Here is a 57671-nt window from a genome sequence, read left to right on the forward strand (position 1 = left end):
GAAGCAACTTCCCAAGACCAGGAGCCAAAGCCAAATGAAAAGTCGGAAATGAGCTCGGATGAGCAGCATGATGCGGATGAGAAAGTGACAAGTTCTCCGAAATCTGCGTCTGAGGCAAACTATCAAGCTATGGAACCTTCTGAGGCGGCTCAACCGCTAGAAAGTCATTATTCGAGTGAACAGCTGGCGGAAATGCCAAAAACAGAGGCGCATGGGGATGACACGGAAAGAAGTGTTCCTTTAGGTCAAACCCTGGAAAAAGGAACGGAAGATAAAACAGACGGACCGCTTCAGAAAAATAGAATCGTTTCTTATTATGGTCATCCTGATTCTACTAGCATGGGGATTCTGGGAGAGTACAGCCCGGAGGAATTAATGGGGAAATTGAAAGACCAAACCACGGCTTATTCGGAACTGGACCCTGATAGACCGGCTATTCCAGCTATCGAATTAATTGCAACTGTTGCCCAGCGAAATCCTGGAGATGATGGTCTTTATATGCATGCGACAGCTGATGCGGACATTGAAAGATATGCGAAGTTAGCCGAAAAGAATAATGCGCTGCTGATTCTGGATGTTCAATTGGGTCAAGACTCTATCATGAACCAAGTAAAATCATTGGAGAAATACTTGAAATTGCCTTATGTCCATTTGGCCATTGATACGGAATTTCATGTGAAAGAAGGGCAAGTTCCCGGCGAAGATTTGGGGCATGTCGATGGCGAGAATGTACAAGAAGCTATTGATTATGTATCAAATCTATCATCTGAGAATGGACTTCCTGACAAGCTTGTCATCGTTCACCAATTTGCAGACATCATTATCAATAATAAAGAAGCTATCCATCCCACAGAAAACGTGGAAGTGGTGCTGAACAATGATGGCCATGGAATTGCAGCTTTAAAACGATCAGGTTATCATCAGCTTGTACATAATCAGCCTATCCAATATGGAGGATTCAAGGTGTTTTATAAGAAGGACGAACCTGTCATGACACCGGAAGAGGTTCTGGAACTAGATCCTGCACCTGCTTTTGTTAATTACCAATAGTCAGTAATAGGGCGACTGAAACTCATATCATAAGTAAGGTGGATATAAATATGCTTAAAGAAGTCTGTGTAGAGAATTTTACGAATGTCCCCGACTTAATTGCCAAAGGTGCTGACCGAATTGAACTGTGTGACAATCTGGCAGTAGGAGGTACAACAGTAAGTCACGGTGTAGCGGAAGTAACGATTAACTATTGCCACGGTAAAAACATGAAGGTTATGAGCATGGTAAGGCCAAGAGGCGGAAGTTTTGTTTTCAGTAAAGAAGAAGTGGATATGATGAAGCGGGATCTTGTTCATTTAAAGGAATTAGGAACAGATGGCGTTGTGCTTGGTTGTTTAGATGACACTGGCTGGATTGATGAAGATGCTATGATTACCTTACTGGATTTAGCAAAAGGGATGGAGACAACCTTTCACATGGCATTTGATCAAATAAGCCCTGAAAATCAGCTTAAGGCGATTGATTGGCTGGTGGAACACGGCGTGCATCGAATCCTTACCCATGGAGGTCCGTTAGATACAGAGATTGAAGATAACCTAGTCAGGTTGAAGGAATATATCGAGTATGCAAATGGCAGAATCATTATCCTCCCTGGTGGAGGAGTTTCTAATAAAAACCTTGACTTCATCATATCTGAATTGAATGTCAGAGAAGTTCATGGGACAAAAATAGTTGGTTGAACGTGAAATACTAAACTCCAAGAATGATATATGTATACTTCTAAAAGGAAAAATAAACAGAGCTTATGAAAGTGGGCCTTTTCTGTGAGAGCAGAAGGGGCCATTTCTAATGGATAATATAGTTTTTGTCTTGATGGGCTTTATTGAATTCTGTTTCATAGGAAGTGAGATCCCAGCCCTCTTCGTCTTAGATTGGATTTGTAAATCAAAATAAAAGAGGACGTAACTTCGTCCTCTTGACCATCCACTTATGAAAATAGACCAAAAATCAAATCCCAAAGCCCAAGCATATCTAAAAAGACAATAATGATAGCGATTGGCGTGACATATTTTAATAAATAATACCAGACGTTAAAGAATACCCTGCCAACATTCGATCCAAGTTTCAATTCTTTATAAAGCACGCTTTTGTTCATTTTTAGTGGAACAAAGAGTGAAATAAGCAATGCTCCCAATGGCATTAAAATATTGCTAACTGTGTAATCGAATAAGTCAAATATCGTCTTGTCGAATATAAGGAAGTCAGAAAGCACGCCGTATGACAGGCAGGACGGAATTCCGACCAAGAAAATCAACATGCCGAGCAGCCATGTTCGTTTTGTGCGCTTGGTGTTGTCTTTTTTTGTCGTGGCAGCCACAAAGATCTCCAGCATAGAGAAGGCGGAGGTTAAAGCTGCAAATAAGAATAATACCAGGAAGATGATGAAGAATATGGTACCAAATTGCATATTGCTGAATACTGCTGGCAAGACAGCAAATATCAGTACCGGACCAGCATCAGGTTCCATCCCAAAGGAGAAGACTCCAGGGAAAATAGCTAAGCCTGCTAAAAGCGCTACAAAAATATTAATGATAATGATGGAAAAAGCCGCTTGCGGCAAATGCTGCGTCTTTGGCAGGTAAGAAGCATAAGTAACCATGACGGATACACCGACAGATAAAGTGAAAAATGCTTGTCCAAGTGCGAATAATACTGACTCCGATGTCAGATTAGAAAAATCAGGAACCAGCATGAACTTAATGCCTTCCATTGAGCCGTCCAAGCTGACAGAGCGAATGACTAAGACAACGAATAAGAGAAATAGCGCCGGCATCATGATTTTACTTGTTACTTCAATCCCTTTTTGCACCCCTTTGGCAACCACAAGGATGGCAATCAGCACAAAAAGAAACTGAGCGAAAAGTGTCGGGCCAGGGTTGGCGATGATGTCCTTAAACAACGTGCCATATCCATCCTGTGTTAGCCCATTGAGGCTGCCGCGGATTGCTTCAAACAGATAAATAATAATCCAGCCGCCAACAACGCTGTAAAATGATAATAAAATAAAGCAAGTGACGACACCCAGTCTGCCGATGACAGTCCAGAATGATCCAGGTGCAATCTTTTGATAAGCCGAAACAGCATCAAGCTTTGTTCTGCGGCCAATGATAAATTCCCCTAACAAAAGCGGCGCGCCTAGTATAACAGTAAAAAGTAAAAAGATTAGAAAGAAAGCGCCGCCTCCGCCAGTACCTGCGATATAAGGGAATTTCCAAATGGCTCCCAAGCCAATGGCAGAACCAGCAGCTGCCAAGATAAAACCTAGTTTCGATTTCCAGTGTTCTTGTGACATGATGCAACTCCTATTCAGATTAAACAATATTAATAGGAGAATAGTAGCATAATTACTGCTTAATGGACAGATAATTTTAAAAAATAACATTATAGAAAAGGGACAGCTGAATAGAGCATAGGTTAAAGGCAGTTGAAATAAGATAAGGCCCCCCTGTATTACAAGAGTGGCCTTATCTGTTAATACTTCTTAGCGTTCCAAAACGAATTTTAAATTTCCCCAATAATAACCCGCACAGCTTCTTCCAAATCCTTCACTGACCAAGAAGGCAGCTTAGAATTGCTTAATGCTAATTCGTGATGTGCTGGTATATGCACAAATCCTGACACCATATCCAACTTATTTGTTTCGATGTGGTGTCTGACGGTGAACATCGTTTGGTTGCACAGATAAGTGCCGGCAGTGTTGGAAATCTTGGCTGGCAGGTTATGTTCCTGCAGTTTTGCTGTCATATTTTTAATTGGCAATGTCGAGAAGTAGGCATCAGGTGCATCCTCTAGTATCTTTTGTCCGTCATACTGATTTCCGCTATTATCCGCTTCTCCGTCCATACAGTTTATCGCGATTCTTTCCGGGGTGATTCTATTTCTACCAGCAGCTAGTCCTAAAGAAATGACAGCAGAGGGCTGGTAGTTTTCGATATGTTCTAAGATGATACTGGACGTTTTTGTGAAATCCACTGGGAGCACCTTGCCGATTATCTTTTTCCCATCTATCGTTTCTCCGTCCAAGCTGCGGACAATCACTTCTGTAGGGTTGGAGTTCATCCCTAAAAAAGCTTCAAATCCTGTAAGTAATATGCTCAATTCTACAACTCCCTTTATTTTAAATACGCATCGAACCAGTTTGTTATTTCATCAAGACGAATAATACGTAAACCAGGATCTCCGCTTCGTGACAGCTCGTGGTTTGATTTAGGGAAACGTACAAAACGTGTAGGTTTCTTTTGCTGCTTTAATGCGATATACAATTGTTCGGCTTGTTCAATTGGACAGCGATAATCGTTTTCGCTATGCAAAATGAGCAGTGGCGTTTGTACATCTTTTACATAACGGAGTGGGGAGATTCTCCACAGCTCCTCGGGATCTTCCAAAACAGTGGTTTTGTGCTCCCATTCGGTAAAGAAGTAGCCGATATCACTCACACCATAGAAACTGAGCCAGTTACTAATCGAACGCTGCGTGACAGCTGCTTTAAACTTGTTCGTATGGCTGACAATCCAGTTCGTCATGAAACCGCCATAACTTCCGCCAGTAACACCTAAGCGCGATGCGTCAATCCAATCAAAGTTATCCAAAGCATAATCTACTGCGACCATCACATCGTCATAGTCAATGCCCCCATAGTCACCGCGTACGGCATCGACAAACTGCTGCCCATAGCCATGACTTCCTCTTGGATTCATGAATAGGACACCATAACCTTTTCCAGCAAGCACCTGAAACTCGTGCATAAAAGCATGACTGTACATCGCGTGTGGACCGCCATGAATTTCTAAAACAAGTGGATACGTTTCGCCTTCTTTGAAGCCGATTGGCTTCATAATCCAGCCTTGCAGCTCGGTTCCATCAATCGCTTTGAAGCGGAAGTCCTCGGGAATAGATAATGTTTTCGTTTGAAGCAACTGCTCGTTCACAGCTGTTAAACGCTGCTCTTCACCGCCTGTTAAGGTCGATGCAAATAGGTCGCCAGGAATACCGGTCTGACTTACTGCATACACAAACCGATCCTGATTTTTACCAGTACTAAACGCATAAACCTGGCGTTTCCCACCAACAACTTTGGTGATGTTTTTATCTAATGTCACTTGATATAAGCTAGTGGATCCTAGTTCGCTTGCCAAGAAGAATAGGGCATCATTTGTCTTGCTCCAAACGGCGCCAGCACTTGCAGCACCTGTGCCCATATCATTGATTGCAACATCATGGCATTCCACATCCCATTCTTTCGTCAAACAGGAGAGTTCCTTTGTTGCAAGATCCAGTGTCCATACTCTCGTAAGGGTGGCTCCTGTGTATTCCATATCATCACCGAGCAGGGATAGCTTTGTACCATCTGGAGAGTAATTTGGCGTGTAGAATACTTTGTCGCTGCTCGTGAGTTTTTCTGTACGCTCCGTAGTTAAATCCAATTGATAAATATCTGAGAAAAATGTCCGCTCCGGATCCCCTGAACGGTTGGCGCTATATGCGACATGCATTCCATTTGGTGAAAATGCAGGAGAATGATGATCGTATTGCCCGTCTGTTAGTAAGGATTGTGTGCCAGTTTCCAAGTCTATTAATACGAGATGATCAAAGGTTTCGTCTGAAAAACCCTTTGCATCGGACTTGTATTGCAGGTTCGTTGTGATATATGGTTTTAGTTTTTCCTCTGTCTTTTCCGTTTTTGTTTCCTTTTCTTCCAAGCTGTCTGCTGCGGATAGCGGTACGGTAACGATAAGCTTCTTCCCGTCTGGTGACAAAACAGGCTGAGAAGCACCTCTTTTAAAAGAGGTAACCTGACTTGCTTCACCACCGTTAAAAGCAATTTTCCATATCTGCTGCTCTCCAGATCGATTAGAAACAAAGAATATATCTCGTCCATTAGATGACCATCTCGGCTGCACATCGGAGAAATTACCTTGAGTGAATTGTGTGATTTCCTTTGAATCCACATGCATTAGGAATACATTTGATTGATATTTTTCCTTCTCATCAATAACTCTTTTAACAAAAACAACCCACTTGCCATCAGGTGAAAGCCGTGGGTCCGATAAGAAAGAAAATTCTAACAAATCTTGTGCGGAGAGGCTGTTTTTGGTCATAATTTGCTGCCTCCTGTCCCGGGATATCCATTTATTTGTTCCTGCTCCAAAATAGGAGCAGGTCGACGGAGAAACCTGTCCACGTACTCTTATACTAATTCGCCGTTTATATAAGTTTGTACTGCTTTGTTTCTCAAATCAAAGGGGTTGCCGGTCCATAGGACAAAGTCAGCATCCTTACCAGCTTCAACTGAACCAACTCGAGCGTCTACGCCTAGATGCTTCGCTGCATTTAGTGTAATGGCTTTAAGCGCCTCTTCTTCTGGCAGACCGTATTTAACAGCTAAGATTGCACTTGTCATTAAATGCTCAATTGCAATGACGGGATGATCAGTCGTGATGGAGAATGGTACAGATTCTTCTGCTAGTGCCAGCAGTGTGTTCCAGCCTTTATCGGCAAGCTCTATTTTGGAGCGGGGTGTCATTGTCGGTCCTACCGATACACGGATAGCTTGTTTGGCAATGAATGGCGCTATTTGATGTCCTTCTGTACAATGCTCGATAGTCAAATCAATATCAAATTCATTTTTTAACCGTAAGACAGTGACAATATCATCAGCGCGGTGAGCATGTACGCGAAGCGGTATTTCTTTGTTCAATACTTTGACGATATGCTCTAAGCCTATGTTTCTGGCTGCTTTTCCAGCTTTGCGATCTTCCTTATATGTTTGTGCCTCAATCAATTTCTCGCGAAGAATGGCTGCGATTCCCATTCTGGTTGTCGGCATTCTGCCTTTATCACCATGGAACCGTTTTGGATTTTCACCTGTGGCAGCTTTCAGACCTGAAGGATTACGGATGACCATTTCATCCACGATTGTACCTGTTGTTTTTAACACACACATTTCACCGCCAATGACATTGGCACTTCCAGGCATTACTTGGACTGTGGTAACGCCTGAACGTCTTGCATCCTCAAATCCTCTATCTTGCGGGTTTATCCCGTCAATTGCGCGTACCTGTGGTGTGGCTGCGGCGCTTGTTTCATTGAAGTCGTGCCCTTCTTTTCCTATTCCTTCTTCATGCACACCCAAATGGGTATGGACATCAATTAATCCTGGGGTAAAGTATGTACCACTAGCATCAATGATTTCATAGTCTTCGGGGATGCTGGATGTTCCGATAGAAGTGAATTTCCCGTCTTTTATTAGAATAGTTGCATCGCTTAATGTCTTTCCTGTTCCGTCTACTCCAGATACATTTGTTATGGCCTTCATATAATAACCTCCAATAAAATCTAAATTATCATTGATTTCTGAAAATTAATCTACTATAATACCCTCTATACCTGATTCCTTATTACGATATTAAATCAATTTATAAATATTGTAAATGTTCCTCAATGTAAGATTATGTATCAAAAAAGGAAAATATAAATGTGAAAAGTCCGAAAGTGGGAAGAGTAGTGGAGTATCAAATCGATGAGTTAGACCGCGGTATTATCCGAATGTTGTCCAAGGATGGCCGCTTAGCTTTTTCAGAAATAGCAAGTGAATTAAAAGTGACGGAGAAAACAATCAGACTTCGTTACAAAAACTTAGTGCAGCACAACATCATTGAAGTAGTTGGCGTTGTGAATCCAATCGCACTTGGTTTAAAAGCTGGAGCGATCATTCAAATAAAAACAAAGCAAGGCACGATTACAAAAGTAAGGGAAGCACTCAGCATGATAAAAGAAGTTCGCTATATTACGATGACTAGCGGAAACTATCAGCTGCTGATTCAAATTAATGTCCGAAGCCAGGAAGATATAAAGGACTGTATGCTCAAGCTCGACGGTATCGAAGGTATTACAGAAATCAATACGATTATTCAATTAGAAAACTACAAGAATACGTTCGAATATCTCTAGAAAGGAGCTGCTCACTTGATTGAATTAGTAAAGAAGCTAACAAGTCTGCACGGCCCAAGTGGCTATGAACAGGAAGTTAGTTATTTTCTAAGAGATTATCTAAAGGATAAAGTAGATGAAGTGGTGATAGATCCTATTGGTAATGTTATCGCCAAAAGGAAAGGCACAACGCCAGGACCAGCGATTCTGTTAACTGCGCATATGGATGAAGTCGGTTTTATTGTGAAGAAGATAGAATCAAATGGATTCCTTCGCTTTGAAAAGCTGGGCGGCAATGATGATCGAAATCTCATTGCCCAGCCGGTAAAGATATTAGGCGAGGAAGGGCATATCAATGGAGTAATTGGAACGCTTTCTGCACACTTTGCTAAATTTGATGACGCACAAAAGGTGAGAAAGCATAGTCAGCTATACATAGATGTTGGAGCAAGTTCTTATCAAGAAGTACTGGAAATGGGGATAGAGGTTGGAACCCCTGTTACTTGGGGGTCTGAACTGCAGATTCTCGGGACTTCTGAAAAACCGAAAATACGTTCCAAGTCATTGGATGATCGTGCTGGATGCGCTGTAATTCTGCAAGTCTTAGAAGAAATAGAGCAAGATTTTACAGGTGAGCTCATTTGTTTATTCACAGTTCAGGAAGAAGTAGGATTACGAGGGGCAAAAACGGCGTCAGAATATATTGATGCAGACGTCGCTATAGCAATTGATACAACTGCAGTAAGTGATACGTTAGAGCAAACAATGGATCAGACCCTCAGATTAGGGAACGGGACAGGAATTAAAGTGATGGATGCAAGTTTGATTGTCCCAAACACCATGAAGAAGCTGCTCGTTCAGCTAGCAAAGCAACATAAGATTCCTTATCAGCTGGAAGTGTTTACAGGGATTGGCACAGACGGCGGTGCGGTCACTTATGCGAACAAAGGAATTCCGACAGGTGTGTTATCAATTCCTTCCCGCTACACTCATTCAAGCATCGAACTTATAGATGTAAGTGACTTGATCGCAACAAAGGATTTAGTAAAAGCCTTTATAAAGAGTGTCGATGAACAATCAAAGTTTCCTTTTTGAGTAGCAGCTATTTTTTTAAGTTAATTAGTTAGAAAATTTATAATTATCATTCAAGGGTGGGTCATAATGAAAATATTTATTTCGGCAGATATGGAAGGTATCTCCGGTGTAGCAACCAATCAGCAGTTGAAAACAAATTCCGAATACCAGCGCTTCAGAAAGCTGATGACAGCAGATGTGAATGCGGCCATTGAAGGAGCCTTTAACGGCGGAGCAAATGAGGTTGTCGTCGCCGATGGGCATGGCAATATGTCCAACATACTAGTAGAAGAGCTGGATCCGCGTGCAAGACTGGTGTCTGGTAATAACCGCGTCATGTGCCAGCTGGAAGGTTTGGATGGCACCTTCGATGGAATCATGTTCGTTGGACATCACGGGCGTGAAGCTGGATCCGAACGTACGGTCATCAGTCATACACTGGCAGGTATCTGCGTGAATGAAATGAAGATCAATGATAGAGTTGTTGGCGAAACGGAAATGAACACACTAGTTGCAGGCGGCTTTAACGTTCCGGCGATTTTCATCAGTGGTGACGATGCGTATGTAAAAGAGGTACAAGAAACATTGCCCGATGTAAAAGGTGCTGTGACAAAACGTGCTATGGACCGGTTTGCGGCCGAGCTGCTTCATCCAGAGGTTGCCCGCAAAGAGATCCGGGAAAAAGCAGAACTAGCAGTGAAAGATATCAAGAGTTTTAAGCCGCAGACAGTGGAAGGACCTGTCACTTTTAACATCGTGTTTAAAGGACCACAGCAGGCCATGATGACGACAACACTTCCTACAGTGGAACTGACTGGTCCGCGAAGCATCCGCTTTACTTGTGATGATATTGTCACAGCGTACAAGCATATGTGGGGCTGTGTGATTATTGCGATGACAGCGACAAATGGTGTGCTTGGCAGTGTGAATGCATAAGTGTAACAGTTAGAAAAATAGTGGAGGTGAAACCGTGTATATTGTAAAACGAGTCCTTATCATGCTGCTGACGATATGGGTCATTGCGAGTTTGACATTTTTGATTATGAAGTTTATACCAGGTGATCCATTCGCTTCAGATGCAGATGTGCTTCCAGAAGAAGTATTACAAAATATCAGGGCTAAATACAACATGGACGAACCAATAGCAGTGCAATATGTGCTGTATATGAGGGATTTAGTGACATTTGATTTAGGGTTCTCCATTCAATCCGAAACAAGATCCGTAAATTCCATCATTGCCGATGGGGCACCAGCATCCGCCTTACTAGGTTTGCAGGCTTTGGGTATAGCCTTAGTTCTAGGACTGCTGTTAGGAATCGTCGCAGCTTTGAATCATAACAAAGTACTCGATTATGTATCGATGTTTGTCGCGATAATCGGTATATCTGTTCCGAGCTTTATCCTGGCTCCGCTGCTTATCAAGTACTTTGCCGTAGAGTGGGGCATGCTGCCTGTTGCATCATGGGGAACATGGCAGCATTCGATTTTACCAACCTTAGCATTAGCTGCTACGCCGCTTGCTGTTATCGCACGATTTATGCGTTCCAGCATGCTCGAAGTAACGAATCAGAATTATATCAAGACAGCAGACGCCAAAGGGCTGTCCAAGACAAAGCTAGTCATCAGGCACGGTATCCGAAATGCTATCCTGCCGGTTATTTCTTTCATAGGTCCTTTATTTGTGTCCTTAATTACCGGAACATTCGTTATTGAGAAAATATTCGCAATTCCGGGCATCGGCCGTTACTTCGTAGATAGTATTTTCAATCGGGACTATCCAGTCATCATGGGAACAACCATTTTCTTCAGTGTATTGCTGGTCGTGACATTATTCATCATCGATTTATCTTACCGCTATATCGACCCAAGAATAAAACTAACGAGTGGAGGGGAGTAAGATGGAAGCTAAACGCGTGGATGATTCCCTTTTTCGCCCCCTATCACCAGAAAAAAAAGGACATGACCCTATCCAGCGCCCGAGCATGAGCGTGTGGAAGGAAACAATCCTTTCCGTTCTGAAAAACAAGATGGCAGTGCTTGGGTTCACCTTACTGCTCATGATTGGATTTCTGGCAATAGCCGGCCCGCATATGGTTCCATTCGATCCGGCCAAACAGGATCTGATCAACACCAACGTTGCACCAAACAGTGAGCATTGGTTCGGAACCGATGACTTAGGACGGGATGTATGGTCGAGAACCTGGTATGGCGCCAGGGTTTCCCTTACCATCGGGCTCATTGCCGCAGCGATTGATATCATCCTCGGGGTAACAATCGGAGGAATCTCTGGTTACATGGCCGGCCGAAGCAAGTTCGGTGACCGGATTGATAGTATCTTAATGCGAATCGTTGAAATTCTGTACGGTATTCCTTACCTGCTGATTGTCATCCTGCTGATGGTGATCATGGAGCCAGGTATTACATCGATCATCATTGCGTTGTCGGTTACCGGCTGGGTAGGGATGGCGAGGATTATACGCGGTCAGATACTCCAGCTGAAGTCACAGGAATATGTGTTAGCTGCCCAGAAGATGGGGACCTCCCACCCCAAAATCATTTGGCGGCATTTGATTCCAAACACAGCAGGTATCATCATCGTTAACCTAACCTTTACGATACCTTCCGCGATCTTTGCGGAGTCATTCTTAAGCTTCTTAGGATTAGGAGTTCAAGCCCCATTTGCAAGCTGGGGGACGATGGCGAACGATTCCTTAGGCGTTATTCTCAGCGGGCAGTGGTGGCGACTCTTCTTCCCAGGTTTCATGATTGCCCTCACCATGTTTGCGTTTAACGCATTCGGGGACGGCCTGCAGGATGCACTTGATCCGAAAGCAACTAAATAGGAGGTGGGATGTTGGAACGCTTATTGGAAGTAAACAATTTGGAAGTGAGTTTTAAGACATATGGAGGAGAAGTACAAGCAGTCCGGGATGTTTCCTTTCATGTTGATAAGGGAGAAATCCTAGCCATAGTCGGTGAAAGCGGCAGCGGGAAAAGTGTGACCGTGCAATCCATCATGGGTCTGATCCCAACTCCGCCAGGCAAAATAAAAAACGGAGAAGTGCTTTTAGAAGGGCAGGATCTATTGAAGCTATCCAAACGGGATATGCAAAAGGTGAAAGGCTCACAGATCAGTATGGTCTTTCAGGATCCGATGACTTCCTTGAACCCTACGATGAAGGTCGGCAAACAAATTGCAGAAAGTATTACCACCCATCAAAACATCAAAGGACAGGAAGCAAAGGAACGCGCGATCGACATGATCCGGCGTGTCGGCATTTCAAACCCTGCCGAACGCTATGAGCAGTATCCGCATGAATTCAGCGGCGGGATGCGCCAGCGGATCATGATTGCCATCGCCCTGGCATGTCATCCGAAGGTACTTCTTGCGGATGAACCTACGACAGCATTGGATGTAACCATTCAAGCACAGGTACTGGATTTAATGAAGAATCTAAAAGACGAAATGGATACTTCTATTATATTGATTACCCACGATCTTGGAGTTGTTGCAGAGACAGCGGAACGGGTTGCTGTCATGTACGGCGGCATGATTGTCGAAACAGCTCCGGTTAATGAATTATTCCATAATCCAAAGCACCCATACACATGGGGTCTGCTGGAGTCGATTCCAGATATAGACGCTGCAGATAAAAAACGGTTAGTGCCAATCGAAGGCGCACCGCCGGATTTATTTTCCCCTCCGAAGGGCTGCCCATTTGCGCCACGGTGTAAATATGCGATGGACGTTTGCGTCGAAGAAATGCCTCCTGCTTTTTCTATCGAAAGTGGACATGAAGCGAAATGCTGGCTGAACGATTCCAGATCACCAGCCCTCAAAGAATTGGTTGCAGCAGGGAGGCAGTTGACATGACGGAAACGATCATCCAGATCGAGCAAATGAAGAAATACTATCCGATCGGCAAGGAACAAACGGTTAAATCTGTTGATGATATCTCTATTGAAATAAAACGCGGTGAAACATTCGGGCTGGTAGGAGAAAGCGGCAGCGGTAAATCGACGCTTGGCAAAACGATAGTCGGCTTGGAAGACCCGACCTCAGGCAAGATCGTCTACAATGATCTGGATTTGAGTCAATTAAATAAGAAGCAAAAGAGACAGATAAACCGGGAAATTCAAGTCATCTTCCAGGACCCGCACGCCTCGTTGAATCCACGGATGCGTGTTGGCGATATTATTGCAGAAGGGATTGATGCCCATAAACTAGCGACAGGCAAAAACCGGCAGGATCGTGTGTATGAGCTATTAGAAAGAGTTGGATTGCAGCCAGAGCATGCCAAACGCTACCCGCATGAATTCAGTGGCGGGCAGCGGCAGCGGATTGGGATTGCCCGGGCACTTGCGGTTGAACCGAAATTCATCGTAGCGGATGAACCGATATCAGCACTTGATGTATCCATTCAAGCACAAGTAATCAATCTGCTGGAAGATCTAAAAGAACAAGAGGATCTGACATACTTATTCATTGCCCATGATTTAGGCATGGTCAAGCACATCAGTGACCGCATTGGTGTCATGTACTTAGGGAAAATGATGGAACTATCCGACAGCGACGAGCTGTTTCGCGAGCCGTTTCATCCTTATACAAAAGCGCTATTATCTGCTATTCCTATTGCAAATCCCGAAGCTGAAAGACGTGAAAGAATTGTGTTGGAGGGCGATCCGCCAAGTCCAGTCGACCCGCCAAGCGGATGTCGTTTCCGGACACGATGTCCATTTGCGATGGATGTGTGTGCCAAGGAAGTGCCAGAGTGGCGAGAAGTGAAAGAGAAACACTGGACAGCGTGTCATCTTTACAACCAATAATTAAAATTTGAAGGGGGAAGATCTTATGAAGAAATGGCTAGTAGGCATGCTGATACTAGTGATAGTCGCTGCAGGATGCAGCAGTGGCAGTTCAGGAGGAAGCGGAGCTGACATCGCACAGGAAATCACAGTGAATGCAATGAGTGAGCCGCCAGATTTGGATCCAGCACTTGCAACAGATACGACATCAGGCTGGGTATTGGATCACGTATTTGAAGGTCTTTATACGAAAGATGAAAACGGAAAACCAGTTCTAGGGGCAGCTGAAAATGTAGACGTCTCCGAAGACGGAAAAACGTACACATTCACTATCCGTGACGATGCAAAATGGTCAGATGGCAGCAATGTAACAGCACAAGACTTCGAGTACGGCTGGAAACGAGTGCTTAATCCGGACACAGGCAGCTCCTTTGCTTTCTATATGTACTATATCAAAGGTGCAGAAGCGTACAACAAAGGTGATGGCGCGGTAGAAGACGTTGGCATCACAGCACAAGACGATAAGACACTTGTAGTAGAGCTAGGCGCACCACTTGGTTACTTCGACGAACTATTAACAATGTGGACATTCTATCCAGTTAAACAGGAGCTTGTAGAAGAAAATAACGCATGGTCTGCAGAAGCAGATACGTATGTAAGTAACGGACCATTCAAGCTGACAAAATGGGCGCATGACAGTGAAGTTGTCATCGAGAAGAATGAAAACTATTGGGATAACAGTGTTGTAAAACTAGACAAAGTAACATACAAAATCGTCAACGATGCAACAACTTATTATCAGATGTTCAAAACAAATGAACTGGATTTGATTCAAACATTACCATCTGATGTGATTGAGCAAGAGAAGGAATCAGAAGAATATAGCGAAGTACCATACTTCGGTACGTATATGTACATGTTTAACGTAGAAAAAGAACCATTTACGAATGAGAAAATCAGAAGAGCATTCACGCTTGCAGTGGATCGCGAAACACTGACACAAAACGTTACCAAATCAGGTGAAACACCAGCATATGCATTCGTACCACCAGGTGTTGAAACACCAGATGGTGATTTCCGCGAAGCAGGCGGCGAATACTTTGAAGAAGACGCAGCAGAGGCGAAACGACTTCTAGAAGAAGGTATGGAAGAAGAAGGCTGGACAGAGCTGCCGGAAGTATCCATTTCTTATAATACAGCTGAAAACAACAAGAAAATCGCTGAAGCTGTGCAGGCTATGTACAAAGACAATCTTGGCGTTGATGTGAAGCTTGAGAACCAAGAGTGGAAAACATACCTGGATACAACACAGCAAGGAAACTTCCAAATGGCTCGTATGGGCTGGATTGGCGTACTGGTAGATCCAGTTGTTATCCTGGATTACTACCTAGGTGACAGCCCAAACAACCGCACAAACTGGGTGAATGAAGAGTACGACCAGCTTATGGCCGATGCCAAAGTAGAACAAGACCCAGACAAACGTTACGAATTATTGCACCAAGCAGAAGCTGTATTAATGGAAGATCTGCCATTCAACCCAATCTACCATTATACAAATAACTACCTGACTTCACAGAACTTCGAAAACATTGTCTATCCGGTAAACCGCTATCCTTACCTAAAATGGGCAGAAAAAGTATCGGAGTAACATACTGAATAGATGGAAAGCGGGATCTCTGGCAGATCTCGCTTTCCGATACATAAGAAAGGAGCTTGTAATATGAAGTGGAAAGTCTCTTTATTCTTCTTAACAATCCTCGGCTGGTACATCGCAACATTCGCTGCTCCATTTTCGCTAGCAGATGTATCTAATATCGCATTCTTAATCGGTCTCATCCTAATCATAATTGCAGCAATAGCACTCATACTACATACAGGATTCCTAACTCCATTAATCCAAGGCTTCAAAATAATTGGAGAACGTATGGTCCGGAAATCGCGCTCTGCAGAACGTGCAGACAGCCAAATAAAAGATGATCCTAATATGAAGGCTTTTAAAGCTAATTTAGCTGATCGTATTACGCAAAGCACCTTTATCGTTGGGGCTAGCTCTATAGTTACCTCTGTGATTATTATATTGATGCTTTAAGAAGAGAAGAGTTATAGAAGAGAGAGAAACAAAGCTTATAAGAACCGCTTCTTCTGTGCAAGCAGGAGGGGCTGTTTTTGATGGAACTTAAGCGTAGGGTATACGTAACTAAGAAGATGCTGATTAAAACTTCCAGTGATTTTAAGCCTGATATACAGGAGGTGTTTACGGATGAGAACGCTAACGATTCTGATTGTTATCATTGCCGTCATGCACATTAGCAATCTTATTAATGTAACGCTCTTGGATGGAGAATGGAGCGGCATTGTGACCTGGCTTTCCACTATCTTATTTGTCATAGGCATGGTCGTATATGGCAGAGAAGTGAATGAATATCGGAAGAAATAATACTGAAATGGGAAGACCATCCCTCAATATACACGAAATCTACTCCATCATTCTTCATAAAACACTGTGTAAACTCCGCCAATCAGCTATATAATGACAGATAGAGACAAATTGGACGGAAAGAAGGCAAACACATGAAAATCACCATCATCAGCGTCGGCAAACTAAAGGAAAAATACCTCAAGCAAGGCATAGAGGAATACACGAAACGCCTCGGCGCCTATGCCAAAGTCGACCTAACCGAAGTAACCGACGAAAAAGCCCCTGAAAACCTGAGCGAAGCAGACATGCAAATCGTCAAACAAAAAGAAGGCGACCGCATCCTGTCGAAAATCGCCCCCGACGACTACGTCATTTCCCTGGAAATAAAAGGCCAAATGATCACATCCGAACAACTCGCGTCGAAAATTGACAGCTTAGCTACTTATGGGAAGAGTAAGATTGTGTTTGTGATTGGTGGATCATTGGGATTGAGTGAGGAAGTTATGCAACGGAGTGATTATGCGTTGTCGTTTTCAAAGATGACATTTCCGCACCAGTTGATGAAGCTGGTGTTAGTGGAGCAGGTTTATCGGGCTTTTCGGATTATTAAGGGGGAACCGTACCATAAATAGAGGCAAAAAAAGTTGTAGGTAAGGCGGTATTTTGTTGTCGGAAACGGGTATTGGCTGTAAAATATCATCTGCTTAATCCGTTTCATGATACAGTTTGTGAATGAGCGTAAAGGTTTTAGATATATTGATCTCCGTAAAATCAAATTCGAGTTCTATTTTATTAACTGTTCGTGATCGTGCCGTGTTTTTCTTGACTGTGATACTTTTAATAATTAGTTGAAGCAAAAGCTTTTAACAGGATAGGGGAAGAGAAGGGACATTTTGGGCCGTCAGTGCAGATTTTGGTTATATAGTTTTCGGAGGAACTGACTGGTGAGGAAGAAAAGAAGGATTAACAGTAAAACTGTCGTGCCTAAGAGGGTAGGGCAGTTTTTGATTTTTAATAGGGTATATCGAACCATGGTATGTTTTAAAGGGAATATACTTAAAAAAATGATATATGGAGAAAACAGCTATTATAAACCTGTGAATTGTTGACTTGCCCGAGCCAGCTTACAATGAATACGTTGATGCATTTTTGAGAATTGTACTTGCTGCCAATTCAAATCTGGTGAGGATGGGAATTTGGTATATCTGCTTTCAAAATTTTTATATACCCGTTATGTTTCTTGAAATTTGGTAGGTAGATAGTGCTTATCTCTTGCAAAAAGTTATGTGACTACTGTTCAACGCTAGCAAGTTTTTTTTTACATTAAGTAATTTAGCTAGGTGACAGTTTTTAATCTACTGCAGCTGTCTTCATTGTGCACTTATGAAGAAAGTTGATATCACAATAGAGATCAAGATAATGGCTAAGAGTGGTGTAAGCGGGGCTGATATTGACAATAATAAATGTGTTGAAAAAGTTAGTAAAGTGCCCCTTTCCATTGTGATCTATGTCGAATAAGATTAAAATATAAATAAAGTAAGAAATATATGAGAGGTGAAACCCGTGAAACTTAAAATGTTTTACCGGACTCAGAGAGATTTAGCTTCTGACTTAAATATGCTTGTCGATACTTATTGGCAGGGGGGGATTGAAGAGAATCTACTTGTAGATGAAATAAAAAGCTTATACGAAAATAATGAAGAAAAAATATTAAAGGACAGTCAATTTACAAAAGTAGTTCAGCAGCAATGTGGTAAAAGACGATTAGCTGTTGTGGAAAAAATATTGGAAATATAGCGGGTGTATAGTAACACCTGAAAGGTTTGATAGCATGGCAATAGAATTACAATATTCTTCTAGTTTAAATGGAGCTTCATTTTTACTTTTCGAATTAAAACAGGTCCTAAGATTGAAGCAACTTGGTTTAACAAATCAAGAAATTAGGCAAAAAGTTAAAGAGCAAAATCAGTTCCAATTTAATAATCAGGGGAGGATTAACAGAGCGCTCCCTTCAGTTATGAGAAGAGCAGAAACTATTGATGATACTCTTGTTAGTTTGATGTTAGAAGGTTCTATAGACATAGCCAAAATAATTAACCTTTATGCCATTATGAAGACTGATTTACTGTTTTTCGAATTCATGGATGAAGTAACAGGAGAAAAATTGCGTAATAATGATTATTTAATTGAGAAGAAAGACATAAATTTATTTTTCACTTATAAAGCGGAGCAAAGTGAAAAAGTAGCTAGCTGGAGCTCCAGTAACATTGAAAAATTGAAAAGAGCTTTCATGAATGTTTTGTTTGAAAGCACCATCTTGAGAACTAGGAAAGGTAAAGAGCTAAACAGGTTAATTATTGATGAAAGGATAAAGAATCATCTCACTAATATTGGTGATGCTCGTTTTATACGTGCAATGGGTGAGTAGGGGTGACGCAGTGAGCAATTTAAAGTCTAGAGCGGATAAAATAATTGATAAAATTAAAGAAGACAAATTTATCGAAGGTCGTGGGCTTGGGAATGAAATTAGCTTTTATGTTTTTGACTACGAACCTAACGAAGAATTGTATATAAGGGATTACATTATACATATCAAAAAACAATTCGCTTATGAAGGAACAAATCGGAGAATCATTGAGTTTGATTTATATAAGTTGCTAATAGAACTTTCTAAAGAGAAGCGGATTTTTGAACGTATATTTGAAATGGAAGAACGCCAAGGGAAAGATGCGTTATTTAAGGCTCTCTCCAATTTTGTTAAGCCAGAAGTCTTTATAAGAAGAATAAAGGAAAAAATTGAAGACCATAATGTAGTTTTCCTTACAGGTATAGGGAAAGTATATCCCTTTGTTCGTTCACATAATGTCCTAAATAACTTGCAAGAGATATTGGAAAATATACCTGTTATCATGTTCTTTCCAGGGAGATATGATGGGCAGACTTTACAACTCTTTGGAAAGTTTAAAGATGACAATTATTACAGGGCTTTTAGATTAGTCGATTAATGTATACGGGGGATAAATATGATAATTAAAGATATGTTTCAAAAAGATATAGAACGCGATATCCGTGGGGTAATAAAAGTAGCACAACAGGACGAAAATAATATTTATCAAGAATTGGATGAGTATGTTGTGACTCGTGAATTGCAAAAACACCTTTCAAAGTTCTATGAGAATTATCAAAAAGGGATTAATGGTGTAACAGATAAGATGGGTGTTTGGATTTCAGGATTCTTTGGTTCTGGTAAGTCACACTTTTTGAAGATACTAGCCTATTTGCTTGAAAATAAAGAGATCAATGGAAAACAAGCAATTGACTTCTTTCAAGATAAAGTGCAGGATCCACTTGTTTACGCGAATATGCAACGTACTGCTGGTGTAGAAACAGAAACTATTGTGTTCAATATTGATTCCAAGGGTTCACTTGACAATAAATCCAAGGAAGATGCTATTTTGAGAGTCTTTATGAAGGTATTTTACGAGCATCGTGGCTACTACGGAGACATACCTGGTGTAGCTGAAATGGAAAAGTACCTGGATAAACAGGGAGTCTATGAGGCGTTTAAAGCGGAATTTAAGTCATTAGCTGGTGAAGCGTGGGAAGAACGCCGTAATAGTTTTTACTTTGATGCGGATTTTGTCATTGGAGCCTTAACGAAAGTAACCGATATGACGGAAGAATCTGCTCGAAATTGGTTTGAGAACGGTGTAAATAATTTCGAAATCAGTATTGAAAAGTTTGCGAAAGACGTAAATGAGTACATCAATAGTAAGGGTAAAAACTTCCACCTTATTTTCCTGGTGGATGAGATAGGCCAATACATCGGTGATAACCGTAGTTTAATGTTGAATTTGCAGACAGTAGCTGAAGATCTAGGAACCCATTGTAAGGGTAAGGTTTGGATCATGGTTACTTCCCAAGAGAGTATTGATAGCATAATCAAAGTAAAAGGTGATGACTTCTCCCGTATCCAAGGTCGATTTGATACAAGACTTTCACTTTCGTCTATCTCGGTAGATGAAGTTATTAAGAAACGTATTCTATTGAAAAAGGATTTTGCTAATGACAAATTGAAGGTTCTATATCCTGAAAAAAGTGCTATTTTAAAGAACCTAATTAGTTTCCGGGAAAGCACAGCAGATTTACGAGGATTTGACAATGATCAGGAATTTGCAGATGTATATCCTTTTATGCCTTATCAATTTAAATTGTTACAAAACGTTTTTGAGCAAGTAAGAAAACATGGCTCTTCTGGTAAGCATTTATCTGAAGGGGAACGCTCCATGTTATCAGCATTTAAAGAAGCTGGTCTTCAATATAAGAATGCTGAAGAAGGTACACTTATACCTTTTTATGCCTTCTATGACACGATAAAGGAATTTTTGAATCCATCCATTTCAAGAGTTATCGAAGGTGCCTATGAGAATCCAGCCCTAAAAGATGATGATTTTAACATTGATCTGTTAAAGGTTCTATTCATGATTAAATATGTAAAAGAACTACCAGCAAATCTTGATAATATCGCTACGCTAATGGTTACGCAAATTGATGAAGATAAGTTACAGCTTAAAGAAAAGATTAAAGTCTCTCTACGTAAGCTAATTTCTCAAACGTTGGTACAGAAAAATGGCGATAAGTTTATCTTTCTAACAGATGACGAACAAGACATCAATAGGGAAATCAAATCCCTAAATATTGATGAAGATATCGTTAAGCGGGAGTTAGCAAACTATATTTTCCAAGACCTATATGATGAAAAGCGTTTCCGTTACAACAGTGAATACTCATTTACCTACAATCAGAAAATGGATGAAAAAAACTATGGAAATCAGACATCCATTATAGGTATGCAAATTCTTTCTCCATTATCAGACCATTACAAGAAGTCCGAGCAAGAATTAATGATGATGACTTTGGGTAACGGGGAAATGATCATTAAAATTGGTGGTAATGAGGCATATATCGAGGAAATTGGAGAAGCGCTGCGTATTGAAGAATTCCGTAAGAAAACGAATATTACGCAACTTCCTGAAAACATCCAAAATATCTTGAATAATAAACAAGCGGAAGTTCGTGAACGTCGAAGAAGAGTTCGTGAACTTTTGGAGGAAGCGATTAAAGACAGTGCTTTCTTTATCAATGGCGACAAAGTAGAAATAAAAGGCTCAACTGTACGTGAGAAAGTGAATGCTGCCTTCACGATGCTAGTCGATAATGTTTACACAAAACTAAGTTATGTAAAGGAACATTTAGACAATGAACGAGGATTAATATCAATTCTTGCTACGAACGATGAACAATTGTCATTTGAAGAAACTTTGAAAGTAAATCCTAATGACTTGGCTAAGCGGGAAGTGTCTGATTTTATCAGCTTACAAGACGACCTGAAAAAGCAAGTGCGTATTAAGATTCTATTCGATCGTTTCGGAGACAAACCGTATGGCTGGAAAATGCTTGATATAGCAGGGATGATTGCACATTTATTAAAAGAACAACGTATCCGGATTCGTTATAATGCAGAATACTTGGAGCCTGAAGACAATGTTAATACGCTTGTAACGATTTTTACCAAGACACAGGAGGCCGACAAAGCCATTGTGTTGAAGAGGGTAAAGGTTGATGAAAAACTAATTAAAACAGCTAAAAGTATTTGTAAAGATGTTTTCAATAAAACAGATTTGGCTGATGATGAAGATGGACTATTGAAGGAAATTCGTCTACTTGTTGAAAAACAAATAGACGAAATTAAGGGATATAAAGCCCGTTATGAAGGCAGAAAGTATCCTGGTATGAGTTTGCTCGATAAAGGATTAGAATACTTTGAGCAGTTCCATAATGGCTTAGATAATGTATCTTATTTCAATAAGTTAAAGGAATTAGAAGACGACTTACTTGATTGGGAAGAGGATATTGTCTATGTCAAAAGTTTCTTCGGTACTGATCAGAAGAAAATCTTTGATGATGGATTGGCAGCCATACGAAAATATGATGAAAGTAAATCCTATTTGCTGGGTGCAGAGGTAGAAGGAGTTATTAATAAGCTCCAGTCCATTCTTCAGGATTCTATACCTTATAAAAAGATAAAGGACATTCCAGAACTTATTCATGCGATGGATGAACAAATTAATAATGTCCTTAATGAGAAGAGAGAAAATGCTCATAAAAAACTAAAAGATGATAGTGATTACTTATCATTATTGACATCACAATATGGTGTATCCAATGAAACGAAAGAAAGAGTAAATCGTTACTATCAAGAACTTAATGCTAATGTAGGTACATTTACAGATATTTATAAAGTCGACGCAACAGTTTCTCAAAGCACCAGCTTCAAGGAAAAAATGGAGGGGCATATCGAGCGGGAAATTGCCGAATGGAAACGTAAAAAGGAAGAAGAACAAAGAAAACGTCCTGATGGTGAAGTGGTTGATCCTCCTATATCACCTGTAGAACCGACCATTCAAAAGCAACCAGTAAAGGTAACAAAGCTGATTAATGTTAAAACATTAACTACAGAAGATGATGTCGATAAGTACATCAATGCTTTATCCAGTAAGTTAAAACAGATAATAAAAGAAAACAAACAAATTGAGTTTGTTGAGTAATCGGGGTGAAATGGATGAATAAATCAGCACTAAAGACTTTTGCTACAAATGCACGCAGAGAGCTGTTGAAGAAAGTCGAAGCAAGGGCAATGAAGATAGGAATTACAGAAGACAACATAAAAAAAGCGGACATTGAAAGCTCAGATGCCATCTTTATAGATGGCAGACAGCTTTCAAAGGATGAAAAGACTCAAAGAGATAGGTTAATTGATCGAATTAACCAAACCGGATTTAAGCGTGTAATGGAGGAAGTTGCCTATACTTGGTTTAACCGTTTTACTGCCTTACGCTTTATGGAGGTAAATGACTACTTACCAACCAAAATAAGGGTGCTTTCTTCTACTAATGCAGAAAGTACAGAGCCGGACATGATGAAAGAAGCACTTTCGTTAGAATTAGATTTGGAAAAGGAATATATCTATGAGTTAAAAATGAATAATAACTCGGAGGAACTATTCAAATATCTTATTATCAAGCATTGTAATGATCTGAATCGTTACATGCCATTTATGTTTGAAACAATTGATGATTATACAGTAATCTTGTTTCCAGAAGGTCTTCTCGCAACAGATTCCTTTGTACGCTTCATGACTAATATTGAGCTTATTCCAGAAGATAATTGGGAGGAAATAGAGGTCATTGGTTGGCTTTATCAATATTACATTGCTGAGGAAAAGGACAGAGTTTTTAGTGAGAAAAAGAAGTATAAGGCTGAAGAAATACCATTTGCTACTCAGTTATTCACCCCCGACTGGATAGTTCGCTATATGGTGCAAAATTCACTTGGACGCTATTGGGTAGAAGCACATCCTGAACATCGGGAATTACTTAATGATTGGGAATTTTATTTGGAATATGAACAAGAAGATTTTCAGGATAAAATCGCTCCGTATGTGAATAAAGAACTCAATGTGGAAGAAATTAAATGCTTTGACCCAGCAATGGGGAGTGGACACATTCTTGTTTACGCATTTGATGTCTTTTATGAGATTTACAGTAAGTGCGGATATATGGAAAGAGAAATTCCGAGACTTATTATTGAAAACAACTTGTATGGGCTAGACATAGATGATCGTGCATATCAATTAGCTTGTTTCTCCGTGGTTATGAAAGCATTGAAGTACAATCGGAGATTTTTGAGAAGCATAGAACGAGATGAGCTGAAACTTAACTTGGCATCGGTACAAGAAACTAATTCAATTAATGAGGAGGATATTGCTTATTTTGCAGGTGAACAAAGTGGTGAAAACTATCAGAAATCAAAAGCATTTATTGATCAATTTCGAGATGGTAAAACATTGGGATCCATAATTAAAGTAACAGAAAAGGATATAGCATTAATACAGGAAAGACTTGAAAAAATAAATGCTTCTCCTGCAATAGATCTCTTTGAAATAGAAAAAAGAGAAAAAATATTATCCTTATTTCCGAAGTTAATTAAACAAAATCAAATTATGGGGCAGAGATATGAGGTTTTAGTAACTAACCCACCTTATATGGGCTCAAGATACATGAACCCCATATTATCTAAATATTTGAATACGCATTATCCAAATTCAAAAAGTGATTTATTCGCTACCTTTATGGAGTTGGATCAATACCTAAAAGAGTTTAGCTTTTATGCGTCGATAAATCAACACGCTTGGATGTTTTTATCAAGTTTTGAAAAATTAAGAGAAAGTATTATCGCCAATAAATCTATTGAAAATATGTTGCATCTCGGTTCAAGAGCTTTTGAGGAGATTGGTGGAGAAGTAGTTCAATCCACCGCTTTTGTACTAAGAAATTTGAAGATTGAAAGTAAACAAGGAGTATATATAAGGTTATTAGACCAAAGAACAGCTACAGAAAAGAAGGATAAAGCGATTGAAGCTGTTCAAAATCCTAGTATTCCTTTTAGGTATCAATTTAAACAAGAATATTTCGGCAAAATTCCTGGATCTCCCATTGTATATTGGTCTACACAAAGAGTTAGAAACATTTTCAATAATGAAAGTAAGCTAAGCGATATTGCAGATCCTAAAACTGGTATACAAACTGGAAACAATAATGTGTTTCTTAGGAATTGGTTCGAAGTATCAATTCAAAAGGTTGGACTTGGAATGAGCAGTTTCTCTGACATTAACAAGTATGGGTATAGGTGGTTCCCCTATAATAAAGGAGGGGAATTTAGAAAGTGGTATGGCAATAATGACTTCCTAATAGATATGGAAAATGAAGGAGAGGGCATTAAAAGTTTCAGTAAAAAAAGTAATTATAGATTAAGAGAACCAAGACTATATTTTAAAGAAGCAATAACCTGGTCATTTATAAGTTCATCAAGGTTTGGTGTACGTTATTCTCCTACTGGGTTCTTATTTGATGTTGCAGGTTCTTCAGTATTTCCGAAGAAAGAAGATACATTTTATTTAACTGCATTTCTTTGTAGCAAATTAGCCTTTGAATTTTTGAAATTACAAAACCCTACTTTAAATTTTCAGGTCGAAAATATAGCAAAACTTCCAATTATTATAGATGTGGAGGAAAGTTTAAAAAAGCAAATCAATCAACTAAGTCAAGAATGTATACAAATATCAAAAAATGATTGGAATTCCTTCGAGACATCATGGGAATTTAAGAAGCATTATTTAATTTCGATGAATAAGTTTAGTGTTCAAGATAGTTTTAAAGACTGGAAATATATTCAAAATGAACGATTTTCCCAATTAAAGTCTAAAGAAGAAAAGCTAAACGAATTATTCATTGATATATACAGCTTGAATGATGAGATTTCTCCAATGGTAGAAGATGATGATATAACTATTAATAAGTCTGACTTAGAACGGGATATAAAAAGTCTCATTTCATATGCAATTGGGTGTTCATTCGGTCGCTATTCACTAGATGAAGATGGTCTTGTTTATGCTGGCGGCGAATTTGACCATTCAAGATATAAGACATTCAAAGCAGATAAGGATAATATTCTTTCTGTTCTTCCAGGTTCTTATTTTGAAGATGACATTGTTTCAAGATTTATTGATTTTATCCGAGTTACTTTTGGAGAGGAAACTCTTTCTGAAAATCTTGAATTTATAACGGATGCACTTGGTAGAAAAAAAGGTGAAACACCTAAAGAAACATTGCGTCGTTATTTCATAAATGATTTTTATAAAGACCATTTAAAGACATATAGCAAGCGACCAATTTATTGGTTATTTACTTCTGGTAAAGAAAAGGCATTTAACTGTCTTATTTATATGCACCGTTATGATAAAACAACTTTATCTCGGATTCGAACAGATTATTTACATGACTATCAGATACGTTTAGATGCAGAAAAGAAAGATTTGCTAAATATTATTGAGGTGAACTCAACAGCAAAAGAAATAAGTAATGCAACAAAAGAACTAAAATCTCTTGATAAGAAAATTGAAGAGTTGAAAGCATATGATGAGTTATTACACCATATGGCAGATATGCAAATTGAAATAGATTTAGATGATGGGGTTAAAGTGAATTATGAAAAATTTAAAGGACTTGTTGCCAAAATTTAATTAACCCCTATCGGAGATACATCAGTGTTTTGCTGATGTATCTTTGCACTATAATGTAAATAGAAAGTAGGTGAAGGAAATGAATATAACTCAAATTGAGGCTGCGTTATCAGATATATTCAATGAGCCATTAAAAAATGGGGAAGAACGGAAGATTGTGTTCTGGGTGGACAAGGATAATGAGTTCGCAGAGGACATTGAACGTCTTTCCGTTGATAAAGTAAAGGTTCATACGCTAACAGATCGTAATCAGTTTCAAACGAAATATTTACTTGAGGAAGAGGATCCTACGTCTCCCTACTTAATTTATACAAACATGGAATTAGGTGTGGAAGACAACTGGTTAGCGGATACGGTTTTTTATTCGAAAACGTTCTATGCAGATCGAATTTCACTAATTCTTAGTGATCTAAATATTGATCCATCACTTAAGGCGGTAATTAAAAAGTATGAACGCTTCTTTAATAACAAGGAGCGATTTAGAAAGTTCTCAGCATTGAATATTGAAACCTATTCAGAGGGAGTCATTGAACTTTCAATAATGAGTGTATTATGTAACGTTAAAACACCTGATTTTGAAGAGATTCTAAAGGTTGTGTTAATGGATACGCTTGAAGACCATGAGAATAAATACTTATCCCTTCTAGAGAAGTTTTTTGATATTGATGTGTTCTGGAATTATGTTTCTAATCACTATGGTTATGAACGGGAGAAGAAGAGTCTAAAAACATTATTCATCCATCTAGTAGTAACGGCATTCAGTCAATCGGTTGAAGAAGAAAATCTAAATGAGCTTAGTGATTTTATTTCCAATCGAAATAAGGCGAATGCAGTTGTGTTTATTGACCATTGGATGCACCATAAGGCTGACTATGTGGTATTTGATGAATATGCGGAAATGGCTGAGCAGGAAATCCAACTTTCGAATATAATCAATAATTTGCCAATTGAAGTTTTCAAACAAGCGGATACTTTCCCATATCTCGATCGAGCAATCATCGTTTACATAGCTAATGGATTGGTTACACAGCTTGAGGATTATGAAGAATACACGAAACTCATTAAATTGAGAAGAGCTAAGCATTACTATGATAATTTTGCTTCCATATATGAGGCACTTTACTATACTGTTAAAATTCATGAGTTTTATAAAGAACATCGTCAAGGTATCCCACAAGGCCGGGCTATTGATTTGTATCAAGCATATGTAAATGACTATCATTTAATGGATACTTATTACCGTAAGTTTTATGTGGCTTATGATGAAGAAAGTAATCATGATCTATTGAAAAAGTTAAAAATGCTGGTAGAAAATCTATACACAAACTGGTATGTGGGTGAGTTAAGTTCCCATTGGTCCCAAGCGGTTGAGTCCGAAATGACGCAGGACTGGTCATTACCCGGTATCAAAAATCAACAAGACTTTTATTCTTCATTTATTGACTCTAAAGTTAGGAATGGGGAAAGAGTATTTGTTATCGTCTCAGATGCGATGAGGTATGAAATAGGTGTTGAGTTGGCAGAACGTCTCAATACTGAAACGATGGGTGTTTGTGATGTGGAAACATTACTAGGTGTAGTACCTTCCATTACAAAATTGGGGATGCCATCACTCCTACCACATAAAGAAATTGATATAGATACAAATGGTAGGGTATTTGTAGATGGAAAAGATTCATCTGGCTTGGAAAATAGGAAAAAGATTATTGCCTCCAAAGTCTCTGATAGTATTGCAGTTCATTTTCAAGATGTACTAGCAATGAATAAAGCAGGAAGAAGAGAAACCTTTAAGGGTAAAAAACTCATATACATCTATCACGATACGATTGATGCAATGGGAGATAAGGCATCAACAGAAGTCTATACATTTAATGCAGTAGAAAATTCATTAAATCAATTGTATGACTTAGTTAAAATTATTCGGGATGATTTAAGCGGAACGAATGTGTATATTACGGCTGATCACGGTTTCTTATACCAAAGGGATGAATTAGAAGAAAGCGATAAGATTGGACAAGATTCAATAGATAGTATTGAAGTTAAACGTCGCTATATACTTTCACAAGAGCAGCGTGAAGTGCCAGGACAATTGGCTATTAATCTGTCATCTGTAATAAGAAATGAGCAGCAATTAACAGCTTATTTGCCAAAGGCAACGCTCAGATACAAAATGCAAGGTTCAGGTATTAATTTTGTTCATGGTGGTGCAAGTCTGCAAGAGATAGTCGTCCCACTATTATCGTTTAAAAACAAACGTACTGGGCAAAAAGGTGCTAAGGCCATTAAAAAAGTCGATATTAAACTTACGAATACTACTCGTAAGATAACCAATAGCATTTTTAATCTTGAATTTTTCCAAACTGAAAAGGTGGAAGACAAGACAACTCCAAGAACTGTTGTTATTTATATGGCTGATGAATTAGGAGCTGTAATATCTAACGAGGAAACAATTATAGGAGATCGCCCGTTTGATAATCCTGCTGATCGTACTTTCAAAATAAGGTTTGTATTGAAAAATATCACTTATGATCGAAATAAAACGTATTACCTGACTATTAGAGATACAGAGACAAGTGTTGTAGTGGAGAAAATACCATTTAACATCAACTTAGGTATTATCAGTGACTTTGATTTTTAAAAGGGAGGAGGACAGTGAATGTCGGAAAACATGAATGAAGGATTAATCGTTGATTTAGATAAAAAACTAAATGACGTTTTTGCTGGAAGGGTTGTACGTAAGGATTTAACGAATCTTATTAAAGAGGGAGCAAACGTTCCGGTCTACGTGCTGGAATATCTCCTTGGCATGTATGCAGCAACCGATGACGAAGAAAGCATTCGTGAAGGGTTAGAACGAGTGAAGAAAATTCTTTCAGAAAACTTTGTTCGTCCCGACGAGGCAGAAAAGATTAAATCAAGAATCCGTGAATATGGTCAATATTCGGTTATAGATAAGATAACAGTAGCGTTAAATCCGAAGATAGATACGTACGAAGCTGAGTTCTCCAACCTTGGATTAAAAGGTGTTCCCATTTCATCTATTTATGTGAAAGAGTTTGATAAGCTCCTTGTCGGTGGTATTTGGTGTATGGTAAAAATTGATTATTTTTATGACGAAGAGGTACGCAATTCAAATCCTTTTAATGTTAGTAGCTTACAACCAATTCAAATGCCAAACATGGATATTCAAGAGGTATTTGAGGGCAGAAAGAGCTTTACAAAAGACGAATGGATTGATGTGTTAATTCGCTCGACGGGAATGGAGCCAACTCAATTAGAAGAACGTGTGAAGTGGCATTTATTGCTGCGGCTAGTTCCCCTTGTAGAGAATAATTATAACATGTGTGAACTCGGACCTCGTGGTACAGGTAAATCACATGTATATAAGGAATTATCTCCGAATTCCATTCTTGTATCTGGTGGACAAACAACGGTAGCCAACCTTTTCTACAACATGTCTACTCGAAAAATAGGTCTTGTTGGAATGTGGGATTGTGTAACATTTGATGAGGTTGCAGGTATCCGTTTTAAAGATAAAGACGGCATTCAAATAATGAAGGATTACATGGCATCTGGATCCTTTGCAAGGGGGAAAGAAGAAAAGAATGCTTCTGCCTCCATGGTTTTTGTGGGGAATGTTAATCAGAGTGTAGACACGCTGATAAAAACATCCCATTTATTTGCCCCATTTCCTGAAGAGATGGCAAATGACACTGCATTCTTTGATCGGATGCACTATTACCTGCCTGGATGGGAAATTCCGAAGATGCGTCCTGATTTGATTACTGAAAAATATGGCTTTATAGTGGATTACATTGCAGAGTTTTTCAGAGAAATGCGGAAACGCACTTTCAGTGATGCGATTAATCACCACTTTAAACTAGGAAACAACTTAAACCAGCGTGATACGAATGCGGTCAGAAGAACGGTCTCTGGTATGTTAAAACTCTTATATCCTCATGGAGAATTCACGAAAGAGGACGTTATTGAGGTATTAGAGTATGCTCTCGAGGGTCGTCGTCGTGTTAAGGAGCAGTTAAAGAAAATTGGCGGTATGGAGTTTTATGATGTTATGTTCTCTTATGTTGATAAAGAAACACTTGAAGAGCATTACATTTCTGTTCCAGAGCAAGGTGGAGGAAAACTAATTCCAGAGGGAATGGGCAAACCGGGCCATGTTTACGTTGCTGGACAAAGCCATTCTGGAATGATTGGTATCTATAAGCTAGAAAATCAAGTTGTCAGTGGAACAGGTAAATTTGATAAATCAGGTGTTAGTTCCAACCGTGAAGCAAAAGAAAGCCTAGATACAGCATTTCGATTTTTTACAGCTAATAGTAAAGGCATTAGTAATACCATTAGCACCAAAACAAAAGACTATCTTATGCATATAAGTGATCTGCAGGGGATTGGTTTGACGGATGAACTTGCTATTGCTGAATTAATTGGCCTATGCTCAGGAGCTTTAGGAAAGCCGACACAAGAGAGTTTGGTTGTAATAGGTAATATGACAGTTGGTGGTACCATCTCTAAAGTAGAAGAGTTTGCAAACACTTTACAAGTATGCGTAGATGCAGGGGCTAAAAAGGTATTAATACCTGCAGCGTCAGTTATGGACTTGCAGACAGTTCCACCAGATCTATTGGTAAAAGTGCAGCCAGTGTTTTATTCTGATCCAATAGATGCTGTGTTTAAGGCTTTAGGAGTTAGTTGAAAGTTCGAAGGAGAGAGAAATGAAAAAAACATAAGCGTAGTTGGAGCAGTAATCAAACGAAAAAACAAAATACTATGCGCGCAAAGAGGAACAGAATAATCATTACCACTAAAATGGGAATTTCCTGGCGGCAAGATCGAAAAAAATGAGACGCCTCAAGAAGCACTGAAAAGAGAAATCACCGAAGAAATGCACTGCTCTATCTCAATAGGAGAACCAATAGAAGACACTTCATATGAATACGACTTTGGTATAGTTAACTTAAAAACATTTTATTGCGAATTACTTGAAGGTGAACCTACTCTAACAGAGCATGTAGCAATCAAGTGGCTAGCTCCAGAAGAGTTATCTTCATTAGATTGGGCACCTGCTGATATCCCCGCAATTGAAAAAATCCAGTTAGATCACAAATAAGCATAATTTACTAATTATCCATTTACACACACTAATAAAAAACATTACAATTAAACTAAAGAATTTTAACCCGCAGTTATTAGTTAATAATCATCAAGAGAATACAACCGTCCTACAATCCTTATTAGAGGAATTGGAAGTTTGTCAGGGCTTTATTTTCTCTGTTGCTTTACAGAAAGTGGATTAGCTACATTGAAGACACATCTCTATGATTTGGCGCGTAAAGGAATAAATGGGCGTATCTTAACGTCTACTTTCTTACAGTTTAATTCTCCGAAAGCTTTTAGAGAATTGTTGAAAATATCAAATGTTGAAGTGAGACTTACCGATTTACCTGGCTTCCATGCTAAAGGCTATATTTTTCAACATAATACGCATCACACTTTAGTCATTGGCAGTTCAAACTTGACTGCGCAAGCACTTCAAGTGAATTATGAGTGGAATGTGAAGCTGAATTCTCATGAAAATGGCGAAATTATTCGGCACTTTTCTAATCAATTTGATGATGTATGGAATCAGGCATCTCCTTTAACGGAAGAGTGGATAAACCAGTACTCTACAATATATGAGGAAAATAAAGAGAAGCGCGCTATTGAAAAGGTTATTGAGTTACCTGCTAATTATCAAATAAATTCTATTCAAGATGCTTTAAGTATTGAACAGAATAAAATGCAAGAAGCAGCATTAGCACAGATTAAGGCAGTGAGAGATGCTGGTCATCGAAAGGGCTTAGTAATATCTGCTACCGGGACAGGAAAAACTTTTCTGTCTGCTTTTGATGTACGTAATGTGCAGCCGGAACGCATGCTTTTTATTGTTCATAGGGAACAGATTCTTCATAAAGCCATGGCGGATTATAAGAAGATCTTAGGTGGCCACGATGAGCAATTCGGTATTCTATCGGGGGCGTCTAGAGAGATTGATAGAAAGTATGTATTTGCTACGATACAAACATTGTCTAAAGCTAACAATCTTGCATTATTTGATAAAGAGGCATTTGATTACGTACTTATCGATGAGGTCCACAAGGCAGGAGCCAAATCTTATCAAAGAGTAATTGATTATTTTGAGCCTGCATTTCTGTTAGGGATGACAGCTACTCCAGAGCGGATGGATGACTTTAATATTTATGAGCTATTCGACTATAATATTGCCTATGAGATTCGCTTACAAGAAGCTTTAGAGGAGGATATGCTGTCTCCATTCCATTACTACGGAGTTACTGATATTGAGTATAATGGCGAATTGATAAGTGAAACAGCCTTGCTATCCCATTTGGTGACGGAAGAGCGGATTAACCATATTATTGAGAAGGTCAATTATTATGGATATTCCGGAAAATCGGTAAAAGGTCTAATCTTCTGCAGTAGGAAAGAGGAGACACATCAGCTTGCAAGTGCATTAAATGAAAGAGGTTATCGAACCTGTGCATTAACCGGTGATGACTCTCAAGAAGAGCGTTTAAGAAGAGTTGAGCAACTTGAGAATGGAGAACTTGATTACATCTTGACGGTTGATATCTTTAATGAAGGTATAGATATACCGAGTATTAACCAAGTTGTGATGTTGCGTCAAACACAATCCAGTATCATCTTTATACAGCAGCTAGGACGAGGTCTGCGGAAGCACGATTCAAAGGAATATGTGACGATCATCGATTTTATCGGAAATTACAAAAATAACTACCTAATCCCGGTAGCGCTCTCTGGCGAGAGCTCTCAAAACAAGGATGCGATCCGTCGCCGGATGAAGAACACTGATTATATTAAGGGAATCTCGACTGTTAACTTTGAAGAGATTGCTAAGAAACAGATTTATAAATCTATTAGTGAAGACATTAAAAGATGCTTATACTGCTTTGAAAAATCGCTTGGGTAGGGTTCCTTACTTAAGAGATTTTATTTTGAACCACTCCATAGATCCCGAAGTACTCGTTAAAGCTAAGGATAATTATCATCAATTCTTGATTGCTGTAAAAGAAGAAGTACCTCAAATCACTGATTATGAAAATAAAGTTTTAACAATGGTCTCTCAGGAGTTACTAAATGGAAAAAGGCTCCATGAAGTAGTCTTATTAGAGATGTTAAGTGAGCGCTCAGCAGTTTCCTTTGAGGAGTATCGAAGTTCACTTGCTGAAAAAGGATTATCATGTGATGATGCTACCATTACCTCCGTGCTGCGTATACTGGATCTATCTTTCTTTAGTCAAACGAACCGTAAAAAATATGGTGAATGGCCACTTGTTGAAGTAGAGAGCCATATTCTGAAGATAAGGAAGGAAGTAAAAGAAAGTATTAACATGAATAATACTTTTGCTATACTTCTTAAGGATGTCCTATTAACTTCTATAGAGAAGAGTAAACAATATGACAACAATATACTCACACGCTACGAAAAATACACTCGTAAAGATGCATGTCGTCTGTTGAATTGGGATAGCGATGAAAGCTCCACAATCTATGGTTATAAAACAAAACATCAAACATGTCCGATCTTTGTAACGTATCACAAAGACGAAGACGTCGATTCCAGTGTTGCCTACGAAGATACTTTTTTAAATGAACAAACATTTAAATGGTACACCAGAAGCAAACGTACTATCGCTTCTAAAGAAGTAGCAGAAATCATAAACGCGGATGATAATAACATCGATATTCATTTGTTTGTGAAAAAAGATGATGATGAAGGATTAGGTTTTTATTATTTAGGTCAGGTTCATCCAGATAAACAAACTGTTCAGCAGGAAGAGATGAGAAGTGGAGAAGATAAAGTTATTCCTGTTGTAACAATGAATATGGTTTTGGAAGAGCCAGTGGATAAGAAGATTTATCGGTATATTGTAGAATAAGCCATATAATAAGCACCTCAGCCTAATAAGTGGGCTGGGGTGTTTTAGTGATAGTTTAGTGATGATATATTTATAGTGCTAGTCTGTTTAGAGCAAATGAAATCAGAAAAGTCTTATCCCTTGATGTAAAATTAGGGATCGAAAACTTTAAACAATTTATGTAGCAAAGATAAGAGATCATTCCAGGTTTAATATTTTGTCCTTTACTATGCTCACACTTGTCCAGAAGAATGAAATTGGTAAATCCATAATACCTATCTTGAATTAATGTATAACTAGCTTCTTTCTATAATCATTATGATAAAATAGTTTTAGTTATATATTATAAAATTTATAATATTATACTATATAGGTGAGGAATTGAGGTTATGGGGAATAACTTGACCGAGAGTGAAATAACGCAGGCATTGGATTGGGCTTATGAAAAAGCAGTAAATGGTTTACCTGGGACAGATATATCTGATCGCAGGCACTCCTAATCAAAACGAATATTTGAAGAATGGTTAGAAGTTTCTGTATGACCATACAGGAAAAGAGGAAACAGAAAACTTCACCAAAGAGTAGGGACTATAGTGAAGTTTTCTGTTTAACAGTCTCTTATGTACTTGCATCCATAAATATAATAAATTGATTTGTGATTAATCAATTTAAGTAATTAGCTTTTTTACGTTGTTTTAAGATTATTTAGTATTTTTTCTGCTTTATGCATCTTATCTAGAAGAGGATTTTGGTAGTCGCTATACGCATCTAGATAAGCGCGTACTCCACCTTCAATATTAAGTTCTTCAATATTTTTATCTTTCTCTAATATTTCTAACGCTTGTAAATACCTTTTATAAATTAACTTTAATATGCCGCTATTTAATTCTTTACTATACTCATTTTCAAGCGTGTTAATAACAAGTTTAATTTGTGCTGTTAATTGCTCTTCTGTGTCCATACATATCCTCCTTATTTGCTTGGAACTTTGCGTGTTTCCTTAATCCATTCTGAAGGCCATCCCTGAGGTAGTAAAATTTGGTCTCCGTCTCCTTCTAAGATTGCGCCTGATTTAGTATACTGTTTTTCAACTCTTCCTATATTAAGAATCTCTCCTTTGGGAACCTCAATTACAGCTTCAAATTGGCGTGAGTTCTTCCAATCTGGTACTAGAGCTGTGCTTATCTTTGCATTAATTCTATTTCCGGCAGGACTTGTGGTAACAAAAGCACCTGTTTCTTTCGCGCCTGCACCGTAAGTTCTATAAAAAGTTATATTTTCTTCAGTGATTACTGTTCGATAATTGCCGTCTGTGAATGATTCCGCAATCCAGTCTGGCAATTCAGCTTTTTCAATTACTGTGACTTTATCATCAATACTAGTAGAGTATTTGCCATGAGTATTTATTTTTTTATCTGATGTTGTTTTACTCCTTATCTCATCTCGAACATTACCTTTTTCTACGCTCTTTGGTTTAGATTCTAACGGTACATTAGTTCCTTTATGATTAGTTATAATCTTATCAAGAGACTTAATTCCATCAGAAACAAATCCGCTGCCCTTATCAATTATCTTTACGGGTTTTCCTACAGGAAGAAACATAGCTAACGCAAATGCTTTTTCTCCTTTGGTCGCCTCCGGATCTAAAATAGTAGCAAGGTCCTCCATAAAGAAATTCCAAATTCCAGCTACAGCACCATACACAAACTCTTCTGTATCTGAAAGGGGCTTCGAACGCGGATCTGGGATCTTATTAACAAATTCATAAGAAACACCAGTATCATGCATGTATTCACGAATGATCCGACCATCTTTTAATGTGTGATAAGTACCATTCCACTCGTAATATTCATCTATCACATTTTCTTCGTTTTTAATATAGGGGTATAGTTTGTTGAATTCTTCAGCCGTTATTTCCGCTTTATTACCAGTCGCAAGAGCATTTCTGCCTTTTGCAATCAGCTTGAACTCGTTATGATAAGAGAAAAACTCACTGTTAAATTGAGTTATATTAAACTCACCTACAGTAATATTATTCTTATCAATCGCACCCCTCAGCTTAGACACATAGGTCTTCATCTGCTGCAAATCGTCTCCAGACTGATCAAGCTTGCTGGTAGCATTTGAGTCCATTTCGTACATACCATCGACTGTTTTAGTGATTCTCTTTTTTGCATCGGTGATGGAATCAAGGAAAACATCATCTTTTACATGTGATACGGATGCAAGATCACAGACACTATCGAGCTGCTGATTGATCATGTCAGTTGTGGCAGATAGACTGTCCTGTGCTTTCTGCATTTTACTGGTCAGTTCGCCTTCCAAGAACTCCTGGCGGATAAAGCCGCGCTCATTCGGTTCGAAGGAGAGGACTTGATCACTTACGCTGCTTAGTGCTTGTTCATATTGTACCAAAAAGCTTTCCATGAATTCGAGGAAGGGCTTGTGTGCTTCTTCATAGAAGGAGCGAATGGAATCGGCAGTGTTGCCTGAAAATCCATCATGTAAGGTTGTGATACTGTTTAGGTCTTGCTTGACTTGTTCGACGTTTTCTTTCGTTTTACTGATAAAATCTTTTGTACTGTCAACTTGCTGCTGGATGTCGTGTACATCTAAATTTTTAATTGTTTTCACCACCTAATTTTTCCGCTAGCTAATATATCTAATGTAATTATAATAAAGGGAAATTTTGGTGAAAGAGGTAGGGGTTAAAACGCATCTATATTACCAGTATTCTTAAGTGTGGTCATAGAATAAGGGGACAGAAGTCTTAGGGAATAAGAATGAAGAGATCTTTTTAAAGAAAATAAGCCGAAATAATCTTAAGCGTAATACTATCATGTCCTTAAGGTCTTTCCGGCTTATTTTCACTTATTAACCTCTTTCATCAAAGAAGAATGATAATGCAACAAATTAATAATCCTCCGCGCCATCTCAGACGGCGTAGCATCATACCCAGCCCTAATCCATTCCAATATCCAACCATAAATACCATAAGCTCTATAATGAGTGAAATAGTCCGCATTAATCTCAGATGCCTGATCTCCTATAAAGGAGAATCTATTCTGGAAGATATCCTTCAGCACCTCTAACAAAGCTTCGCGGATTCCTGGTATCGGATCTTGAATAACAAGTAAGTCATAGTAATGGCTGTTATCCTTCATATAATGAAAAACATCTGTTTCATTTGGGTTCATCTTTGTTAAGTCGAGGATGGGATTATCACGAACTGGTTTGCAGAACTCATAACAGAAACGCGCCATTTCCAGTTCGATCATTTCTTTGGCTAATTGTTCTTTGCAGTCGTAATGTACATAAAAGGTGGTTCGTTTGTAATTGGCTTCGTCTACGATATCTTTTACTTTGACTTTGGAATAGCCTCTTTCTAAGACTAGTTTCTGAAACGTTGCAATTAACGTGGATTTCGTGCGCTCGATTCTTCGGTCTGTTTTTGGCATGGTTTTCCCTCGCTGGATACTTTCTCTATGATAGATGAATTTAAGACACTTTAAAATTTTTGTTGAAAAACTATACAGTACTATCCTCATGGTTGAAAACCCATACATTTTCAATTTTTCAGTGATTGAAAGGCGGCTTTCTGATTCTTTATACTTAGGTTAATTATATTATAAATCTCTTTAATATAATTGAAAAATGTATAACTGGGGGAAATTAGGATGGAAATCCAAGCAATGTTAACTACGGAAGAAAGCGATTTCAACAAGCAGACCCTTCAGTTGGATGAGCCAAAAGCTGATGAGGTGTTGGTACGAATTGTTGCTTCGGGTGTTTGTCATACAGATGCAACTGTTCTGGATGGCTCGCTGCCAGTACCATATCCGGCTGTACTAGGACATGAAGGTTCAGGGATTGTAGAAAGAGTAGGCAGCAATGTTACTACTGTTGAACCAGGGGATCATGTCGTACTAGGATTCAGTTACTGCGGTCATTGTGATAACTGCCTGGAAGGTAATGCAGGCGGCTGTGAAAACATGATGGAGCTTAACTTCGCAGGTAAAAACAAATATGGTGTATCACCAATTCATAAAGAGGAACAGGAAGTGTCACAGTTCTTCGGCCAATCTTCTTTCGCTACGTACAGCACGGTAGATGAGAAGAACGTTGTGAAAATCGATAAAGAGGCAGACCTTCGTCTATTGGGACCACTTGGCTGCGGTCTTATGACAGGCAGTGGTACTGTCTTGAACTCCCTTGCTCCAGAAGCTGGTACAAGCTTTGTTGTATTCGGTACAGGAGCTGTAGGTCTATCAGGTATGATGGCTGCGAAAATCGCTGGCTGCTACCCAATCATCGCTGTTGATATCCATGACAGCCGTTTGAAATTAGCAAAAGAGCTTGGCGCAACTCATACAATCAATAGCAAAAACGAAGATCCTGCAGAGAAAATCAAAGAAATCACAGGCAAAGGTGCACATTACTCCTTGGAAACAACAGGTGTTCCAGAAGTTACACTATCAGCTATCCGCTGCCTGCGTGTAAAAGGTGAATGTGCGACAGTTGCGGTTGGTAAACGTGACCTGACAATCAACGTAACGAATGAAATTATGACAAAAGCTGTAACACTGAAAGGTGTTGTAGAAGGCGATGCTGTACCGCAATTGATCATCCCGAAACTAGTGAAGTTCTACCAAAATGGTCAATTCCCATTCGATAAATTGGTTAAATTCTATGAAATGGATGATATTCGGCAAGCATTTGAGGATTCAGCGAATGGATCTACTATCAAACCAATTATAATCATCGACAAAGAATACCAAGCTTAATTAACTTAAACTATTCCATTAAGAATGCTCAGCGGCTCTGGCTGAGCAATTTTTATTTAGTGCCTTTCTGGATAAGTCTTTTACTATATTTATGGCCATTAGTGGATCAAATCTCTAGCTCTTCCCATAATTCACTAATAGTTTTATTTTCTATTCTTCCTTCTTTAAATAAATCCTCTGAAGTTTTGAAATTCTGGGAGTAACTGTCTTGATCTCTTGTTAAATAAAAGCCTTCGTTATTTCTGCTAATCCAATAACTTTCATTCTTATAATAAAATCGAAACTCTTCACCCATTGCTACTCTTTGTTTGAATTCATCAAAATGCATATTATATCTCCTGGTGGGCTTATTAGTGGTACTTCATCTAATTAAGTACTTATCTTATCACCGCGTATCAAAAATTTAGAAGATAACTAATAACAGTCATTATAAAAATTTACCGTCAAAAGCGATACTGTTAATAGAGTTAAACAAAAATCCAATTCTGAGAATCAATGTTATCAGTTTTCATAGCCCAGTAATCCTTGAGTACTAACTCTTCTTTATTCTCATCATTCATGTCTTCTAACTTAATAAATCCAGCAATGGAGTCGTGAGCTATAAGATATAGAAACTCATCTTCTAGAGTTAACTTAATTGCTGCGTCGCAAGTTGTATCCCAATGATGGTCACTGTTATGCCAAGTTGAATTATCTCGGATGATGCTGATACTGTTTATTACCTTATTTATCTTTTTAATGATGTATTCATCGTCTATAGTTTCTATCTTTTGTATAACAAAGCGTGGGTATTCATCATCATCGCTAGCCGTGATAGTTTTATTGCTAATCAATAATTTTTGAGTTTCGGTTTCTAATGCAATATTTAGAGCAAAATCTCCTGCATCTTCTACATAGATGTTTAATAGTTTGTTTCCCTTTAATTTATTTAATAAATTTATTTGTTCCTCATCTATTGTACATCTGATTTCAAAATTCATAATAAGTCTCCTTTAATCCACAAAATGTATTTTTTGTTGTTTAAACGCTTTACCGCCGTTTATGTCTACAGCTGGAGTCTTGTCAGAATGAGAAACTGGTCTGAAAGTTACGGCAGTTCCATCTTTAAGTATTCTTAGCTTTTTACCATTTCCAAGATCCTTTTCTTTTATGAAATCTTTTGTTTTTTCCGCAAAGAAGTCTTCGGCAGCATCTATACCTCCTTTTATGTTTCTCACCTTGTTATTGCCGCTTTTACCAATAGTTCCATAATAACCTGAATCATTAGATTTATATTTTATATCGGTTTCTACCTTTTTATTATTATCTGATTTTTTATCTTTTTTCGGGTTATTGTTATTAGGTTTATTTATATGTTTTTTGTCTGTTTTCTTAGCAAGAAATCCACCATTCTTCAACAAGACCGGCTTAATATATTTCTCTCCAAACTGAAAGGCCTGTTGGCCGGGATTTGGAGGAGTTAAAAGAGAAAGTCCTGCTTTAAACCTTTTCGATTTGGTAGCTTTTGAATCCAATATTGTCCGTATATCATCAAGGCCTTTTTTAACTCCAAATTTAAATTCCGATTTTATGCCTTTTCCCCAAGGAATTATAAATGCTGCTGCTGCACCTTTTTCCCACCAAGAAGATTCTGAATCAAATAGGGTTATGAAATCTTCTGTGAAATAATTCACTGTGTCTTTCCATGCTGGACCTAGTATATCCATTACGATATTTGTTTCATCAGACGTCTGATTTGCTCTAGGGTTGGGGATTTTATCAACGAATTCAAAATGAGGACCATTTTTAGTAGGGTATTCTCGAATAATCCTGCCGTCTTTTAGTGTATGATAACTTCCATTCCACTCGTTATAGTAATCCATAACAGGTTCTGTATTTTTGACAAATGGAAACAAAGAGTTGAATTCGTCTTGTGTAATTTCAGCCTTTTCACCAGTCGAAAGAGCCTTCTTACCTTTTGCCATTAGCTTAAAGTCATTATGATAAGTGAAAAACGCACTGTTAAATTGAGTTATATTAAACTCATCTACAGTAATATTATTCTTATCAATCGCATCCCTTATCTTAGTCACATACGTCTTCATCTGCTGTATTTCGTCTTCGGACTGATCCAGCTTACTGGTAGCATTTGAGTCCATTTCGTACAAACCATCAACTGTTTTAGTGATTCTCTTTTTTGCATCGTTTATGGAGTCTAGGAATATGTTATCTTTTACATGTGATACGGAGGCTAAATCACGGACACTATCAAGCTGCTGATTAATCATGTCAGTTGTAGCAGATAGACTGTCCTGTGCTTTCTGCATTTTCTTAGTCAGTACGTCTTCCAGAAACTCCTGGCGGATAAAGCCATTTTCATTCGGTTCGAAGGAGAGGACTTGATCACTGACTGAGCTTAGTGCTTCTTCATATTGTACCAAAAAGCTTTCCATGAATTCGAGGAAGGGCTTGTGTACTTCTTCGTAGAAGAAGCGGATGGAGTCCGCGGTGTTGCCTGCGAATCCATCATGCATGGTTGTGACACCATTAAGGGCTTGCTTGACTTGTTCGACGCTTTCTTTTGTTTTACTGATGAATTCTTTCGTACTGTCAACTTGCTGCTGGATGTCCTGTACATCTAGATTTTTAATTGTTGTCACCACCTAATTTTTCCGTTAGCTAATATCCTAAGGTAATTATAATAAAGGAAAAAAAAGGTGGAAGGGGTAGGGGTGAAAACACGCCTATATTACTAGTATTCTTAAGTAAAGTTATAGAGGAAGGAGACAGAAGTCATAGGGAATGAGAATGAGGAGATCTATTTAAAGAAAATAAGCCGAAATAATCTTAAGCGTAATGCTAACATGTCCTTAAGATCCTTCCGGCTAATTTTTACTTATTGACCTCTTTCATCAAAGAAGAATGATAATGCAACAAATTAATAATCCTCCTCGCCATCTCAGAAGGCGTTGCATCATACCCAGCCCTAATCCACTCCAATATCCACCCATAAATACCATAAGCTCTATAATGAGATACACAGGAGGTACAACTATGAATAAACAAGAGCTGACGAAAAGCTATATTAATGGAGCTTGGGTAGAAGGCGAGGGAGTTTCCTTTCTGATTAAATAAAAATGATCAGCGAGATATTCGCTGATCATTTTTGTGATTTATTTCTATTAGTATAGACTTTTAAGGAATTCATTAAAATCCCTAGATAAAAAGTACATATTTTCCATACCATCATGTTCTTCATCGTGAGCCCGATGGTATATCTCACCAGAATAGTTATTGTCCAGACCAATACATATTTGATTACCACTAGTATCATCAGGTATAGGAAGGAAACCGATATCTATTATTTCATCAAATATATCAATTTTCTTTTCAAGATTATCGTACATGTCACCTATACCGTAAAAAATATTAACTAAACTTTCTCCTGTTTCATCTGAGATTATATATTTGCCTGGGTCAGGGTAACGGTCATTATAATTTAACAAACAAAAATGATCTGTAAGCTGTTGGGAGATTAATGTTATGGTCTTGTTCAAAGCTCTCTAATTGCTTGATAGTTAAGTCTTCATGTATCTTTTCTTTTAGTTCCCATTTTGGAGCTCTTTTAAATGAATGCTTTAATTGACATGAAGGCATTTATCTATACGGAGCGTATGTGACAAGTATCATACTGCGCAGAAAATTATCTAATCTCGTCAGTCTAGCTATACAAAATAGAGTGCTTTTAAGATGAAACTTTGCAAATGCTCGGAGTAAAATATATAAGAGTCCTTTTGTTAAGGACTCTTATATATTTAGACTAGGATTCTCTATTATTCTTTAAATACTCTTCAATTATTTTTAGATCTCTTTTTCTATTCTCGTTCGGTTTAATACCCAATTTTTCATATTCCCAAAATACTTGTTGCTCATAGTTATCTACATTTTGCAAACTGTTATAACTGTAATCAATGTTTAGCTTTCCATTTGAAGATAATTCAAGTGTTAGATTGGTCCAGGGTTCTTGATTTTGACTTTTAAATTCACTCCATAGTTCTCTAAAATAATGATATAACTGTTGTAATTGCTCATCAACTTCATCTTCATCAACGTTGTCTATATGTTCAATATCCAAACTGTAAACAGGATTATTTTTATTGAGTGCATAGTAATAAAAGTAAGTTCTATTACTCCATTCAGTAACTTCTGAATACAACAGTACTTTATCCCAATCCTCAGGAATGATAGTGTTTAATTGTTGTCCGATACTTTGGTAGAGTTCTTCCATTCTTTCTGTATTCATCTATTTACCTCCATAAACATTTTCTAATACCTCAACGAATTTCCTATCATCTATTCTGTATTTTATTTCAAATCTATAACTATAGATTTAATTTCTAACATCTTTTTCTCCACCTTTTTAGCTAATATATCAACATGCGCATTTCTCAATTCTGTTTTTGATCCTACTACTGTTTTTTCGTTTTCAAAAAAATTTGCTCTCCACATCTTCTATTTGGGTTTATACTGAAGTCTAAGCTTTCTATTTGTTCCGGACTTTTTAATGTAATAAATACTTCTCTTACCGTTTATAGTTAAGTAGATTAACTCCCAAATTAAGTAAAGGTGAACAGCTGGCAGCTACATTGGAGTTTGGTATGTCACATATTAACGACCAAACTGTAAACGCAGTAGATTTCTGTGCAGGTGGAGACGAGAGAGTTTCCTATCTTATTTTTAAAAAAAGCTCAGCGAGATTATCGCTGAGCTTTTTTAAATTTATTTCTATTTAATATAGACTCTTAAGAAATTCATTAAAAAACCTCCATTATTATTTAACAGAAATTATTTGTAAGTTTTTGGGAGGTTAATGTTATGGCCTAGTTCGAAGCTCTTTAATTGATTGATAGTTAATTCTTCATGTATCTTTTCAATGATCATGTTCTTCCCACTCCTTAAATAATTCCCATTTAGAGTGCTTTTAAATGAATTTTAATTATCTTTATCTTCATAAAGATTTCCAAGAGGTTAAACATTTAATCACTTCAGCGCTAATAATCACTTACATCTGTTTGTATAAATGTTAATAGTAAAGTATCAAACAGCGATATCCTGATAACCAACCTCAATGACTTTTTCATTCAACAAACGTATGCCTAAACCATTCTCTGTATCCCAATTGCAATTGAATGTAATCCTGACATCTCTACCTTCAAATATATCGGTATAAGGAACAACTATACCATCTAGATTTATCATCGCTAAAATTTGGTCTGTGGTTTCGACTAATGGGTAGTATTCATTTACTTCAACATCATATCCCAGTTCATGTCTTTTTTGTTTGTAATAGTCTAATATAGATGTTAATAATTTTGGTTGTATTTCATTCCATTTTTCAAGAAATGACTGAAACGCTATATATTGACCTTGTTCAAACTGACCATCTTCTTCACCATCTATCATCAAGTCAATCTCAATTTCTTTTCCGAAAAAATTAATAGAAGTTACTTTAGACCAACCGTATTCGTACTCAAGGTTACCGAATACAGTAACAAATTTAGTTATCTTCATCTTCATAAAGATTTCCAAGAAACTCATCTATGTTATTCGCTAAGAAATACATTTTACTCATATTCTCATTATCTCCTTGCTCGTTCTCATGATCCCAAAAATATATATTATCGTAATAAGGATCCTTAGTGCCCAGACATATTACGTTTCCACCAGGATCATATGCAATGGGTACAAATCCTGTTGGCAATCTATATTCATATACGTCGATATAATCAGATAGATCACTTTCTTCATCACCAATTCCAAAGAAATGGTCTATAACACTAACACCCTTTTCAACTGATATTTCAAACATACTAGGTTTTGGATATCCGCCATTCCAATTAAGTAGGAAACCTTTGTATCTTTCTGGTAAATTAACATTATATTCAGTTTCAAAGTTTTTGATCTCTTCTAAGGAAATCCTCTCATAAGAACTTATAATTTTAACCATATAGAGAACTCCTATTGCTTATTTTTAGTAACGTTTGATACACCACTAGAATGAGTAAACTCCGCATATATTTTTGCCGTCCTATATCCTCTAGGTGCTTACTCATAACTTGTAGTAGCAATAAAGTCAAAAGCAACAGTTGAACTAATCTCATGGTTATATTCAAAATTATATATTAGAATTACTGCATTATATGATTTCCTTAGGTTTGTACTATTTTTGATTTTTGGGATGATAATTTCTTCATACGAACATCCATCTAACAATGCAGAAACATCACTACTACTATTTTTATAGACAGCTTTTTCTATAGTATCCTCATCTGTTTCATCCATATCAATATTAAAATCGATAAAGAATTGAGAAGGGACAGACTCACCATCCTCATCATACGTTAGATCAACATACTCACCTATAGAGTCCTCATCATTAATATTCCCTAGCCAAATTGAAACCCATCCTTGTTTTTCCATTATAGTATCCTCCTATTCTAATCTTAGACCTTCCGGTAATGACGAAACCCCACCCTCTAATCTATAATTAGCCCAATTATTAAGTCGTCTTACAAATGTATAATAGTCACTAGAAGTATCTATTATTGCTAACAATTCATTATGTGCTTTAGTTGAGCCTAATCCTCCGTGAACACCGTTTGGATTGATAAATTTGACATCAGATATAGCTGTTCGTAAATCTTTAATCTCTTCAGCGCTTATATCCCAATACTTAAATTGTGGAGCCCTTGAAACTAGGTGCCACTCATGTAGACCTCCAGGTTCCCTAAGCTGACGCTCAATTTTCTTTCTAACCTTTTTATCTTTCCAAAGTTCGTCTAGTTCACTACTTGTAAGGGAATTGAAGAATTTATTAAAATTCCCACTCTTTGCAGTTGGTATATCATCAACAGTTAATTTGGTATCTTTAGCATTGCCTATCCCCTTAGAATCCTTAACCTCATCAACCTTCCCAGGCTTCGCATCAGGAAGTCCCTTTCCAGCAGCCGTACTATCGGACAGGTCATCTATCCAACTTTTCCAAGAAGTTGCGCCAAATTCATAAACGTCTTTGCCAGCTTTAAAAGGTTTCCCAGTGGTAAATAAAAGAGCTATGGAATACTCACCTAAAGATGCATTAGGATCTGCAAGCGTTATTAAGTCTCCAAATACATAATTAAAGCCGCCAATAGTACCGTCTTTCACTACTTTCTTGGAATCTTCCTGTTTAAGCTCCTTCAAATCCTCCCGATTCTCCGGAATACTGGAAACAAATTCAAAGGCCATTTTTGATACAGCTGAGTCAGAGTTTGGATCAGTGTAGGCTCTGATGATTCGGCCATCTTCTAAAGTAAAGTACTCGCCATCCCATTCAAATTGATCATCTTGAACTGTTTTGCTGGCTTTGATTTGATCTTGCAGAGCTTTGTACTCTTGTTCCGTGAGGGGAATTGGTTTGTCGCTTGTTAACGCTTGTCTGCCGTCAGCTTGTAATTTGAAGTCTTTATAGAAATTCTTCTTCGTCAGCTGTTCCGAGCTGTAACTATCGACAGTAATATTATTCTTATCAATTACATCCTTTATCTTAGCTAAATAAGTCTTCATCTGCTCAATATCCTGTTGGGGTTTATCAAGCTTCTTAGCAGCATTGGCGTCCATGTCATACATATTCGACAGTGTTTCTGATAGTTTCTCTTTTCCCTTGTTGATGGAATTGATGAAAGGCTCACTATCTATAGAAGGTATATTCACAATGTCTTTGACATATAAAAGCTGTTGGTTAATGTCGATTGATGTTGAGGTTAAACTTGTGGAAGCTTTCACCAGCCTGTTCTTTAGTTCATCTACTAAAAATTCTTCCCGAATAAATCCATGCTCGTCCGATTCGAAGGAAAGAACTTCTTCATTAACAGACGATAGTGTCTCTTCATATTGTATCAAAAAGCTGTTCATGAACTCGAGGAAAGGCTTGTGTGTTTCTTCAAAAAAGGAGCGGATGGAATCGGCGGTATTGCCTTCAAATCCATCGTGAAGTGCCGTAACGCCATTGAGGGCTTGTTTGACTTGTTCGACGCTTTCCTTTGTTTGTTTGATAAATTTCTTTGTGCTTTTAATCTGCTGATGGATGTCCTGTACATCTAAATTTTTAATTGTCTTCACCACCTGATATATCCGTTAGCTGTTCATTACTTGTAATTATAATAAAGGAAAATTTTGGTGGAAGGGGGAATGGCAAAAATACTTCTTTTTTACCAGCTCTAAATAGTCGTTTTTTGGAAAAACGCGACAGAAGCCTTAGGAACTATAAGAGGGTTATATATGTAGTGATAAAGCTGAAAGGAATAGTCAACCTGGAGAGACTGCTTATCATTACTTACTGTAGGAAATATGAGGGTATAACGAATAGATCCAATCGCCGAAGTTAAACAAAAGCATATCTGAGATGAATCGCGTTAACCGTTTCGCCTGACAGTAGCTTAGCTCAAACTGATATTATTCTCCTTCTCTTGATATGAGTTATAGCAGTGGTACGGAATATGTCCGAGATAATGGAGATCTTACACCAGAAGATGGTCAGCTTTACACGCAATTATGAAGTGAAAGCAGGAGAAACGGTAAAAGGTTATGCAGCTTACAGCAGCCTTGGAAACAGTCATGAATGAAGGATCAGCTTTAATTGATGTGCTAGAAGCGCAAACAAAGCCGGGGTGATTTCAGTAATCCAATCGGAAGCCCTGGTAAAGTTTACTCAAAAAAAATGTTATGATTTGCGTTTTAAATAAAATCATAATCAGAGGATATATTACCCACTAAGAAATATGGATTTTTATAAGTCTCCATAAATTATATAATCACTGTCGGTTTGCTAATTGTCTCTTTTGGTTATTTGCAATGACAAGATGAATTATCATCCAAGTGATTTGAATTGCTAATGGGATAAGAAAGGCTAGAAGCAGTACGAAAAAGCTAATCATTTTCGCTGTGTATGTTTGTTCCACTCCAGCTGCATCTACACTTCTCATCCAAACAAAAATCGAACTTGCTATGAAAGCGATGAACAAAATAACATTAACGGTCCACCAAGCTATCCATGATATTTTCATAAAGTCCCTCACTTATTGGTTTATTTTACTATACCGCTATGCGTATCATGAAACAATGTGCAAAAATAAATGATAACATCCCTATAGGTTAGATGATTCCTATTGCAGACAGGATTTTCCCAATAAGTACTTGACTTTGTATCAAGTACTTTTTTGCATAAAGTGGTTATACGTGTATAATATTTTTAAGAAAAGCGAGAAATGGGGGAGATCAAATGGTACAGTCAATCAATACAAAAGTCGATTTGGTAATTGATGCGACCTCACATGTAGGGATGGCAGCGTATGGCAAGATCATGATTGGGAATAAAGGGTTTGAATTCTTCAATGATCGTGATGCACGCAAGTTCATTCAGATTCCTTGGGAAGAAGTAGATCTTGTGATTGCTTCCGTCATGTTCAAAGGGAAATGGATTCCGCGTTATGCGATCCAAACGAAGCGGAATGGGACATATTCATTTTCTTCTAAAGATCCAAAAAGAGTTTTCCGGGCAATTCGTGAATACGTCGATCCGAATCACTTGGTAAAATCATTAGGAGTCTTTGATGTAGTCAAACGCGGTTTAAAGAGTAAAACAAGCAAGTAATACAGAAACAAGACAGGCTGGAATTTGTCATTAGGGACAGGTTACAGAATTGCATTTTTTTCTTGAAAGGGAAAAATTGCTGTGCTACAATACTTTTGAAAGTTCACTAAAGCGATTTAAGCGCTCATTTTTTTGATTCATAACTAAAGCGCTTGCAAAATAAAATTGAATAGCCATTGCAATTATTTTTTTACGTGTTACTGATTCGATCAGGCATGAGTGAAAAAGTATTGATTAAAACGAAGTATAAGGTTCATCTATACCTATGCTTTCATTTAGTCTACTTTTCGCTCATGCCTTTATTGTTTTTTATCGGAAATGTAACCGCTTTAGTTGAACTGGACATGTTCAGTCAAGCTTTCACTACAATACTAATAGGAGGTAAAAAGATGGTAGGAATTGTTATTGCCACTCACGGTGAATTTGCCACTGGTATCTTGCAATCCGGGACGATGATCTTTGGTGAACAAGAGAATGTAAGAGCTGTTACATTGATGCCGAGCGAAGGACCTGCTGACGTAAAGTTAAAAATGGAAAAAGCAATCGCCTCTTTCGACAATCAAGATGAAGTATTATTCTTAGTCGATCTTTGGGGCGGAACGCCTTTCAACCAAGCCAACAGCTTGGTTGAAAACCACAAGGAAAAATGGGCGATCGTTGCTGGTTTGAACTTGGCCATGCTGATCGAAACTTTTGCATCTCGTTTTTCCATGGACACAGCACATGAAATTGCTGCACATATTTTGGGCAGTGCGAAAGAAGCGGTAAAAGTACAACCGGAAGAATTGGAACCAGCAGCTCCTGCTCCAGCTGCTAACGGGCCATCCAATACTGGTACCCCGGGTACATTTGAATACGTATTGGCACGTATCGATACGCGTTTGCTTCACGGTCAAGTCGCGACAGCTTGGACAAAGAATACAAGACCTACGCGTATCATCGTTGTATCGGATGAAGTAGCAAAGGATGACCTTCGTAAGAAACTGATCCAGCAGGCTGCTCCTTCAGGCGTAAAGGCCCACGTTGTTCCTGTCCATAAAATGATCGAACTTGCAAAAGATGATCAGCATTTTGGAGGTCAGCGCGCGCTGCTTCTCTTCGAAAACCCGCAAGATGCACTCAGAGCGGTGGAAGGCGGCGTACCACTAAAGACGATCAACGTTGGTTCGATGGCACATTCACCTGGTAAAGTGCAGCCGAATAAGGTACTTGCCTTCAGCCAGGATGATATCGATACGTTCGCTAAGCTGAAAGAACATGGTCTCAATTTCGATGTCCGCAAAGTGCCGGGCGATTCAAAAGGCAATATGGAAGACATTTTGAGAAGAGCGCAAGCAGAGTTAAATAAACAGAAATAATCCTGACTATCAGATAAAAAGGAGGATTAATAATCATGGATTTGACGATGATTCAAATCATATTAGTTGTTATCGTGGCATTTTTAGCCGGTGTCGAAGGAATCCTGGATGAATTCCATTTCCATCAGCCAATCATTGCCTGTACGTTGATCGGCTTGGTTACAGGAGAACTGGTACCTTGTCTTATCTTGGGCGGAACCTTGCAGTTGATCGCTTTGGGATGGGCAAATATCGGGGCGGCTGTAGCACCGGATGCGGCATTGGCGTCCGTGGCATCTGCAATCATTTTAGTTTTAGGTGGTCAAGGTGAAGAAGGCGTTACTTCTGCAATCGCAATTGCAGTGCCGCTTGCAGTTGCAGGTCTGCTTTTGACAATCATCGTCCGTACGCTTGCAACAGGGATCGTGCATTTAATGGATGCGGCAGCGAAGGAAGGGAACTTCAGAAGAGTGGACATGTGGCATATCATCGCCATCATCATGCAAGGTCTGCGTATTGCCATCCCAGCTGCATTGATCGTGGCGATTGGCGCAGCTCCGGTTAGAGACTTGCTGCAAGCAATGCCATCTTGGCTGACAGACGGTTTGGCAGTCGGCGGGGGAATGGTAGTAGCCGTAGGTTATGCAATGGTTATCAACATGATGGCGACAAGAGAAGTATGGCCATTCTTCGCAATTGGTTTTGTATTAGCTACAATCCCGTCCATCACACTTCTAGGTCTTGGCGGTATCGGCGTAGCGCTTGCACTTATTTATCTGGCACTTACAAAACAAGGCGGTTCTGGTAATGGCGGAAACGGAAATACTGGCGATCCGTTAGGCAAAATCATCGATGACTATTAAAAAGGAGGAGGAGAAAAAATGGCAGAACAATTGAAGTTATCCAAAAGAGATCGCGTTTCTATTTGGTGGCGTTCCACCTTCATTCAAGGCTCTTGGAACTATGAGCGTATGCAAAACGGTGGCTGGGCATTTTCCATGATTCCCGCAATCAAAAGATTATATAAAACAAAAGAAGATCGTGCTGCTGCATTGCAGCGTCACTTGGAATTCTTTAATACACACCCATATGTTGCTTCCCCGATCATCGGAGTAACGCTGGCACTGGAAGAAGAACGTGCCAATGGGGCGCCTGTTGATGACAAGGCCATTCAAGGGGTAAAAGTCGGGATGATGGGACCGTTGGCAGGTATCGGTGATCCAACTTTCTGGTTCACGGTGAAACCGATTCTTGGTGCATTGGCTGCTTCTCTTGCTTTGACCGGTAACATACTCGGTCCGATTCTGTACTTCGTATTATGGAACCTCATTCGTATGGGATTCACATGGTATACGCAGGAACTTGGTTACAAAGCAGGTTCCAAGATCACCGAAGACTTATCTGGCGGACTGCTGCAGGATATCACCAAGGGCGCCTCGATACTCGGGATGTTCATATTAGGATCACTGGTAAATAGATGGGTATCCGTCGCATTCGCGCCAACTGTATCGGAAGTGCAGCTCGACGAAGGTGCTTATATCGACTGGGATGAATTGCCTGCTGGTTCTGAAGGAATAAAAACGGCGCTGGAACAACAAGCCGCCGGCCGATCATTAAGTGACACGAGCGTAACGACTTTACAAGATAACTTGGACAGCTTGATTCCTGGTTTGGCTGGACTCTTGATCACACTGCTCTGCATGTGGCTGCTCCGTAAAAAAGTTTCTCCGATTGTGATGATCCTAGGATTGTTCGTGATCGGTATTGTCTTCCACTCCATCGGTTTGATGTAATAAGTAATTCTATAAACACTTGAGAAGTACCTCCTGGTATGATGAACTTATCAACGAGGAGGTACTTTTTCTTAAGGTACTTCGAATCAAAAAGATTATCTTAGGGGGCTGCTATGCTTACTATCGGTTATATCGGAAATGGGAAAAGCACGAATAGATATCATCTGCCATTTGTATTGCAAAGAGAGAATATCAAAGTGAAAACAATTTATCGAAGAAATCCTGATCGTGATAATTGGGATAAGATTGCAGGAGTGAATTATACTTCTGATTTAGATGAATTATTGAACGACAATGACATTCAGCTCATCGTCATTTGCACAAAACATGACAGCCATTACGAATACGCAAAACTCGTACTGGAACATAACAAACACAGTTTGGTGGAAAAGCCATTTATGGAAACCTCCGAACAAGCAAAAGAAATATTTGCTTTGGCCAAAGAAAAAGGACTGCTTGTACAGGCGTATCAAAACAGACGATTTGACAGTGATTTCTTGACTGTGCAAAAGGTCATCGAAGAAGGGAAACTAGGGGATTTGCTGGAAGTGGAAATGCATTATGACTATTATCGTCCCGAAGTACCCGAGTCCGCTACTTCCTTTGATCCTGCGGAGTCCTATTTATACGGCCACGGCTGTCATACCCTCGATCAAGTCATCAGCTATTTCGGCAAGCCCGATCATATCCATTACGATGTGAGGCAATTATTGGGACAAGGAAGAATGAATGATTATTTTGATCTCGACTTATATTACGGCAGATTGAAAGTATCGGTGAAATCCAGCTACTTCAGACTGAAAGAAAGACCAAGCTTCGTCGTCCATGGCAAAAAAGGGACCTTTGTGAAAGAAACGAAAGATCGCCAGGAAGAACATCTAAAGCTATTTTACATGCCGGATAACAAAAACTTTGGTATCGATACTCTAGCTCATTATGGTGTACTCACCTATATCGATGAAGACGGTACTGTCCACGAAGAAAAAGTGAAATCCGTGGATGGGGATTACGGGAGAGTATATGATGACGTGTATGAAGCTATCGTGAATGGTAAAGAGAAAACCATTACGGATGAGCAGACAGTGCTGCAGATGGAGATGTTGGAGACTGGGGTCAAGAACTTGAAGTAATTGAAGATGCATTTGCATGTACGAAAGAAACTGGAGTCAGCTAAAGCTGGCTCCAGTTATTTTTTTATCCAGTATTTAATCTTATATTTAAGTATCTATTTTCTCGCTTCATCTGGCTATCTGCAGAAAACACATGTAACGGTAATACATACAGTTTTATCTGGGGTTTCAGGTCATTCTACTGGTTCACACCTTCACCTGGGGCATCGAATGGATTTGAATTCGACAAAGTGGGATGTGTAGAATGATTCCATTTAAAAGGATCTGTATAGAGGTTGCTTCCTTCGAGCGCTTTTATCCCAGCCTATTTATTTATATTTAGTGGAAATATTACAGTTCCAAGATCACCTTTCTTTTCTGCTGTCTTGTTAACTTCTGCATATCCAGCCACACTACTTACGATAATGGTCCCTATTAGTATCAACGAGAAAACAACTTTCTTCATAATATCTCCTCCTTTTTAAATAGAAGCTAAAAGATAGTATCTTGTTGCAAGCTCGTATTGCTTAGTTTCAGTATAATGCTGGGCTAGCTCTTTTGAATAGAGCCTTACGTTAAATAAATCGTTAACTTTCTTAAAATATTCTATACCTTCTTGCCAAACGCTTTCATAGTTCACCCTATCCTCGAATTTTTTGTGCAACATGGCAAATTCCCACTTCATTGTTAAATCGTCTTTATCAATACTTTTCTGGAAACCTTCCGTATAAGCCTCCATAGCTTTGGAAGGATGATTGATTTTCCAATAAGAATCGGCTAACAGGTATAAAATCTTCAAATGGATCCGTTCTTGTTTGTTTTTACGTGCTTCTTCCAGATAACGAATAGCTGTTTCCGGCAGTTCCCGTTGCACATATAGAAGTCCAAGGTTGAGGTTGGTAGTGGTTATGAAATTCTGATTATCTATATTGTTGTAAGATATTAATGCTTTATGGAGATGTTCTTCCGACAATTCGAAATCTTGAAGATCCATGTAATTCATACCTTGCAGCATTTCTGCCCGGGCAAGAAGAAACTCGAATGTCTTATGTGGTTTTAGGGCTTCTATAGCTCTTTCTGCATGTAAAGCTGACAAAGTAGTAATATCAAGGAAATAATAAGTCATGGCTTTACGAAGGTGAAATTCACCTATCTCTACAGGGTCTTGTAATTGGTTTAGATACTTTTCGGCTTTCTCAAAGCAATGAAGAGCATCTTGGTAATGTTTTTCTTCATAGAATAGTATTCCTTCTGCTAAGTGTAAATAATGTCGGTGGGTATCATGGAAGTGGTCAAGATATGTTTTGGCATTGTCAATCGCAACAGCGCTATTCACGAGGTCTTTTTGCATTAAGTAGAAGCGGCTTTCCAGCAAGATAAATCTAATGAGAGTATCGGTACTGAAGTCGTTGATGAAGTCTTTTAGGTATTCACGGATATTAGCAGCTGCTTCTCTTTTATCCAGACGAATACTGATAGACCAATTGACCAATTGAGCTTTAATATCGTCAACTGGCTTGGAGATATTCTGTCCCATGGTATAGTGCAACGCTCCTTCAAATATAGTTACTTAATCAATTTTACCATTTTTTGTCGTTTTGCGGGTTGCGAATGTGTATACACGAAATGGGAGTATAATGCGATTTTAGGAGCTTATATTTCCTATTATGATTCATATTGAAGGAGATTTTAATCAATCAATCGCCCCTTATTGTTTATTCATTTCATAATCCTCAGCCGTATGCTACAATCATATGGTACCCACGTACCGTATAATAAGACATTCAGTTATAGATACTTCCCTTTAGGAAAGAAGGTGTTTTACGTGAATGATGCAGAAGAAATTAAAGTTACCCATAGATCGACAAATGATAAGGATCAGCTGATTAAACGCTTGAAACGGATAGAGGGTCAGGTGCGCGGTATCCAAAGCATGATTGAAAATGACCGATATTGTGTGGATATTCTTACGCAAATCTCTGCTATAAACGCAGCGATGAATAAAGTAGGCTTTCATTTATTGGAACAACATACACACCATTGTGTATCGGATGCGATAAAGGATGGAGATGGAGAAGAAGCCATCCAGGAATTGATGGAAGTATTTAAAAGGTTTTCTAAAACGTCCTGATAGCAGCCGGCCATTATATGCTGGCTTCCATTTTATATATTATCATACCTAACGAGGGTATAGTAGGATAAGGACGATTTAATGCAAGGGAAAACGGAATTATACCAATAAGCGGCAATTTAAGCTTGATTAAAGGAATAGCCCAAGAAAAACCTCATGAGATACGATCTCGGCATATTAGATTTGCTTCTCTGGATTAGCTAAGTCGTATATGTGCAATAATAAAAATGAAACGAAACACTTTGATTACCCTACAGGGGTATGGTAATATTGTGGTGAAGAAACAAAACAAGGAGGAATTTATAATGGAACAAGTAACTCTCAATGTACAAGGAATGTCTTGCGCACATTGCGTGAATGCTATAGAAGGAAATGTAGGGAAGCTTAATGGTGTGGATACTGTAAAAGTAAATCTTGATGAAGCAAAAGTGGCTGTTACATTTGATCCTAATACAGTAGCCCTTGATGAAATTAAGGATGTCATTGAAGAACAGGGTTATGACGTAGCGTAACCTTAGAATAAAAAACACATCGGATCGTGTCTGTCCTCAGTGCACGGTCTGATTTTTTCAATGAACTATACCCCTAGGTGGTATGAGGGATAGGAGTGAGAACATTGAGTCAAAAGGAAGCAACCCTGCAGATCACAGGGATGACGTGTGCGGCTTGTGCAACAAGGATTGAAAAAGGGCTGAACAAAGTCGAAGGTGTAGAAGAAGCCAACGTCAATCTCGCCCTTGAGAAAACAAACATCAAATATGACGCAGACGTGACTGACATTGCGAAATTCAAAGAAAAAGTGCAGTCCTTGGGATATGACATTGTGACGGATAAGGCCGACTTCGATATCTCAGGAATGACGTGTGCAGCTTGCGCCAATAGAATTGAAAAACGACTGAATAAGCTGGATGGCGTCGAGCAAGCAACGGTCAACTTTGCACTGGAATCCGTCATGGTGGACTATTATCCAGATCAAGTATCGGTTCCTGATATGAAGGAAGCGATCAACAAACTTGGATATACCCTGGAACAAAAGCAGGTTACACAAGGGGAGACAGTCGATCATCGTCAAAAAGAGATTGTGAAGCAACAAGGAAAGTTTTTGTTTTCCTTGATATTGTCACTCCCATTATTATGGGCAATGGTGAGCCACTTTGAATTCACTTCATTCATCTGGGTGCCTGATATGTTCATGAATCCATGGGTGCAGTTCGCCCTTGCGACGCCTGTTCAATTCATCGTAGGCAGACAATTCTATGTGGGAGCGTATAAGGCGTTAAGGAATAAAAGTGCCAACATGGATGTACTGGTCGCTCTGGGTACATCGGCTGCTTATTTCTATTCGCTGTATTTGAGCATCGCGTCCATCGGTTCCGATGCGCATATGGTCGAGCTTTATTACGAAACAAGTGCCGTTCTGATTACGCTGATCATCTTAGGTAAACTATTCGAAGCAAAAGCGAAAGGCCGCTCGTCTGAGGCTATCAAGAAGCTGATGGGCTTGCAGGCAAAAAATGCAACAGTTCTCCGTGATGGACAGGAAATGATCATCCCGATCGAAGAAGTGCTGGAAGCGGATATCGTGTATGTGAAACCAGGTGAAAAGATACCCGTTGATGGAGAGATTGTCGAAGGGCAGTCAGCACTTGATGAATCCATGTTAACAGGTGAAAGTATTCCGGTGGATAAATCGATCGGGGACAATGTGATCGGCTCGACGATCAATAAAAATGGTTTCTTGAAAGTAAAAGCAACAAAGGTCGGGAAAGACACCGCGTTGGCGCAAATCATCAAAGTGGTGGAAGAAGCACAAGGTTCCAAGGCACCAATTCAGCGGCTGGCTGATGTGATTTCAGGTATTTTCGTACCGATTGTCGTCGGCATTGCACTTGTAACCTTCCTTATCTGGTACTTTGCCGTAAGTCCCGGCGATTTCGCGGAGGCACTTGAAAAATTCATTGCCGTACTGGTCATTGCCTGCCCATGTGCACTCGGACTGGCAACACCGACTTCCATCATGGCCGGTTCTGGCCGTGCAGCTGAATTCGGCATCCTGTTCAAAGGCGGGGAGCATTTGGAAACAACGCATCGTTTGGATACGATCATTCTTGATAAAACAGGTACAGTCACAAACGGTAAACCAGCCATGACTGATGTTGTGTTGGCTGAAGGTACAGATGAGACAGAATTCCTGAAGCTTGTGGGTGCTGCTGAGATAAATTCAGAACATCCGCTTGCCGAAGCAATCGTCCAAGGCATACAGGAGAAAGGAATCGAGCTTGGTTCCTCGCAAACTTTTGAGGCCATTCCTGGATATGGTATACAGTCAACTGTGGACAGTAAGCGGTTGTTCATCGGAACGCGCAGACTCATGCAGAAATATGACATTCCCGTTCAAGATGTAGTAAGCGAAATGGAGCAGCTGGAGAAGCAAGGCAAAACAGCGATGCTTGTTGCCATCGATGGACG

Annotated in this window: 50 protein-coding genes and 2 pseudogenes (2 of these 52 running past the window's edge); 32 read left to right on the plus strand and 20 right to left on the minus strand. The window is 38.9% G+C overall.

Going from position 1 to position 57671, the window contains the following annotated elements; all coding sequences use genetic code 11:
- Together AB1K91_RS01475 and AB1K91_RS01480 are read left to right on the plus strand one after the other, a co-directional pair.
- Positions 1–1050: the 3' portion of a hypothetical protein gene (locus AB1K91_RS01475; protein ID WP_413087557.1), read on the plus strand. The gene continues 72 nt to the left of window position 1, outside the view; only the last 1050 of its 1122 coding nucleotides appear in the window; its start codon lies off the left edge, out of view; the stop codon is at positions 1048–1050.
- A 50-nt stretch (positions 1051–1100) separates the two neighbouring features.
- The gene (locus AB1K91_RS01480) at positions 1101–1733 is read left to right on the plus strand and encodes a copper homeostasis protein CutC (RefSeq protein ID WP_413087558.1); all 633 of its coding nucleotides are present in this window, start codon (positions 1101–1103) and stop codon (positions 1731–1733) included.
- Positions 1734–1981: 248 nt separating this feature from the next.
- Here AB1K91_RS01480 and AB1K91_RS01485 read toward each other — a convergent pair whose 3' ends face one another.
- From AB1K91_RS01485 to AB1K91_RS01500, 4 genes are all read right to left on the minus strand, one after another.
- Positions 1982–3346, minus strand: a complete 1365-nt coding sequence (locus AB1K91_RS01485) for a sodium-dependent transporter (RefSeq protein ID WP_413087559.1) — start codon at positions 3344–3346, stop codon at positions 1982–1984.
- Between the two features lie 209 nt (positions 3347–3555).
- The gene (locus AB1K91_RS01490; RefSeq protein ID WP_413087560.1) at positions 3556–4152 is read right to left on the minus strand and encodes a pyroglutamyl-peptidase I; all 597 of its coding nucleotides are present in this window, start codon (positions 4150–4152) and stop codon (positions 3556–3558) included.
- Positions 4153–4166: 14 nt separating this feature from the next.
- The gene (locus AB1K91_RS01495) at positions 4167–6152 is read right to left on the minus strand and encodes a S9 family peptidase (RefSeq protein ID WP_413087561.1); all 1986 of its coding nucleotides are present in this window, start codon (positions 6150–6152) and stop codon (positions 4167–4169) included.
- Positions 6153–6241: 89 nt separating this feature from the next.
- A complete protein-coding gene (locus AB1K91_RS01500) occupies positions 6242–7369 on the minus strand; it encodes an amidohydrolase (protein WP_413087562.1) in 1128 nt (375 codons plus the stop codon).
- Between the two features lie 161 nt (positions 7370–7530).
- Between AB1K91_RS01500 and AB1K91_RS01505 the strand changes: the two genes are divergently transcribed.
- The 20 genes and pseudogenes from AB1K91_RS01505 to AB1K91_RS01600 form a co-directional block, all read left to right on the plus strand.
- Positions 7531–8004: an Lrp/AsnC family transcriptional regulator gene (locus AB1K91_RS01505; protein WP_413087563.1), complete on the plus strand. Its 474-nt coding sequence runs from the start codon at positions 7531–7533 to the stop codon at positions 8002–8004.
- A gap of 15 nt (positions 8005–8019) precedes the next feature.
- Positions 8020–9078 (plus strand): M42 family metallopeptidase, encoded by a 1059-nt coding sequence (locus AB1K91_RS01510; protein ID WP_413087564.1) that lies wholly within the window; start codon positions 8020–8022, stop codon positions 9076–9078.
- 66 nt (positions 9079–9144) lie between these two features.
- The gene (locus AB1K91_RS01515; RefSeq protein ID WP_413087565.1) at positions 9145–9993 is read left to right on the plus strand and encodes a M55 family metallopeptidase; all 849 of its coding nucleotides are present in this window, start codon (positions 9145–9147) and stop codon (positions 9991–9993) included.
- A 34-nt stretch (positions 9994–10027) separates the two neighbouring features.
- The gene (locus AB1K91_RS01520; protein ID WP_413087566.1) at positions 10028–10954 is read left to right on the plus strand and encodes an ABC transporter permease; all 927 of its coding nucleotides are present in this window, start codon (positions 10028–10030) and stop codon (positions 10952–10954) included.
- Position 10955: 1 nt separating this feature from the next.
- Positions 10956–11900, plus strand: a complete 945-nt coding sequence (locus tag AB1K91_RS01525; protein WP_413087567.1) for an ABC transporter permease — start codon at positions 10956–10958, stop codon at positions 11898–11900.
- Positions 11901–11908: 8 nt separating this feature from the next.
- The gene (locus AB1K91_RS01530; protein ID WP_413087568.1) at positions 11909–12931 is read left to right on the plus strand and encodes an ABC transporter ATP-binding protein; all 1023 of its coding nucleotides are present in this window, start codon (positions 11909–11911) and stop codon (positions 12929–12931) included.
- Positions 12928–13884, plus strand: a complete 957-nt coding sequence (locus AB1K91_RS01535) for an ABC transporter ATP-binding protein (RefSeq protein WP_413087569.1) — start codon at positions 12928–12930, stop codon at positions 13882–13884. The genes AB1K91_RS01530 and AB1K91_RS01535 overlap by 4 nt, the downstream gene beginning before the upstream one ends.
- A gap of 25 nt (positions 13885–13909) precedes the next feature.
- The gene (locus AB1K91_RS01540) at positions 13910–15511 is read left to right on the plus strand and encodes a peptide ABC transporter substrate-binding protein (protein WP_413087570.1); all 1602 of its coding nucleotides are present in this window, start codon (positions 13910–13912) and stop codon (positions 15509–15511) included.
- A 72-nt stretch (positions 15512–15583) separates the two neighbouring features.
- Positions 15584–15952 carry a DUF3899 domain-containing protein gene (locus AB1K91_RS01545; RefSeq protein WP_413087571.1) on the plus strand — a complete coding sequence of 123 codons (369 nt, stop codon included), beginning with the start codon at positions 15584–15586 and terminating at the stop codon, positions 15950–15952.
- A gap of 171 nt (positions 15953–16123) precedes the next feature.
- Positions 16124–16300 carry a hypothetical protein gene (locus tag AB1K91_RS01550; RefSeq protein WP_413087572.1) on the plus strand — a complete coding sequence of 59 codons (177 nt, stop codon included), beginning with the start codon at positions 16124–16126 and terminating at the stop codon, positions 16298–16300.
- A gap of 134 nt (positions 16301–16434) precedes the next feature.
- Positions 16435–16914 (plus strand): 23S rRNA (pseudouridine(1915)-N(3))-methyltransferase RlmH, encoded by a 480-nt coding sequence (rlmH, locus tag AB1K91_RS01555; protein WP_413087573.1) that lies wholly within the window; start codon positions 16435–16437, stop codon positions 16912–16914.
- Positions 16915–17845: 931 nt separating this feature from the next.
- The gene (locus AB1K91_RS01560) at positions 17846–18079 is read left to right on the plus strand and encodes a TIGR04540 family protein (RefSeq protein WP_413087574.1); all 234 of its coding nucleotides are present in this window, start codon (positions 17846–17848) and stop codon (positions 18077–18079) included.
- 34 nt (positions 18080–18113) lie between these two features.
- Entirely contained in the window at positions 18114–18710 is a 597-nt protein-coding gene (locus AB1K91_RS01565) for a DUF1819 family protein (protein WP_413087575.1), read from the plus strand.
- A gap of 10 nt (positions 18711–18720) precedes the next feature.
- On the plus strand, positions 18721–19287 hold the full coding sequence (locus tag AB1K91_RS01570) for a DUF1788 domain-containing protein (protein ID WP_413087576.1): 567 nt from the start codon (positions 18721–18723) through the stop codon (positions 19285–19287).
- An 18-nt stretch (positions 19288–19305) separates the two neighbouring features.
- Positions 19306–22890 carry a BREX system P-loop protein BrxC gene (gene brxC / locus AB1K91_RS01575; RefSeq protein ID WP_413087577.1) on the plus strand — a complete coding sequence of 1195 codons (3585 nt, stop codon included), beginning with the start codon at positions 19306–19308 and terminating at the stop codon, positions 22888–22890.
- A gap of 14 nt (positions 22891–22904) precedes the next feature.
- On the plus strand, positions 22905–26423 hold the full coding sequence (pglX, locus tag AB1K91_RS01580; RefSeq protein ID WP_413087578.1) for a BREX-1 system adenine-specific DNA-methyltransferase PglX: 3519 nt from the start codon (positions 22905–22907) through the stop codon (positions 26421–26423).
- A gap of 79 nt (positions 26424–26502) precedes the next feature.
- Positions 26503–29061, plus strand: coding sequence for a BREX-1 system phosphatase PglZ type A (gene pglZ, locus AB1K91_RS01585; RefSeq protein ID WP_413087579.1), 2559 nt, complete (start codon positions 26503–26505; stop codon positions 29059–29061).
- An 18-nt stretch (positions 29062–29079) separates the two neighbouring features.
- Positions 29080–31137 carry a protease Lon-related BREX system protein BrxL gene (gene brxL, locus AB1K91_RS01590; protein WP_413087580.1) on the plus strand — a complete coding sequence of 686 codons (2058 nt, stop codon included), beginning with the start codon at positions 29080–29082 and terminating at the stop codon, positions 31135–31137.
- A 30-nt stretch (positions 31138–31167) separates the two neighbouring features.
- Positions 31168–31551, plus strand: a pseudogene (locus AB1K91_RS01595) ((deoxy)nucleoside triphosphate pyrophosphohydrolase).
- A 64-nt stretch (positions 31552–31615) separates the two neighbouring features.
- Positions 31616–34399, plus strand: a pseudogene (locus AB1K91_RS01600) (DEAD/DEAH box helicase); the annotation flags it as partial.
- A gap of 664 nt (positions 34400–35063) precedes the next feature.
- Here the strand turns inward: AB1K91_RS01600 and AB1K91_RS01605 are convergent.
- The 3 genes from AB1K91_RS01605 to AB1K91_RS01615 all read right to left on the minus strand — a co-directional run bounded on the left by AB1K91_RS01605 (position 35064) and on the right by AB1K91_RS01615 (position 37836).
- Positions 35064–35339 (minus strand): hypothetical protein, encoded by a 276-nt coding sequence (locus AB1K91_RS01605; protein ID WP_413087581.1) that lies wholly within the window; start codon positions 35337–35339, stop codon positions 35064–35066.
- Positions 35340–35350: 11 nt separating this feature from the next.
- Complete coding sequence (locus tag AB1K91_RS01610; protein ID WP_413087582.1) at positions 35351–37015, minus strand: ribonuclease YeeF family protein; 1665 nt, start codon at positions 37013–37015, stop codon at positions 35351–35353.
- 230 nt (positions 37016–37245) lie between these two features.
- Positions 37246–37836: a TetR/AcrR family transcriptional regulator gene (locus tag AB1K91_RS01615; RefSeq protein ID WP_413087583.1), complete on the minus strand. Its 591-nt coding sequence runs from the start codon at positions 37834–37836 to the stop codon at positions 37246–37248.
- Between the two features lie 219 nt (positions 37837–38055).
- Here AB1K91_RS01615 and AB1K91_RS01620 point away from each other — a divergent pair, with 219 nt between their 5' ends.
- Positions 38056–39162 (plus strand): NAD(P)-dependent alcohol dehydrogenase, encoded by a 1107-nt coding sequence (locus AB1K91_RS01620; protein WP_413087584.1) that lies wholly within the window; start codon positions 38056–38058, stop codon positions 39160–39162.
- A 106-nt stretch (positions 39163–39268) separates the two neighbouring features.
- Here AB1K91_RS01620 and AB1K91_RS01625 read toward each other — a convergent pair whose 3' ends face one another.
- From AB1K91_RS01625 to AB1K91_RS01670, 10 genes are all read right to left on the minus strand, one after another.
- The gene (locus AB1K91_RS01625) at positions 39269–39490 is read right to left on the minus strand and encodes a hypothetical protein (protein ID WP_413087585.1); all 222 of its coding nucleotides are present in this window, start codon (positions 39488–39490) and stop codon (positions 39269–39271) included.
- 139 nt (positions 39491–39629) lie between these two features.
- Positions 39630–40142 (minus strand): hypothetical protein, encoded by a 513-nt coding sequence (locus AB1K91_RS01630; RefSeq protein WP_413087586.1) that lies wholly within the window; start codon positions 40140–40142, stop codon positions 39630–39632.
- 12 nt (positions 40143–40154) lie between these two features.
- Positions 40155–41804: a ribonuclease YeeF family protein gene (locus AB1K91_RS01635; RefSeq protein WP_413087587.1), complete on the minus strand. Its 1650-nt coding sequence runs from the start codon at positions 41802–41804 to the stop codon at positions 40155–40157.
- 229 nt (positions 41805–42033) lie between these two features.
- Positions 42034–42207, minus strand: a complete 174-nt coding sequence (locus AB1K91_RS01640) for a TetR-like C-terminal domain-containing protein (protein WP_413087588.1) — start codon at positions 42205–42207, stop codon at positions 42034–42036.
- 116 nt (positions 42208–42323) lie between these two features.
- Positions 42324–42698 (minus strand): SMI1/KNR4 family protein, encoded by a 375-nt coding sequence (locus tag AB1K91_RS01645; RefSeq protein ID WP_413087589.1) that lies wholly within the window; start codon positions 42696–42698, stop codon positions 42324–42326.
- 263 nt (positions 42699–42961) lie between these two features.
- Positions 42962–43444: an immunity protein YezG family protein gene (locus AB1K91_RS01650; protein WP_413087590.1), complete on the minus strand. Its 483-nt coding sequence runs from the start codon at positions 43442–43444 to the stop codon at positions 42962–42964.
- 794 nt (positions 43445–44238) lie between these two features.
- The gene (locus tag AB1K91_RS01655) at positions 44239–44712 is read right to left on the minus strand and encodes a DUF6985 domain-containing protein (RefSeq protein WP_413087784.1); all 474 of its coding nucleotides are present in this window, start codon (positions 44710–44712) and stop codon (positions 44239–44241) included.
- Entirely contained in the window at positions 44699–45148 is a 450-nt protein-coding gene (locus AB1K91_RS01660; RefSeq protein WP_413087591.1) for an SMI1/KNR4 family protein, read from the minus strand. Before AB1K91_RS01660 ends, AB1K91_RS01655 begins: the two co-directional genes overlap by 14 nt.
- Positions 45149–45246: 98 nt before the next feature.
- Positions 45247–45621 (minus strand): immunity 22 family protein, encoded by a 375-nt coding sequence (locus tag AB1K91_RS01665; protein ID WP_413087592.1) that lies wholly within the window; start codon positions 45619–45621, stop codon positions 45247–45249.
- Between the two features lie 12 nt (positions 45622–45633).
- Positions 45634–47301: a T7SS effector LXG polymorphic toxin gene (locus AB1K91_RS01670; RefSeq protein ID WP_413087593.1), complete on the minus strand. Its 1668-nt coding sequence runs from the start codon at positions 47299–47301 to the stop codon at positions 45634–45636.
- A gap of 365 nt (positions 47302–47666) precedes the next feature.
- Here AB1K91_RS01670 and AB1K91_RS01675 point away from each other — a divergent pair, with 365 nt between their 5' ends.
- On the plus strand, positions 47667–47804 hold the full coding sequence (locus AB1K91_RS01675; RefSeq protein ID WP_413087594.1) for a hypothetical protein: 138 nt from the start codon (positions 47667–47669) through the stop codon (positions 47802–47804).
- A gap of 189 nt (positions 47805–47993) precedes the next feature.
- Here the strand turns inward: AB1K91_RS01675 and AB1K91_RS01680 are convergent, their stop codons facing one another.
- Complete coding sequence (locus AB1K91_RS01680) at positions 47994–48245, minus strand: DUF3923 family protein (protein ID WP_413087595.1); 252 nt, start codon at positions 48243–48245, stop codon at positions 47994–47996.
- Between the two features lie 215 nt (positions 48246–48460).
- Between AB1K91_RS01680 and AB1K91_RS01685 the strand changes: the two genes are divergently transcribed.
- The 5 genes from AB1K91_RS01685 to AB1K91_RS01705 all read left to right on the plus strand — a co-directional run bounded on the left by AB1K91_RS01685 (position 48461) and on the right by AB1K91_RS01705 (position 53092).
- Positions 48461–48832, plus strand: coding sequence for a DUF956 family protein (locus AB1K91_RS01685; RefSeq protein WP_413087596.1), 372 nt, complete (start codon positions 48461–48463; stop codon positions 48830–48832).
- 389 nt (positions 48833–49221) lie between these two features.
- A complete protein-coding gene (locus AB1K91_RS01690) occupies positions 49222–50190 on the plus strand; it encodes a mannose/fructose/sorbose PTS transporter subunit IIA (RefSeq protein WP_413087597.1) in 969 nt (322 codons plus the stop codon).
- Between the two features lie 35 nt (positions 50191–50225).
- Entirely contained in the window at positions 50226–51032 is an 807-nt protein-coding gene (locus AB1K91_RS01695) for a PTS mannose/fructose/sorbose transporter subunit IIC (RefSeq protein ID WP_413087598.1), read from the plus strand.
- Between the two features lie 18 nt (positions 51033–51050).
- Complete coding sequence (locus AB1K91_RS01700; RefSeq protein WP_413087599.1) at positions 51051–51962, plus strand: PTS system mannose/fructose/sorbose family transporter subunit IID; 912 nt, start codon at positions 51051–51053, stop codon at positions 51960–51962.
- Between the two features lie 113 nt (positions 51963–52075).
- The gene (locus tag AB1K91_RS01705; RefSeq protein WP_413087600.1) at positions 52076–53092 is read left to right on the plus strand and encodes an oxidoreductase; all 1017 of its coding nucleotides are present in this window, start codon (positions 52076–52078) and stop codon (positions 53090–53092) included.
- A gap of 304 nt (positions 53093–53396) precedes the next feature.
- Here AB1K91_RS01705 and AB1K91_RS01710 read toward each other — a convergent pair whose 3' ends face one another.
- Together AB1K91_RS01710 and AB1K91_RS01715 are read right to left on the minus strand one after the other, a co-directional pair.
- A complete protein-coding gene (locus AB1K91_RS01710) occupies positions 53397–53537 on the minus strand; it encodes a hypothetical protein (protein WP_413087601.1) in 141 nt (46 codons plus the stop codon).
- A gap of 15 nt (positions 53538–53552) precedes the next feature.
- Positions 53553–54608 (minus strand): tetratricopeptide repeat protein, encoded by a 1056-nt coding sequence (locus AB1K91_RS01715; RefSeq protein ID WP_413087602.1) that lies wholly within the window; start codon positions 54606–54608, stop codon positions 53553–53555.
- Positions 54609–54896: 288 nt separating this feature from the next.
- On the opposite strand from AB1K91_RS01715, the gene AB1K91_RS01720 reads away from it, so the two are divergent.
- The 3 genes from AB1K91_RS01720 to AB1K91_RS01730 form a co-directional block, all read left to right on the plus strand.
- Complete coding sequence (locus AB1K91_RS01720) at positions 54897–55202, plus strand: metal-sensing transcriptional repressor (RefSeq protein WP_413087603.1); 306 nt, start codon at positions 54897–54899, stop codon at positions 55200–55202.
- A 305-nt stretch (positions 55203–55507) separates the two neighbouring features.
- Positions 55508–55714: a copper chaperone CopZ gene (gene copZ / locus AB1K91_RS01725; protein WP_413087604.1), complete on the plus strand. Its 207-nt coding sequence runs from the start codon at positions 55508–55510 to the stop codon at positions 55712–55714.
- 104 nt (positions 55715–55818) lie between these two features.
- Positions 55819–57671: the 5' portion of a heavy metal translocating P-type ATPase gene (locus tag AB1K91_RS01730; protein ID WP_413087605.1), read on the plus strand. It continues 565 nt past the right edge of the window; 1853 of the gene's 2418 nt are visible here — the first part of the coding sequence; it begins with the start codon at positions 55819–55821; its stop codon lies off the right edge, out of view.

It is taken from the genome of Terribacillus jepli (assembly GCF_047228925.1).
Taxonomy (GTDB): Bacteria; Bacillota; Bacilli; order Bacillales; family Amphibacillaceae; genus Terribacillus.

What these genes read in the sequence shown, in the direction of transcription:
- brxL (WP_413087580.1), top strand. Translation starts at nt 29,080, where the DNA reads ATGTCGGAAAACATGAATGAAGGATTAATCGTTGATTTAGATAAAAAA.
- brxC (WP_413087577.1), top strand. Translation starts at nt 19,306, where the DNA reads ATGATAATTAAAGATATGTTTCAAAAAGATATAGAACGCGATATCCGT.
- AB1K91_RS01650 (WP_413087590.1), bottom strand. Translation starts at nt 43,444, where the DNA reads ATGAATACAGAAAGAATGGAAGAACTCTACCAAAGTATCGGACAACAA.
- AB1K91_RS01695 (WP_413087598.1), top strand. Translation starts at nt 50,226, where the DNA reads ATGGATTTGACGATGATTCAAATCATATTAGTTGTTATCGTGGCATTT.
- AB1K91_RS01605 (WP_413087581.1), bottom strand. Translation starts at nt 35,339, where the DNA reads ATGGACACAGAAGAGCAATTAACAGCACAAATTAAACTTGTTATTAAC.
- AB1K91_RS01615 (WP_413087583.1), bottom strand. Translation starts at nt 37,836, where the DNA reads ATGCCAAAAACAGACCGAAGAATCGAGCGCACGAAATCCACGTTAATT.
- AB1K91_RS01680 (WP_413087595.1), bottom strand. Translation starts at nt 48,245, where the DNA reads ATGAAAATATCATGGATAGCTTGGTGGACCGTTAATGTTATTTTGTTC.
- AB1K91_RS01500 (WP_413087562.1), bottom strand. Translation starts at nt 7,369, where the DNA reads ATGAAGGCCATAACAAATGTATCTGGAGTAGACGGAACAGGAAAGACA.
- AB1K91_RS01620 (WP_413087584.1), top strand. Translation starts at nt 38,056, where the DNA reads ATGGAAATCCAAGCAATGTTAACTACGGAAGAAAGCGATTTCAACAAG.
- AB1K91_RS01625 (WP_413087585.1), bottom strand. Translation starts at nt 39,490, where the DNA reads ATGCATTTTGATGAATTCAAACAAAGAGTAGCAATGGGTGAAGAGTTT.
- AB1K91_RS01480 (WP_413087558.1), top strand. Translation starts at nt 1,101, where the DNA reads ATGCTTAAAGAAGTCTGTGTAGAGAATTTTACGAATGTCCCCGACTTA.
- AB1K91_RS01705 (WP_413087600.1), top strand. Translation starts at nt 52,076, where the DNA reads ATGCTTACTATCGGTTATATCGGAAATGGGAAAAGCACGAATAGATAT.
- AB1K91_RS01715 (WP_413087602.1), bottom strand. Translation starts at nt 54,608, where the DNA reads ATGGGACAGAATATCTCCAAGCCAGTTGACGATATTAAAGCTCAATTG.
- AB1K91_RS01665 (WP_413087592.1), bottom strand. Translation starts at nt 45,621, where the DNA reads ATGGAAAAACAAGGATGGGTTTCAATTTGGCTAGGGAATATTAATGAT.
- AB1K91_RS01485 (WP_413087559.1), bottom strand. Translation starts at nt 3,346, where the DNA reads ATGTCACAAGAACACTGGAAATCGAAACTAGGTTTTATCTTGGCAGCT.
- AB1K91_RS01495 (WP_413087561.1), bottom strand. Translation starts at nt 6,152, where the DNA reads ATGACCAAAAACAGCCTCTCCGCACAAGATTTGTTAGAATTTTCTTTC.
- rlmH (WP_413087573.1), top strand. Translation starts at nt 16,435, where the DNA reads ATGAAAATCACCATCATCAGCGTCGGCAAACTAAAGGAAAAATACCTC.
- AB1K91_RS01540 (WP_413087570.1), top strand. Translation starts at nt 13,910, where the DNA reads ATGAAGAAATGGCTAGTAGGCATGCTGATACTAGTGATAGTCGCTGCA.
- copZ (WP_413087604.1), top strand. Translation starts at nt 55,508, where the DNA reads ATGGAACAAGTAACTCTCAATGTACAAGGAATGTCTTGCGCACATTGC.
- AB1K91_RS01660 (WP_413087591.1), bottom strand. Translation starts at nt 45,148, where the DNA reads ATGGTTAAAATTATAAGTTCTTATGAGAGGATTTCCTTAGAAGAGATC.
- AB1K91_RS01545 (WP_413087571.1), top strand. Translation starts at nt 15,584, where the DNA reads ATGAAGTGGAAAGTCTCTTTATTCTTCTTAACAATCCTCGGCTGGTAC.
- AB1K91_RS01710 (WP_413087601.1), bottom strand. Translation starts at nt 53,537, where the DNA reads ATGAAGAAAGTTGTTTTCTCGTTGATACTAATAGGGACCATTATCGTA.
- AB1K91_RS01565 (WP_413087575.1), top strand. Translation starts at nt 18,114, where the DNA reads ATGGCAATAGAATTACAATATTCTTCTAGTTTAAATGGAGCTTCATTT.
- AB1K91_RS01550 (WP_413087572.1), top strand. Translation starts at nt 16,124, where the DNA reads ATGAGAACGCTAACGATTCTGATTGTTATCATTGCCGTCATGCACATT.
- pglX (WP_413087578.1), top strand. Translation starts at nt 22,905, where the DNA reads ATGAATAAATCAGCACTAAAGACTTTTGCTACAAATGCACGCAGAGAG.
- pglZ (WP_413087579.1), top strand. Translation starts at nt 26,503, where the DNA reads ATGAATATAACTCAAATTGAGGCTGCGTTATCAGATATATTCAATGAG.
- AB1K91_RS01685 (WP_413087596.1), top strand. Translation starts at nt 48,461, where the DNA reads ATGGTACAGTCAATCAATACAAAAGTCGATTTGGTAATTGATGCGACC.
- AB1K91_RS01690 (WP_413087597.1), top strand. Translation starts at nt 49,222, where the DNA reads ATGGTAGGAATTGTTATTGCCACTCACGGTGAATTTGCCACTGGTATC.
- AB1K91_RS01515 (WP_413087565.1), top strand. Translation starts at nt 9,145, where the DNA reads ATGAAAATATTTATTTCGGCAGATATGGAAGGTATCTCCGGTGTAGCA.
- AB1K91_RS01535 (WP_413087569.1), top strand. Translation starts at nt 12,928, where the DNA reads ATGACGGAAACGATCATCCAGATCGAGCAAATGAAGAAATACTATCCG.
- AB1K91_RS01700 (WP_413087599.1), top strand. Translation starts at nt 51,051, where the DNA reads ATGGCAGAACAATTGAAGTTATCCAAAAGAGATCGCGTTTCTATTTGG.
- AB1K91_RS01530 (WP_413087568.1), top strand. Translation starts at nt 11,909, where the DNA reads ATGTTGGAACGCTTATTGGAAGTAAACAATTTGGAAGTGAGTTTTAAG.
- AB1K91_RS01655 (WP_413087784.1), bottom strand. Translation starts at nt 44,712, where the DNA reads ATGAAGATAACTAAATTTGTTACTGTATTCGGTAACCTTGAGTACGAA.
- AB1K91_RS01525 (WP_413087567.1), top strand. Translation starts at nt 10,956, where the DNA reads ATGGAAGCTAAACGCGTGGATGATTCCCTTTTTCGCCCCCTATCACCA.
- AB1K91_RS01630 (WP_413087586.1), bottom strand. Translation starts at nt 40,142, where the DNA reads ATGAATTTTGAAATCAGATGTACAATAGATGAGGAACAAATAAATTTA.